The sequence below is a fragment of the Enterovibrio gelatinilyticus genome, assembly GCF_028683095.1.
Taxonomy (GTDB): domain Bacteria; phylum Pseudomonadota; class Gammaproteobacteria; order Enterobacterales; family Vibrionaceae; genus Enterovibrio; species Enterovibrio gelatinilyticus.
Genome location: NZ_JAJUBC010000008.1, coordinates 1 through 57,671, shown reverse-complemented (window position 1 = coordinate 57,671; position 57,671 = coordinate 1). Strand labels below are relative to the sequence as shown.

The following is a 57,671-nucleotide window of genomic DNA, read 5'->3' as shown; positions in this document are numbered from 1 at the left end:
GTGTTCACCCCTATTCGGTAAATGAGTGATTGGTGCAGGCCTCTTCAAATGAGCCCGGGAATGACGAGATTCGCGGTAAAGAGTCATAAACATCAGGCGATGTGGACTTAAATTGAAATGCGAGCGATGTGATTGAGTGATAAAGGAAACTGACATGGCCTATAAAAATACAGAAAAAGCCAAGAATGAAGCGGTTGAGTGGGCGTTAACTCATGGTATGGCACTAAAACAGACGGATGATTCAGCAAGACACCCTGCATTTACATTAACGCCAACCGTCATCGAAAGCGCTCGATTTGAGAGGCTCAAGTCGTCTGTTCATCTGCTTGGAAAGCTAGTTCATGCGGTATCGCAAGATCATGCGTTTCTGGTTGAAGCCATTAGCCCCATTACGGCGGGCAATGTGTTCTTTAAAGCGCTTTTGCGTATGGCTGAAAATATTCATAGCCACGCAGAAAATAGTCGAGTAGAAAACAGTGGTGTGAACGGACAGACATGCTTGCCTTTGCTGATCATGCGTAGCGATTTTATGGATGACGCCACGCTTGGTCCTAAATTGATTGAGTTTAACGGTATTGCCGCAGGTATGGGGCCATTTGGTCAACGCATTCATGAACTGCATCGCTATTTGTGTACGCAATGGCCTTCGCCTTACGCTGAATGGTCAGGTAGTGAAGTGGGTGAGCCTATCCCCAATAGTGCGTTGAATGGATTGGCGGAAGGTATCGCGGCATCGACATGGAAGATCAAACATGAGTTTTCAGATGCAGGCGCACCAACGTTTCTTATGGTGGTGCAAGATCGTGAAGACAACGTTTATGATCAGCATTTGCTTGAGCACGCGCTGCAAGCCAAAGGAATTCGTACCGTGCGTCGAACATTCAGAGAGCTCTACGACGGGTTGTCGACAGGAGACAATCGACGTCTGATGTTAGAGGGCATTGGTAGTATTGATTGTGTGTACCTTCGTGCTGGTTATCAGTTTAGTGATTATGTGGCCCATGACATTGTTGATAAAGCGTGTTGTGAAGCCTTAGCGCAAACCCGTGTGATGATTGAAAAACATCGTGTGGCGGTGAATGCAACGGTCAGTCAACAGTTGGCGACAAGCAAACGTCTGCAAATGTTGCTGTCATCGGCGCCTGCTGAATCATTAACGCGTTTTGGTTTGACCGAATCGGAAGCGCAGGAAGTGAAGTATTTACTGGGCGATATGATTGCCGTGGATGAGCAAAGTGCAGAGTGGATTAAACAGCGTCCCCTTGATGAGTGGGTATTGAAAAACCAAGGCGAAGGAGGGGGTCACTGCGTATTCGGTGAAAATATACACACCAAGCTAACGGCGTTGGATCCGAATGAATATGAAGCGTGGTCCTTGATGCGTAGATTGCATCCTTTGCCACGTTCACAGGCAGCTTATGTGGTACGAAAAGGAGAGATATATGTCATTGACGATCTGATCAGTGAGATTGGATTGTTCACTGTTCATATTGATGGCGAACCAGCGCTCGATAGTGGAGGTTACGCGGGCTACCTGATCCGAAGCAAGTCATCACAAGTGACGGAAGGTGGTGTGCACAGCGGCATGGGGGCGTTAGATTCTCTGGCCTATAAAGGCTAATCAAAACAACCACCGCAATGGTGGCTGTTGATTTTTTATTCTTCGCTACCAGGGACTTTGGGGTAGGGGAATTTGATATGCCCAATGCGAATGACAAAGACGGTAATTGCCAAGACAAGCCCTGCAACTGTGATGGCAAGAATTCGCCAATCGTCCATGTTCTTCATATCTAAAATGAGATAGCGGGCGAGCGCCACAATTGCGATGTAAAGCGGCATTCTCACTGGTACTTTTCCAGACTCGAAAAAGCTGTGAACCATGGCTAATACTTCGAGGTAAATGAACATTAGCAGCAAATCACCTACTGATACCGTTCGGTTAACAATCACCAAGTAAATTTCTTCGCCAATGGCATAGATAGTGGCAAGGAAAATCAGTACCAATACACAGTTTTCCATCAAATGTATGATTTGGGATGCTTTTTTATTTTTTGGCATTGTTCCCGCCGTCCTTGGATAAACAGCCAGTGTAGCGAGTACAAGGGGTGGGTAAGCGTCTCATTGGTGAGAGTGCACACCCACAATAGGGAAAGGGTGTGCGTCTAGAAAGTGATGGCGATATGCGATGAAAGGGTGTTAGCGTGCGGCAAGTAGGTAATTCAGCGCACCGCGAACCGCTGCAACTTGTGCATCGTTACATTCTTGGTCGGTCACCTTTTCGCTGTCTGGATACACTTCTGTGGTGGTGCAGTATTCGCAATCAGTGAAACCAGTACAAAGCCCTAGTGCTTTGACGGGGTAATTGATCACGCCTTCCTGCTCCACTGGCGTTCCAATGATTTTTCCTGTCGCATCAGCCGGTGCAATGTGGGTCACTTTACGCACTTCGTCGATAACGGCAGTTTGAAAATCAACGTTTGGATTGTCGGTATCACCGACGGTGTAGAAGCCATCTGGAACGGTATCTTCTTCATAATCTTTGCCATCGCGAGCTGCGAGCGCAGGGCGGAATTCAGTGTCGTCGGTATCTGTCGTTTCATGTAAATCGATGTGCGCGAAGATCTTTACGCCCAGTCCATTAACCCACGCCATCACGTTTGCAGCTTCTTGTGATGGGCTGTTCTCAACAAACGAGCGGTTTGGATCGACAGTGTACGGGTTCCATCGGTTGATGGTTTCATAGCCCCACGGGCTGATACACGGTGCAACGATAAAGTTGAAGTGCTCTGTAAATGCCAGTGCTTCGGTATCTAGGAATTGTAATGCACCATGAACACCGCTGGTTTCGTAACCGTGTACGCCGCCAGTGATCAAAATGGTGGGTTTGTTTTTATCGAAATCACGGCTGCGAATACCAAACTGAGGGTAACGCGCTTCATCAAAAGACAAGGCACCGTATTGAGCCACGTCGAAGCGGTCTTTCAGAGCATTAATTTTGCTGATTACATCATCGTTGTAGCTGCGCTTAAGGTTGGTGGTCGTTAACCATTGCGCTTTTTCTTCCTCTCCCCAAGGTTGTCCTGGTGTACCGATTGGAAAAGGGGTGGACGTCGTCATGATGATTCCTTACTGAGAGAATGCTAAGTTGTTAGGGTATGTTGATCTTTGGTGGATAAATTTTGTTCTAGCGAAAAGCGTTTTAGGCGCGGCGAGGTGTATGCCACCTAGTATTCTAAGCAGATACACCTCAACAAATCAGAGAACGCTTTTAGTAGAACCCTTTGGGCATCGTTTGTGGGCTCTTTCTCCTGCGTTATCGTCTTCTCATGTAGGCGAGCTACACATCGAAGCCTCTGCCTTGAATACAGCCCCCACAAACTGCTGCAAAAATCATCACCAAAGGTAAACAGACCCTAGAGATTAGCACACTCTTTTCGGCTTTCAATCGAATATCAATGGCGCCAATGTGATTAGCCGAAAGGTATAGCTTGGAGATCTAGACGAGTGTTGGATGGCTGAAATAGCCGTTTATTTGAAATGGCTATTTCACCCTTTTAGGGTTTGATAGCTATATCGCAAGCACTTCATCATTGATCCAGCGAAGGAGCATTTGCCCGAATTCAACTGACATGTCTGTATCAGGGAATTGAGCGCTCAGTTTTGCGCCCAAATCGTTCAAATTCATACCTGATGACACATAACCAATAGCGGCAGACTCGATGGAGCTAATACTACGAAAGTGCGGAGAATGGCCTTTGCGCCAAACAAGTACATTGATTTGCTGTGGCAGCGGGGCGACTTCTGGGGGCGCGACATCTTGATCAATGGCATGCCAAATATCTAGCGTATTGAAGTGATGCGTTGTGACCGACAAGGTAGGAACGGTTTTTAGTGTTCCGTCTTGCGATTCTGCACTAGCGATGCCTTGTAGATCTTCGAGTGTCATAACAGGACTGTCAGCGCCGTCAAAGGCTCGTCGAAGCGTCCAATCTAATGCTGCCAACTCGGATACTTCTAAATCATCGGGAAGCTGTTGTGCTAAGAACTCGGGAAAAACGTCACCATAGAAACCAATGTTGTTGTAACAAGAGTGGTGTGATTGCACATAATCGGCCGCTAATTGATTGAACCAGTCGTCACCAAGATAGGTCACTGTGTGCCCAAAGGTGTCGCGTAACACATCAATTAGCCGAACACGGTAGGCGTTGTGGTATATCGCTAATCGGTCTTTAGATGACAGCCGTTGTGCTGATTGATTGACCCAATTAGCGTCACGACATGTCTCGTTTAAAACGATGCTTTGGAACTGGTCTTGAATTTCTTGCAGCTTCATATCACTCCCTCCGCATTCAACACGTTGTGAGCAATAGTTCGTGCAGTATCTAGTTCTGAAAGTAATTCTGCTAACGGTGGAATATTGTCATCGCGCTCTATCATGGTGGGCGTCTCACCGAATCGTTTTAGTGCTTGTTCGTAGAGTGTCCAAACGCCATCACACACAGGGTGGTCATGGGTATCAATAAGATGGTCGTCATTGTTTAAATGGCCTGCAAGGTGAAACTGTTGAACACTGTCTTTGGGAATGCCTTGAATGAAGTCTATCGCTGAAAAACCATGATTGAACGCGCTAACGTAAATATTATTAATATCAAGTAACAACTTACACCCTGTTGCTTGGCTTATCGCAGAGAGAAATTCCCATTCTGTCATTTCAGACGCGGTAAATTCGACATAGCTGGATACGTTTTCTAATACCAATGGACGCTGTAGTGCGTCTTGAGCTTGGTGAATATTTCTTACTACTACGTCTAGGGCTTCTTGGGTAAAGGGGAGCGGCATGAGATCATGAAGCTTACGTCCATGAACGCCACTCCAACATAGGTGATCAGACACCCACATAGGTTCAATGCGTTGTTCGAGTGCTTTGAGTTTTTGAAGATAGTCAGTGTCTAGTCCATTGATTGAACCTATGGAGAGAGACACGCCGTGCATGACCATAGGGTAGTCAGCACGAATACGGTCAAGCATGGTCAACGGTTTTCCACCGTTGACCATGTAGTTATCAGAGATCACTTCTAGCCAGTCGACAGGTTGAGGCGCATTCAGAAAATCATTGTAGTGCTGAGTGCGTAATCCAAGACCAAAGCTAGAAGTCATTTCTTTATCCCTTTTGTTCGTAATTAAATATCGGAGATCGTGCCGCCAGCATCGAGGCATTCTTTTGCTTTCATGCCTTTGAAGCCATGTCCGCCACACTGATTTTGGCCCTTACATGCATGCTCGGCTGTTTTACAATCTGAGTTACCTTTACAAGAGTGTATGCCATAGCAGTGCACTTTATCACCAGCACCAATCGCAGCACCGCTGCTACCTTTTGGTGATTCAGCTGCAAACGCAGATGTGCTCAAGGCAACAGCCAAAGCAACAGAAGCAAAGGTGGCGCTTTTTTCGATTTTATTCATGCTATATTCTCCAATATTTTCACGTGCAATTAGCATTGTTGCTAATAACTTAGTGCTCATCCTTGCATGCGGTGAATATATCAACCTGAAATGCAATGAATGGCTGGTTTAAATGCCTTTAAAAGCCATGTAAATAGACCTATGGGTTTCTGAGTTGATTTCATGAGATCGAAAAAAATTCGAAAATCTCCTTTAATTATTTGTTTATTATGGTGAAATATTTTTCATCTTAGGGTGAGAAAATGCTAGGGGAGGGCTGGTTTAACATGTTTCATATGGAAGGTTTGGTTTTTGATTATTTTTTTTGAAACAAACAGAATGAGTGATGGTTAATTGGTTTTGGTCTGGCTTGTTTTTATGTGGTAAATAAATGCTTTTTAGTGGGTTTTTTATTATTTTCTTATCGTGTTTAGTGTCATGGTTATTTCTGACACGGATTTTCCATCAATGCGATATAAATCAGCGATTTCCCCAACAGCGCTGAAACCATTGGATATATACCCAATCAACCTGAAGATGCTCGATTTTAGAGGCCATCAGTGCGTTCAGTTCAAGGCAAATTCTTGTAGGAATAGCCATTCTATTTCACAGGAATTTAACGATGAAGTGGACGCACTGAGGGCCTCCCTTCGGGCGAGTTTACTGACGCCATGCTCGGTGTTATCCCTTTTTGATGGAGATCACTACATCGGCAAAGGGACGCCTAGATCATAACGTCAGTAAACCTCGCTGAATCCTGCATCTCCAGATTGTTTGGGTATATACAACTTGATTGCTGGGGTATTGTTAGAAAGTACCTGCAAATCTAACCAGTCAATTCGGTTATGCGAATGACAGAATTCAACCGTTCGCTCAATGAGTTTTCGGCCTATTCCTTGTTTCCTTACCTGACTATCCACTCCCATGCCCAATAAAGCGCGATGAAGTGTGTAGTGGTCACTGTGGTGGCGTAAATCGATGTGTCCGTGAATGGTGTTATTGCTGATGTCTTTAACCAGCCAGAGCTTGCGCCATCCGCTCTCTCCAAAGGGAATACTAAAACCATCATTAAATTTGGATCTTAGTTGCTCAGTAACATGGCTGTGTTTTTTGGCGACAGGCTGAAACAGTGGGGTTTTGTCGGCAGCGTTTTCTGCAAGCTGTTTTTCCAAGTACTCAAAAAACGGCGATAAGTCTGCCAATTGCGCTTCGACGATCTCCATAAATGTCCTTGATTCCTTTCTGCGCCCATGTGGTGTCGGCTCTATTTGTGTAAGCTAACACGTTGATTGGAAATATCAAAACTCATAGGTGGTGCTGATTAACGTTGGTGTTCAATAACTTATGATTAGCTATTTTCCGCCAAATACGCTTCCAAGCGATCTGACAGCCAAACCGTGAGTGCGCCAGTATGGGCATCCATAGAGGTGATTTGACCGTAAGGTTGCAGCTGCATTGCGCTCGAATGACGCAATACCTGCAATGTACCACTTCGGAGGTATTTTCTGAGTAAGACCGACGGGACGTTTGACCAACCTGAGCCGTCCAATACCGCATCTCGCAGATGTTCATAAAACGGCAAGGCAATGTAGTGCGGCGAGATTGGATCGAGTGCTTTTAGGCCTTCGTCATCCACATAGGCGAGTGTGACCTCGGTGTAACGTTCTAGGTCGGCGCGTTGTACACGTTTGAGCTTAGATAATGGGTGGTCTTTGTGAACCACCGACATCATACGAATTTGACCTAGCTTTTTTGAACTAATGCGCCCAAATGCTCGAGTTTCGGGCAGCAAGCCAAAGGCGACATCGACCATGTTCTCATCCACCATTTCATAAAGTTCTGGTGGTGGAGCAACGTAGAGCGATACGCTCGAGTTGGGAAATAGCTGGTGGATTTCACGCATTGTTGCGCGCCAGAAAGACTCTGGAATAGCGTCATCACGTCCAATACGCAATGCCGATTCAACGCCACTTTCAAATTGACGACACTTCGCATCAATGTCATGAGCGGCTTGTAATAGTCGTTCGCAATCGTCGTGGATCATGCGCCCAACGTCTGTCAGATTAACACTGTTCCCCGAACGGGCGAGCAGTTCCACGCCCAAGCTATCTTCTAAGGCACTGATCGCAGCACTGACTGTGGTACGGCTTTTTTCAAGCTCGCGAGCTGCGCCAGCGATTGAGCCTGTTTCGACCGCAGTGAGGAACATTTCTATTTGGCTACTTCGCATTTTATGTCCATGTTTACACGTGTAATCCGCATAATGATTTTAACTCTAAATAAATAGAATAAAAACCCAGCGACCAAAAACTTGTCGCTCAGTAACTCTTTGATTCACGAAATAGGCTGTAATGTGGTTATCAAAGCGCTATTGGAAGGTGCTGCAGTCAATTTTTTTGTCACTTGTGGGGATTTATGTCGTGTGAATATGCGAAAGAACGTAACTTACTGAAATTTTCTAGTTTTGCTTGTTTTTGCTTTGCTGCGTTGGGTGTAGGGATCGGCCTTTGGGCAGGTTCCATGGCGATAGTGTTTGACGGTGCATACTCTTTGGTTAGCCTGTTTCTCTCTCTGATGGCACTAGGCGCAACGGTATATATTGGCAATGGCACAGGCAAAAATCGAAAATCAGGTAAGCGTGTATCTGCGCAAAAAGCCGAAGTTATTGAGTCATTGGTGGTGTTAATTAAAGGCCTCGCGGTGTCAGTCGTTTGTGTGGTGTCGTTTGCATCAGCATTTGAAGCCATGTTTAACGGTGGACGTGAAGTCAACGCCGGCTCTGCACTGATTTTTGGTGTGGTTAACTTGGTAGGTTGCTTTGTGTGTTACTTCTTTGTGAAGTCACGTGCAGGTAAACAAGCGTCGACAATTTTAAAAGCGGAAACTAGCCAGTGGTTAATGGATACCGTGATTAGTGCTGCTGTTTTAGTAGGTTTTATTATCGCTGCATCAATGATGGCAAGCGGTTACGCAGAATACGCGGTGTATGCAGACCCGATTATGGTGATTTTGGCTTCTGTCTACTTTGCGACGGTACCCGTGAAGATGGTGGGCGATTCAACGAAACGTCTTTGGGCTATCTATCAAGAAGACAATACCATGTCAGGGCAGCGCTTATTGGCTTGAAAGCCACGCAACTAATCAAGTTGTATTGTCGAAAAAGGCAGCTCAATGAGCTGCCTTTTTTTATCCGTTAAGTTCATCTTATATCAGCAAGATTGGTCAAGTCCTTTGGCTCTTTGTGCGTTATGGTTGCGTCAGTATCCAATGAAAACTGAGGGATTGCGGTACATGACAAATTGTAAGGCCCGGTTGGAAAAAGTGCGCGAATACATTGAACTGAATTTGGACGAACAGATTAACCTCGATACATTGAGCAAGGTCGCCCACCTTTCTAAGCATCATTTTCATCGTTTATTTTCTGCGGAATATGGCATCACTGTTGCTAGCTATGTTCGTCTTTTACGATTAAAAAAGGCAGCGTATCAGATCGCTTATCGCGACGATTTATCGATCACGACGATTGCATTGGATTGCAATTACGAAAGTAGCGAAGCGTTTTCGCGTGCGTTCCGGAAAGTGTTTGAGCAAAGCCCATCAGCGTTTCGAACTGAGCCGAATTGGGCCGCATGGCAATCGCATTTCGATGGAATTTTTAAATTGCGTAATGAAGCATTCCTTAAATACTCTGACTTCAGTGTGGAATATGCGGAACTGCCGACGCTTGATGTGGCAGTGTTTGAGCACCGTGACTCTCCAGTGAACTTGCAGTATTCGGTAGGTAAATTTATTGAATGGCGTAAAGCCAACAAAATTCCTCCCAATCGATTTCGAACGTTCAATTTGATTTATGACGACCCAGAAGAAGTGCTGGATACCTCTTTTCGGTTTGATCTCTGCTGTCAGATAGATAAGAGCACCGATATATCCGACCCGAACATCTCGCTGAAAACACTACAAGGGGGACGTTGCGCCAAGATACGCTTTGTTGGCAGTGACGATGTGATTGGTTGGGCTGTGAGATACCTTTATACGAAGTGGTTGCCGCAATCAGGGGAGAAGTTGCGTGATGTGCCGGTATTGTTTGAACGAGTGACACTGTTTCCCGATGTGACAGAACATGAAATGGTCACTGACGTGTATCTACCCATCGTCTAACACCTTGCTGCAAACTTATTTTTTATAGGTCTTCATCATGACTAACTCAATAAAGATACCGTTGAAAGCAAGCTTGCTGGCTATTCGTAGCCACATCACTTTGTTTCTTAGCTATTATTTTATCGCCGTCATAGTGATGACGCTAAAAGGCGAACTGTTTAATGTCGCCTTGAGAGTTTGGTCTGACGAGCCGCTGACGTTTTGGGAAAACGGCTTGTGGCAAGTGACGCTGGTCATTTCATTTGTCATCGCGTTGTACGTGTATATTGAAGATGTTACGAGGGTCTGTTGATCTTTGGTGGTTAAATTTTGTTCTGGCTAAAAGCGTTTTAGGCGAGGCGAGGTGTGTGCTGCCTAGTCATTCTAAGCAAACACATCTCAACAAAGCATAAAGCGCTTTGAGCGGAACCCTTCGGGCAGCGTTTGTGGCGACTTTCTCCTGCGTTATCGACTTCTCATGTAGGCCAGCTACACATCGAAGCCTCTGCCTTGTATAAAGCCGCCACAAACTGCAGCAAAAATCATCACCAAAGATCAACAGACCCTAGCTAAACTGACGACTCATCATCGGGCGCTAGCCGCTCTGCCAATAGTTCGATCCAGTGTTTTACGGGTACTGCGCTTTCTGAGGCGAGGTGCAGTTGGCAACCAATGTTCGCCGTGACAATGACATCAGGGTTGTCACCTTGCAGGGCATCAAGTTTTCGCTTCAATAGCTTTTGACTGAGTTCTGGTTGTAACAAGGAATACGCGCCCGCAGATCCACAACATAAGTGATTTTCATGGGTCTCAGTTTGAACAACCTCTAATTGGCTTAGTGTTTTATACAAATTGTCTTTGCGATCGATGCCGTGTTGCAGTGAGCAAGGGCAATGCACTGCGGCGCGTTCGTTACTCTGTTTAAGCGGTAATTGACTCAAATCCTCTTCTGCCAATACATCACTGAGATCTTTCGCGAGCGCTGCAATGTGTGCCGCTTTCTCCATGTAGTCTTGTTCGTTTCTCAATAACGCTGGGTATTCTTTGATGGAAATTCCGCAGCCTGAGGCGGAAATGACGATGGCTTCTGCCCCTTTTTCTATATGTGGCCACCATGCATCGATATTTTGCTTGGCTTGTTTAGTGGCGCGTTGGTGCTCTGATAGGTGTGCATTCATTGCGCCGCAGCACGTTTCATTTTTGATGGTGATCAGCTGAATCCCGAGATGGCGCATCACATCACGAGCTGCTTGCAAGGTGTTGGGGGTAAGGGCTTGCTGAACACAGCCTTTAAACCCGATCATGATTCGTGCTTCTGGTGGATTGGGTAGTAGTTCGTCACGTTTGGAATGCTTAAACTGCTGTTTAGGTGATTTTTTGCGAAGCGACTGAGGTAATAAAAACTGGAAAGGACGTACCAATATTACGCCAAATCGAACCAAGCCTGAGTGCGGAAATATACGAGTAAGCGCGTAGCGTAATAGCTTTTCTTTCGGAGATCGGGACACTCTTGATTCGATGTGATTACGTCCGATATCGAGTAATTCAGCGTATTTGACACCAGAAGGGCAGGTGGTTTCGCAGTTTCTGCAAGTCAAGCAGCGGTCAAGATGTCGCTGGGTTTTCTCTGTAACTTCATTCCCTTCGAGCATCTGCTTGATCAAATATATACGACCGCGCGGGCCATCCCTTTCATCGCTCAGTTCTTGATACGTGGGACAAGTGGCGTTGCAAAACCCGCAGTGCACGCAGCGTCGTAAAATATCTTGTGCTCTTTGGCCATCTTTTGATTTCAGAAACGCGCTGTCGATGTTCGTTTTCATTGTGACTCGCTCCCTAGCCATGAGTACAGTCGACCTGAATTAAACAGGTTCTGTGGGTCAAATGCTGCCTTTAGCGACTTATGCAATCGTTGGTGTGCCGGGGAGAGCGTTTGAAAGCACTCGCCATTATGGTTGTCCTTTTGGCGGTTTCCAAAGGACTTGGAACGATAGCGAGCGACGTGCCCTCCGTTGTTCTTTGCTAGCTCGCTGATGGATTCGTGGTTTTCATCGGTGACCACCCAACGAATGTTTCCTGCCCAGTCTACTAAGGTATTCTCGAACCGCGTAAAGTGGGGGGCTGCTGCATCAATAGACAAGCGATAAAGGTGTCCATTATGGCTGAAAAATGGATGGCGGAAATTTCGGATTGATCGCCAAAATAGTGATTGATGAGGAAGCGATTCTCCGCCCAATTTACGCGAATAATATCCGACGTTTGGTGCTGTTCCGGCGAGTCGGATGTATAAGTGACCGTCGACCCACGCTGCGCCAGATAATGGGTAGCCACTGGACACTCGTTGACGCATAAAAGTAATGGCCTGCGGCGTATCCATTTTGAGCACCAACGTTTCGACAGATTCAGGCTTTGGCATAACACGAAGGCTTATGTCTGTGAGTATGCCAAACGCGCCCATTGCCCCCGCTTGTAGGCGCGATAAATCATAGCCTGCCACGTTTTTCATGACTTGACCGCCGAATCTCAGAGGTTCGCCAAAGCCGTTGATCAAGGTCACGCCTAGAATGGCGTCTCGCAGTGAGCCATAAAATGGGCGAGACGCCCCACTAATATTGCATGCAATGGAGCCACCCAAGGTGGCTTTGCCTTCAAACGCAGGAGGCTCTCCCACGAGCATTTGATTGTGTTCTGCCAATACCGATTGGAGCTCTGTTATGCGAGTTCCTGCCCGAGCGGTGATCACTAACTCACTCGGGTGATAGGCAGTAACACCACTGTGACCTGTAAGGGAAACAGGTCTTCCTGTGGCTTCACGGCCAATGAACGTTTTAGTGTTACCACCAATGAGATTAAGCGGCGTGTTATCGGCTCTAGCGTCTTGCACTTGTTCGCAAAGCGACGTTGAAATATCAGCCATTGGGCGACCCTCTTTGCGACAAAGGTTGTTTCATGACGGTGTGTTCTTGGCAGTGTTTTGGGGTGGGGATGCCTTTCCCGGGATTAAGCAGGTTGTCTGGGTCGAAGGCAGCTTTGACTCGAAGAAACTGGGCTAGCTCTGCGTCATTAAATTGATGATGCATCTGCTCGATCTTTTCTAATCCAACTCCATGTTCACCGGTAATACATCCCCCAGCTTCTACGCAGATTCGAAGAATATCCGCACCAAACGCCTCGGTTTGTTCAAGTTCACCAGGTACGTTTGCATCAAATAAAATGAGTGGATGCAAGTTGCCATCACCGGCGTGAAATACGTTCGCGACACGCAACCCATAGTGTTGGGAAAGACGGTGGATCTCAGCTAATACCGACGCCAATTGCCGACGTGGAATGGTGCCATCCATGCAGTAATAGTCCGGCGACAATCTCCCGACGGCGGGAAATGCGGATTTACGTCCCTTCCACATCAAAGCGCGTTCTTCTTCGCTGTCAGAAATCCGGAGTGACGATGCGCCTGCCGCTTCCAGTAGTGCTTGGGCAAGTTGCAATTGGTGGTTCACATCGTCTGCTGTGCCATCGAGTTCGCAAAGCAACAGTGCCTCGGCGTCCTTTGGGTAACCCGCATGTGCGAAATCTTCGGCTGCTTGAATGGCGTATCGATCCATCATTTCAAGGCCAGCAGGAATAATGCCGTTTGAGATGAGTGCATTGACGGCGTTTGCTGCATTTTCTACCTTGTCGAAGCCTGCGAGTATCACCCTTGCTAATTCAGGAATGGGAAGAAGCCGAACGGTGATTTCTGTGACTATGCCTAGCATGCCTTCAGAGCCGGTCATTAAGGCAAGGAAGTCAAAACCCGCAATGTCGGGACTTTTGCCGCCGACGTCAATGCGTTCTCCCTGTGCGGTAATGAATACTAACGAGACGATGTTGTGAACCGTGAGACCATATTTGAGGCAGTGCACGCCGCCCGCGTTTTCTGCCACGTTGCCGCCAATAGAGCACGCAATCTGCGAAGAAGGGTCCGGTGCGTAATAGAACCCATAACGTGATGCTGACTCTGAAATGGCTAGGTTGCGCACTCCGGGTTGAACTTGAGCAAGGCCGCTTTCACTGTTTATCTCAAGGATACGATTAAGCCGCGCCAAAGAAAGAACGATGCCTCCTTCAATGGGCAATGCGCCCGCCGACAGCCCTGTGCCTGCGCCACGAGCCACAACAGTCACTTTATGCTGGTGGCATAACGCCATGATGGCCATTACTTCTTTCGTGCTGGCGGGTAACACCACACAGGTTGGCAGAGAACAATAGACCGATAACCCATCGCACTCATAAGGATGAAGGGTTTCTTTATCAACAATAATGAATTCACTGCCAACAATGGCCTCAAGCGCTTCAAATATGATGGCGTCCATGCCTGCCTCCTTGTCAGTTTGTGGGCGGATGTTAAAACGTTAGTCCATCGTTTTCAGCTGAACCGCACAATCCTTACGCCATACTGAAAAAGTGTGCAGCGTGTGGGATATTTACCGCAACTGAAAAGCGAGAGATCCCTCATGATGCAGGATTCATAATGGCGCATCACCTGTTAGTGATGGCAATTCAGAATTGCGAGGGAGGGATGACAAAGCGTCACTGAGCGAGACTGTTGCGAAACAAGCCTTTAGGGTTTTATACACGAGCAAACTGAACACGGTATCTTCAGGTTGTATGAGGATGTGATAAGATATTATTTTAGCAGAGGTTTTTCCGCTAAGTTATGGTTTTTCGGTCATTCAAGGAGGAATGATGGATAGTTTAAAGCTGAAAGTACCGCCCGTTGTGCAAGTTGTTTTGATACTACTGCTGATGAAAGGAATCGCCAGTGTCTCGCCAGTCAATGTTTTATTGGTGCCTTATTCTAACGTGTTAACGGTTGCCTTTTTACTGGTAGGCGTGATGTTCGGTGTTTCTGGGGTAATGGCATTTCGCCTTCACCAAACCACAGTGAATCCAACGTTAAAAACGGCTTCGACTTCTCTTGTTCAGTCTGGTGTTTACCGAGTGACGCGAAACCCTATGTATGTCGGTATGTTGTGCTTACTGATCGCCGCAACCTGTTACTTTGCGAACCTTTACACTTTGCTCGGCAGTGTGTTGTTCGTGTTCTATATGAATATGTTCCAAATTGAACCTGAAGAAATGTATCTGACCGAGCAGTTCCCCGACGAATACCCAGATTACACAAAAAAAGTGCGACGTTGGCTGTGATAGGCCATGCGATAACATTCAACACTAAATGGCTAAAGGGAAGCCTGATTATAACGTCAGTAAACCTCGCTGAATTCTATATCTTCAGGTTGTTTGGGTATAAGTCATGATCTGGAAAAATTCGACCTCAGGTTTGTTTAAGCTCATGGTCGTTTTCTATACACTCTTTGCATTAACTTAAGAATCTGAAGTTGTCGTCAATGCTGACTATTCCTGTTCCTTTTGTTGTATCACTGTTGCTTGCTATTGCTGCGGTACTTCTGTTTTTGACGTTGGGGAAGTCAGGCTTAAAGTCGGTGTTGTTCACCGTACTTTGTGCTGTATGTACTTTCATCGTGGGCATGCGCTGGACTTTTGATCTTCAATTGTTGCGCTTTGTTCAACCTATTTTGGCATCAATGCTGCCAATAGCAGCTTGGTATTGTTTTGCTAAAGCGCACCATAGCCAACGTCCTGCCTATTGGCATGGGGTATGGCCTATCGTGATCGCCGTCTCCTCATTTAATTTCGCGGTGTGGCCCTTCGCCACTGACACCATTCTTATTACGCTCTATCTCGGCTACGGCGGTGCGTTGATTGTTTCATCGTTTACCGTGCCCGAAGAAGTGCGACTGTCTAATATACAAAGGGTGATCGTCGCGGAACGGGTTGCGGGTGTGATGTTGTTGTTTTCAGCTTTGATTGATAGCGCATTGTCGTATGATTTTGCGTTCTATCATGGCGAACATGCTCCCTTGATTATTTCGTTGTCGTATTTGGTTCTGATCCCCATGGTCGTTTGTGCTGTCGCGATTGTGGGTTTTAGTACGGCGAACGGCGAGAAAGCGAACCAAGGAGAGAGTTTGTCGTCTTCACCATCAAGACAATCCACTTCCCAAGACGATTCAATGACCGCTGAAACCACTGATTCGCTTCGATTGCCAGAGAATCATGTCCAAATGTCAGACGACGAATCGGAAGCCATCATGGGTAAATTGGATGGATTAATGGAAGCTAAACACGCATATCGTGATCCTGATATTACCTTGAGTCGATTGTCTCGCCGGCTCGGCATACCGGCTAAACAACTTTCTAGTGCCGTGAATAAAGTTAAAGGAGAAAATATCTCCAAGGTGATCAATGCTTATCGTATTGAACACGCCAAAACCTTATTGGTGACAACACAAGACAACATTACGGATATTTACTTGGCGTCTGGGTTTCAAACTAAATCTAACTTCAACCGCGAATTTCTTCGTATAACGGGTCAAACCCCGAGTGTGTACCGCCAATCTGCCCAACTAACGTCTTGAATATACCCAATCAACTTGAATCCGGCATCTTTTGGTTGCTTGGGTACATGTTTATGACTGTCGTGCGACACCAATGAATGAATCAAGGAGCCAGCACTTTTGATGAAACCGATTTTCATGAGACAGATAGTAAAATGGAGTCTTATTCACGCTGCATTTATCGGCATTAACTTGATCGTACTTTTGGTGTTTACGTTAAGCGTTGGCTTTTCAGGAAATGTACCGGAATTTGTGAGTTTCATTGCTAAACTTTGGGCCGGTTTCGTTGAGCTACTTATGTTTCCTATGAGCAGCGTAATATCGCATCTCAACGAAAGTGACATGTTGAATTCAGAAGGTTTTTTTATCTCTTTGTACGCTTTAAACAGTGTTATTTGGGGCACGATGATTGCCGTGACATTAAAAGTCACGACAAGATCTAATCCGGAATAACCGCCAGTATGGCAGTTACTTGTCTATTGCTTAGTGCCTGTGCGCAGCGCGTTATTGCAGGCAGTACCGAGAGTGATAGAGCGCTGCTGATGTTGCCGTGGGCAGCCGCTACTGAACCAGAAACGTTTTAACATCGTCGAATATTTGGTTGTGCAATACTCGTCTATCACTGCCAATTCCATCTTTACAAATCACGCCATCTCCAGGGAATTCTTCCTCAAGCACTGCAATAGCATTCGCTTTGCATAACTGCATGTAACTAAAATGCGTGGCGCTCTCAAACACCTTGTACCGACGGTTCTCAAGAGGAATATGCTCGGCGAGGTAGCCAGATTCCATGGCTTGTGGCAAATCTCCAATATCAATGCCTGCTGCGAGTATCAACGAGGGTTGTTGGATCTTGTTTAAGCTGGAGGTGGAGAAACTACGTGCCAGGCCGAGGTCTAGAATTATCACGCGTTTAACTCTTGGATCTGAAAAGTCGCTTGATTCAGGTTCCCCATCTTGTACTGAATGTAGCCCAAGCTCTTTTGCCAGCCCACATGTGCGAGGATTTGGGTGAATTTTGCATTGCGTCATGAAGGCGCTTCTATCAAATTGCGCGCCGATTAACTGAGCAACACTCCAACCGCCCAGTGAATGACCTATCGCTGTCACGTCATCAAATACAATGACCGGTTGCCAAGCCGCATCATTCTCCAAATAATTCAGAACTCGGACGAGGTCATTCGGGCGTTGCCACCATTGTGAAGTTTGTGTGGAAGTGTGATCAAACGTTGTGGTTCCCGGGTGATCGGGTGCCGCGACAATGTAGCCTTGTTGGGCCAGTTTGTGAGCCAGCCAATTGAGGTTGCGCCAACTGCCGCGGTATCCATGTGATAACAAAACGAGTGGGTGTTTGGCTTGGGTTACGCTAGCTTCTTTCACCACATGCGTTCCTTCAAAGGCAATATTGTCTGCCACGAGCGCGGTGGGTGTTGTGTCTCGTGTCGGGTACCAAAGTGTTACATTTAACGGTCGAGAGACTTCATCGTTAAGTTCGAACTGTGAAAAACCGACGCCCTTTGCCATTGCATTAAGCGAAAAAAGAAATAGGAGTATTAGGATGAAGTGATTCATTTTAAGCATTCCTTGTTTGGATTTCGATAATGCCTAGTTTCGTCAAAGAGCCCTATTTATGCGCCTCACAACCGGATCGAGGACGTCCTAGAACCGATTCGAGTACCTGGATACTGCCCATGGATACGTCAGTTTTTACCTTTTTAACCTATTCCAATTTTCCCATTTACTGATACTGTATATAAAAACAGTTATTGTTGGGTGCTCACCATGCTGACTTCTTTATCCATTGCAAACTATCGATCCATTATGTCGCTCACTATTCCACTTGGGCCGTTAAATTTGATCACGGGTTCTAATGGCAGTGGTAAGTCGAACTTATACAAAGCGCTGCGTTTGCTGGCGAAAACCGCCTCGGGTGGTGTGGTCAATTCATTGGCGGAAGAAGGAGGATTGCATTCTACGTTTTGGGCTGGGCCAGAAGAGATTTCTGAGGGAATGAGGCGAGGAGATGTTGAGGTAGAGGGAACGCGACGAAAGAACGTTGTGCGTTTGAAGTTAGGATTTGCCAGTGAGACGTTTGGATATGCCATTTCATTAGGGTTGCCGACGCCTCAACAATCTGCATTTATGTTTGATCCGGAAATTAAACACGAATGCATTTTCAACGGTGATTATTTCCGACCAGCAAGTTCTTTAGTTGAACGTAAGGGCAGTGTCGTGAAAATCCGTCAAGGGCGACAATGGGAGGTTATCTCTCAATATATCCCAAATTACGACAGTATGTTTGATTCCCATTCAGACCCTGCGTCTGCACCCGAAGTGTTTCACGTCCGTGAGATGATAAGAAGTTGGCGATTTTACGATCATTTCCGCACAGACAGCGAGGCACCAGCAAGAAAGCCACAGTTAGGTACGCGAACGCCTGTGTTGCATCATGATGGTCGAGACCTTGCTGCAGCACTCCAAACCATTATTGAAATCGGTGATAAAGACGCACTTGATCATGCAATTGAAGATGCATTTCCGGGTTGCAAGCTACGCGTTGTGACCAAAGATGATGGTCGCTTCTCTCTCGAATTTTACCAAAGGGGGTTGTTGCGTCCGTTAACCGGTGCAGAACTTTCTGATGGAACGTTACGATTTGTATTATGGGTTGCGGCATTACTGACTCCGAGACCACCATCGCTGATGGTGCTTAACGAGCCAGAAACCAGTTTGCACCCCGATCTGCTGCCTGCGTTGGCTCGCTTAATCGGTCATGCTTCAAAACACTCCCAAGTTTGGGTGATTTCACATGCTAATCGTTTGATCAATGCGCTAAACGAACACCCAGATTGCCATTCCATTCAATTGGAGAAAGTACTGGGTCAAACAGAAGTTCAAGGGCAAGGTATGCTGGATGGCCCCAACTGGTATTGGCCCGATTAGTCTTAATCAGAGCTAATTCCCACATGCTAAATGTGATGAAATACGAAATTTTTTGCATAGCTAACTCCTTTTTTCATAAAGGAAAAAGAGGTGGATCTATAATGATGCCCAAAAACGTATGCAATTCCGTATGTGAGATTAAAAATTTGTGTCTATAATTAACTGGCTTCGGCAACGTTAGGTTGAGTTAGATGTGAACTGATTTACACATCGATGTGTAACTTTTCACTGAGAAACGATTACAAGGAAAGCCACCATGCGGGTTCCGTATATTTTAAAACTTTTATTTCCAATTTTGCTGTTAATGGGCTTGATGGCCAGTCCTGTTATTTCAGCGCTATAGCTGCTGTGGATTCAATAGTTAAAAAAATAGCCACCTTTTAGGTGGCTATTTTTTTGCTTTGTATAAACCTATTGCTGATTTTCAAGCGTGTTTTTCTTGTCTAGTGGATAGATAGAGACCGCAATTTTAAAGGCTGCAGGCACGAAATAGAAAGAAAGTAAGGTTGTGAGCAGGGTGCCACCTGCGATAGCAATGGCAAAGGGAGGCCAAAACCCTCCGCCTGCCAAGATTAACGGTAAGAAACCGCCAATGGTAGTGATCGTGGTTGAGGTGATATGACGTCCACAGCTACTTACGGCGAAAACAATCGCTTCTTTATCACCCTGCTTGGCCACTGGGCTTGCTTTAAGTTCAGCCAAAATGACAATGGCGGCGTTGATGGCGAGCCCGACTAATCCCAGTAACCCAATGATCACCGTGAACCCAAATGGGTAGCCAAAAAACCAGACAGAAAGTAAGCCCAAGCCTGCGGCTTGTGCCCCCACTAGAAAAATGATGCCACTAAGCCTGAATGAGTTAAACGAGACGACGACGACCGCAACCAATAAGGTAATAACGATGGTTAGGTTCGCCATGAGCTGATTGACAGATTCATTCCGTTCTGCGGATTCGCCTCCAAATTCAATACGATAGCTGGGAGGTAACTGAATGTTGGCCTGTTCAAGCTTCAGATTGAAGGCATTGAGTGCGGTTTGAGGTAACACCCCAGCCATCAAATATCCTTCAATGACATTGACGCGTTCACCGTCCCGACGTGGAATAGCGCCACGGCTCGGTTCAACACTTAGTTCGGCAATGGCAGTCAAGGGTAAGTCCATTTGGCCGCTTGTTTGTGCCAGCGGAAGTCGAATCTGACTTAGTTCAGATAAACTGGTTCTCGACGCATCATCTACTCTGACTCGCACAGGAATGGATTCTGTTTCTTCAATGACACTGCCTTGCACAATGCCAGACATAGAGGCGTTAAGTAGGGTTGCGATATCGTTCAGTGACATTCCCGTCAGTTGGCTTGCTTCTTCGTTAACATTGATAGAAACCTTAGGGACTCCCGGTTGCATGGTTTCGCGGGTGTTGATGACATCAGGGGTTTGTGCCATCAGCAAACGGATTTCTTCGCTGATTTCACGCAGTTTATCGAGGTTTGGGCCGTATACACGTACCTCTAGCGGCGCATTAAACGGCGGTCCTTGTTCTAGCTTTCTGACCAAAATTTGGGCATGGGGAAGTGAGTTAGATAGCTCCGTTTGTAGGATGGGGATCATTGCGTTAGCGGATGCGAAATCTTTGGCTTTCACCATGGCCTGAGCAAAATTCGGTGCACCACGCTGTCTACCCATCATATTGTAATAGAAGGACGGGAAATTGGTGCCCACCACCCAACCGACACTTTTAACATCTTCGTTCTTCGCCATGATTCGGTCAATTTCTTGTGTCGTTTCAAGTGTCGCTGTCATGCTGGCTTGAGGTGCAAGATAGACTTGGATCTCGAACATATCGCGGTCTGAAGGTGGAAAAAATTGCTCTGTGAGTTGTCCCGCAGCCCAAAAACCCGACGCAGGCACAATCAATACCAATGGAATGGCAATCAATGGAAAGCGCACTGCGCCACGAACTGATGATCGAAACATCGCACTGACTTTAGGCAATGAGATACCAGCATGATACCAACGCGTACTGGATTCGCCGGATGGAAGCCAACGCGCAGCAAATGCCGACACAATCAATTGCGACACCATGTACGAGCCGACAAGAGAGAAACTGACCGTAATAGCAATAGCACCGACAAATTCGCCAGCAGGCCCTGGCATTAAGAAGATGGGTGCGAATGCCAAAATTGTTGTCAGGGTTGAACCTAGAAGAGGTAACCAAAGGTGTTTGATCGCGCGCATTGCTGATTCGAACCTATTCACCCCTTTTTGTCTGTAGTGCTGAATCGTGTCGACCATAACAATGGCGTTATCGACCATGATCCCGAGCGATACAATCAGACCTGTTACTGACATTTGGTTAATGGGGAGCCCAGTAAAACTCATCATGGCGAGCGTAAATGCTGACGCTATTGGTAGGGACAATGCGACAAGCAGGGCGGAGCGGAACCCCAGTGTAATAAATAGGACAATGAGCACCAACCCAAAGCCCATCAACAAGCTTTGAACGAGATCTGAAAGGCGCGTTTCGGTGTAGCGTGCTTGCTTGAAAATGGGTTCTAGAGAAATATTGTTTGGCAGCTCGGCTCGAAAGCCATTTAGCATGGCATCTGCGGCTTCAGTCCAGCGGTCTACTCGAATATCGCTTTGCATGCGGGCTGAGACAAGAATCGCAGGAGAACCATCAATTATCGCAATTTGAGAGGGGGGAGTAGCGGCAGCTCTTTCGACGCTTGCTATGTCTTCCAATCGAACGAGAAAGCCATTGTCATCGATAGCGATAGGTACACGCTTAACGCGGTCAACAGAATCAAGCGCTCCCGCCACTTCGAGTTGGAAGCGATTGTCTTTGCTGTGGAGTTCACCCGCAGCATTCTTTGCATCGGCGCCAGAGATGGCATTCGAGAGGGTGAGCGCTGATTGTCCCAATGCGCTAGATGCGGCGACATCAAGCGTTACCAGAATTTCTTCATCAGGCAGACCATGAGCATCAACAAAGTCTGTATCGGAGAGGTTTCTCCATCGCTTAGCTAGCTCACTGGCGTAACGCCCGAGTATCAGCGGATCTGGGTTACTATCGCCTTGCCATTGCAGGGATACGATATAGGTAAAGGCGTTAGAATGATCGTTGTCAAACTGCGGCTCTAGTGCGCTTTGTGGTAGTAGCGGTGTAGCATCACCCAACTTGTCTCGGATTTTTGACCAGATTGGCTCTGCATTAATGATGTCGTCATTGAGCTCAACCGTGATCACTGAAATCCCGGGTTTAGATTGAGACTCAATCAGATTGATTTCGTCGAGTCCGCGAAGTGAATTCTCAATTTCTTCTGTAACCAGAGCTTCTACACGCTCTGCGCTAGCGCCTGGGTAGGGAGTCGTGATGGTTGCCCATCGATTAATCAGTGCCGGATCTTCGGCGCGGGGCAAGGTTGATAGCGCTGAGAGTCCTGAAACCAGCAATAGAACCGTCATCAGAACGATTAATCGGGTATTTTTAAGCAGCTTCTCCATCATCATTTCTCCGCTGCGACGTTAACCTGCTGGCCGGAAACGATGCGATGTACGCCTTCTATAACCACCAATTCCCCGTTGCCAATCGCTCCAGAAACAAACGCATTGCTGTCGTCAGCATGAAGAACCTGCACCGAACGACGTGAAATGTGATGCTCTCCGTCGTCTGAGGGCAGGGCTGCATAAACGTTCCACATCCCGCGTAGGCCGTCAGTGATGCCTGTGATGGGCATCCAAAAGCCCGGTTGAGGCGTGTGATGGTTGTATTGCAGGTACGCCAGTTCGCCATTCAGTACAGATGTTTGTTCAGGAAGTAGAAACCGCAATGTGACAGTGCGAGATCGCATATCAATGTCTGCGCCAGGATTCAATAATGTGGCAGGGTATTGCTCATCGCGAACGCGAATAACGGGATGAGACATTTGGTTGACGTCAGCTAACACGGTGACAGGAACGCCGATTTGCGCTTCTTTCTGTGAATCGGCTAAAAGCGTCAGGGTTGGAGCGCCAACATTAACGACATCGCCATGCGACACGAATCTTTGGCTGATCTTCCCGTTGTACGGAGCGTAGATGGTGGATTTTTCTTTTCGTAACTCGGTGGATGCCAACGACGCTTCAAGTTGTCGAACATTGGCTTTTAAGGCGTCGCGCTGGCTTGTCAGGGAATCAATCTCTGCATCTGCACTAAACCCTTTTTTCTTTAATTGGCGTTGGCGCTGGAGGTTGTTTTGAATGAGGGCGAGTTGGGCATCGAGTTGTTCTAATTGTGCTGATAATTGCTGAGTTTCGGTATCTAACAATTGGGTGTCTAAGGCGATTAATGGTTCGCCTTTTTTAACTGAGTCACCAACATCGACCATTAGAGCGTTTACTTTTCCGCCAAGCTCAAAACCTAGTTTTGCGTTTTGTCCCGCTTGTACTGTGCCGACAAATTCACGATTCACGCTATATCCGGGAGACATTTCGACAGCAAGCGTTGTGACAACAGGAATATTCTCTGAGTGTGTTTCGGTCTCTGCGTTGCTTTCACTTCCACATGCTGATAGAAGCGAGAGCGTAGTGACAAAAACAAGCGAGCGGGCAAACCTATGCATGGCGAAATACTCAATGTCCGTTTAATATTAGACTAGACTGTCCAGTCCACTTTGATTAAAAATAGAACAATCAAACTGGACTGTCTAGTTTGATTGGGTAATAATTTTAGGACGTTTCATTCAAGGAACACCAATGACTACGCATCTGAGTCAGCGTAAAGAGCAGAAGAGAAAACAGATCCTTAGTGCTGCGATAGAGCTTTTTTCAAAGCAAGGCTATGGCATTTCTATGGATGCGATCGCCGAACATGCTCAAGTGAGCAAGCAAACGGTATATGCGCACTTTTCTAATAAAGACCAACTCTTTGAAACCTGCATCATCGAAAAGTGCATGAAATCAGGTTTGAATTGGGACTTGATGAGTGATGAGCGTTCAGCCAGTGAGGTGTTGAATGAATACGCTTGGCTTTTTCAAAGTATGTTGCTCGGCGATGAGGCGCGTAATACGTTTCAGAACACGATTCGCCAGTCTGATACTCATCCTGAAATTGCCAAGATATTTCTAGAGCAAGGGCCGAAGCGAAATGTCATGTTGCTCAGTGACTATTTCAATAAATTGGTTGCGAATGGGCTTCTTCCTTATTGTGATGATACAGAAGGCGCTGCCATGCAACTTTTACTTATGTTGCATGGGCGCCCAGTATATTGGGGATTCTTTGGCTTCGATGCGGGCGAAGACGAGGCGACTCGTCGTGCTTATCTCCGCAAAAGTGTCGAGGTATTTCTTCGCGGTTATGGCTATGTCTTTCCGGCGTGATAGCACCCGTGGACTAACCGCTCACCATGAGTGATTTGTATTCATCAAAAGCAAATTGATCGGTCATGCCACTTATATAATCTTGCAGTAATCGGCAACGAAGGTAGAACTCCCATAAGGCAGGGTTTGCTATGGTGGCTTGCTCTTTCCTAGCTAGCGTATAAGCAGCAACATGTTTGCGTGAGAGCTTGTTGAATAGTCTCCGTTCAACGGGATAGTAGCGCCCTTCACCTTCAACGATTTTCAGAAAATCTTCTCTTGGTAGTTCAAGTAAAGGTCGGTACTGATCGAGCAAACCACCAATAATCTTGTAACCCTGCAATTCTAGTGTTTCCACCTCTTGATCATTGAAGACGTGATTAATAGCAACTTGCTTAAACGTTTTAGCGATAGCGTGAAACTGGCTATCGTCTTCGATCAATGCACGGTTGAATTCACCGGTAAAGACATTTTCGATATGGTCGGTAAATTGTTTTGCGGCGTGGTTAACCAGTGGATGTACCATCACGACACGTAACTTGATGAAAAATTTGTGGGTTCTACTGATTTCGTCAACTTGAGCTTCGTCATAAACACGATTCAAAAGATCATTGAATGTTTGGTTGCCTTTGATCGGGCGATTGTCTGGCTCGATACTCTCATAAGTTCGTTTAAGGTGGTCTGTAAGCGCTTCAAGCGACAGAATCCGCTTTTCAACAGCATCTTCAAGATCCGCTAAGCAATAAGAGATGTCATCGGCGGCTTCCATGATATAGCTCAGGGGGTGACGACAGTATTTCGCCATATCAAGCGCTGCCATCATGTCTTCCACATAGCTGGCTTCTGTTGCGTAGTAACCGACTTTCTTGGTGAGATAGCTTTTATTCTCAGGCACTTCTTGTTTTGATTCAGTGGCGGGGCGAGTGTACTTCAATACCGCCGCGGCTTGGCTGTAAGTCAGGTTGAAACGATGAAGTGAGTGAACCAATCGAATTGCCTGAGCGTTACCGTCAAAGTGGCAAAGCTCATGAACAATGGGATTAAGTGATGGTGCTGGAAGTGATTCAACCAACTCCTCCATGGGTTTGAGTTGAGTCAGGTGTTGTTCAAACCAGCGGTTTATAGCATCTTCACCGCAGTGACCAAAGGGCGGGTTACCCATATCGTGCATTAGACAGGCCATCTCCACCAAGGATTCGATAGCGCGATCAAGCCCGTAGAGCCCATATTGTCGTTTCTGTTCATCGGTCAATTTGTCGTAAATGGTATGGACGATAAAACGACCGACTTGCTGCACTTCGAGTGAATGCGTGAGGCGACTGCGAACGGCGGAGTTTCGTTCTAACGGAAAGACTTGGGTTTTTTGCTGTAAGCGACGTATTGGGGCTGAATTGATAATGCGTCCCCGATCACTTTCTAAAGCTCTTTGTAGATCGCTTCCAAATGGGTGAGGGCGGGCGAGACTAACTTTTTTGCTGAAATCGATCGCGGACATTTGGCTTCCTGACACTAAGAAACGTTATTTCATCACCTTAGCTGCGGAAGAACCGAATGTATATAGTGCCATTCGCGTTCACTGTCATGAAGGCGAATCACGTCAATCCAGCCTGAAACAAACGACGAGGTTGGCTAGTTGAATGCGTGTGTCAGCACAGCGACTCCGGCGATGAAACCTATGGTGAAAATCGTAAAGCCAAACATGTACTGGTGTTTTCGATTGGGTACTGACATTCTGAAACTCCCTGTGGCAGCCGTTCTGGCTTGCAATCTGGTGCATCGGATCTTGTTTATGACATACCTAAATGATTAGCAAACTCGATGCCAATAGTTAAAATAACTTAACTATTTGAATTACAAGTACAATATAAAAGAGTCTGATTGATTCTGATTGAATGCAGTATCGTTGGTGGTAAATTTTGCCACCTGTTGGCAAATTTTGTGGGTATGAAAGTCATGAGTATGATTTCTGGTGTACATCATGTTGCGTTGATTGTGAGCGACATTGAGCGAGCAAAGCATTTCTATCTTAATGTGTTGGGTTTACGTTTGCTGGATGAGCATTACCGCGCCGAAAGAGACTCATGGAAAGTGGATATCGGTTTGCCAGATGGCAGACAGTTGGAACTGTTTTCCTTCCCCAATAGTCCCCAAAGGCCATCTTATCCCGAAGCGCAAGGGCTAAGGCATCTAGCGTTTCAATGTGTGGACGTTGAGCGGGTGGTGAAGCAGTTGAAACGGCAAGGCGTGGATTGTGAACCCATTCGTATTGACCCGTATACGTCTAGACGATTTACGTTTTTTAGCGATCCTGATGGGTTGCCATTGGAGTTGTATGAGGCGGCTCCTGACGAGTAAAACTGAGTGATTTTCTGTCTCACCTTTGTATCGAACGAGCGACGCTTAGCTTGTTAATATGTCATCAATTGATATGCTGCAATTGGTTCACTGATGAAAGAAGTACGCCGTTGGCGGCGGTTTATATGCAATCCACGAGTAAAAGGGCAATTGCTTTGGGCTCATAAGTTTTTGCCGTGCGTGAATATTGCCATCACAGATATTTCTGAGAAGGGCATTGGTTTTGTTTCTGAATGGAAGCTAGATGAAGGCCAGTGTGAGCTAAGAGTCAATTCTATGCCCAATTTCTTCGTTGTGATTAAACACAAAGGCGAGAAGAGGATAAAAGGGCGCAAGATGTATCGCTACGGGATTGCACTGCGAAGAAAACTCCACTCTGTTCAAATGGCACAGTTCCGCGATGCGAAAAAAGTGGCGTAGCGTGAGAGACTACCGATAAACCTTGCCACCAATACGTACCGACTCAGGAATTGTTTTCACGTTAGTTCCTCTCAGATAAAGGTCGCCTCCTACACGCAGATCTGGCGGAAGGCTAGCAATACGCGTGTTCGATAAATACAGATTCCCTTGTACATTAAGCCGCCTTGGTAGTGCTGTGATCGGCGTATCAACCAAACTTAAGTCTCCCTTTACCTTCAATCCAGCAGGCAGAGCCGCAACTTTTGAACCAGTGAAATTCATGTAGCCACCAACATCCACTTTCGGTACGCGAGTGAGTGACGAGTGTGAAGCGTTTAGATAGCCTGAAACGGTGAGTTCTGCAGGCAATTGAGTAATGTTACTGCCTTGAATATCGAGGAAGCCTTTTACATCGAGTGGCTCTGGGAGTTGCGTCATATTAGAATTTTTGAGGCGTAGGTTGCCGTAACCATCGATGTAGCCATGCAGTTTTATAGCATCGACAAATTCAAGGTTCTTTTTGTTTGCAAAAGCTTCATTTGATGTGAACGTAATAACGAACGCAAAAACGAAATAGCTGACCACTTTCAATTCAGTAACACCTTAAAACCCAACGCGAACTCTTTGTATTGTATACCTGAATCACCATCACTTCAGATTAACGTGCCTATTTTGATAGAAAGTGATGATAGTAAATATAAGCGCACACAAGGTTGTTTAAGTATTGCTGCTTACATACGGGCGACCCCCTTTATTTTTCAGTGGCTAACGCCTTGTCTAATGCTTCAAGTAAACGCTGACCGGGTTGTCCACTGTTCTGAATAAATTGCTGTCGAATAGGCGTAGATATCGTTTTAAACAAGGCTTGTTCCTTTTTCGTCAGCCTTATTAACGCCATACTTGGCTTTGACTTCTTGATGGCCGCTAATTGGGTGTTGTTAAGCGCAATCTGCTGCTCAAAAATATAGGGTGTGAGCTCTTCAATAGTCTCGTTGAGAATAAGTTTGTGTGGTGCAGGTAAAGCTAAATACCACGCCTGATTTGCCAGCACGGAGGTCGTGAATTTCTGCTGTCCAGCCCATATCAGATACTCCGTTACTTCATAGAATTTCATCTCTTCAATCGAAAAAATCGGGTTGGTTTGACCATTTACGATATGGGCTTGCAGCGAGCCATACACCTGTGAATAAGGCATTGGGATAGCTGTCGCACCTAATAACTCAAAGGTTTTTATCACTAATGATGAGTTCATGACTCGCATCTTAAACTGGGCGAAGTCGCTTGGTTTTCGTATAAGTTTGTTGGTCGACCAAACCATGTCGCCTTCAAGGTAGAGTGTCATCAAGCGCAGATCTTGATCGATAAGGGCATTACCGAGTATTTCGTATATGGCAGGGTTGTTGGCGAGCACGGCTTGATTGTGGTCATCGTTGTTGGAAAACAGATAGGGGATGGTGAACACCTGTGCTTCGGGGATCTGTGCGCCTAGAATACCCACTGAAGCATGAGTCAATTGAAGCGTGCCATTGGCCGTCAGGTTTGTTAAATCTTCTGATTCACCCAACATGCCGTAGGAATATATTTCTACGACGATCTCTCCTTGAGATTTGTCTTCTATTTTGCGCTTGAATGCTTGTGCGTAGATATCCTGAACCGACCCCTCAATTTCTTCGAGACCGAAGCGCCATACTTCAGCTGCGTTTTCATTGGCCGACACTGAGCAAATGGACAGGGTTATCCAAACGACCGACAGGGATATTCCTTTGAGGAACTTGTTGCATTTCATCATGATTGCATTTCCTTTACTTACGGTTTTATCGGCCAGTAAACCTTCCTTGTTTAGGTATAAGTGATAACCCAAAACGCACGTTGTCATCAGTGCAGTCAATGAGACATTAAGAAAATTAAACCGTATTGATGTCTGAATTTTGAATGATATAACTGAATTGATTGCGCCGCAGCTTTGAAATGATGTAGCAAATGTGAACAAAAAACGCGCACAAGACTTGGAGGGAAGCATGAAATTTAACCATGATGGGTTTGGGATATTTCACGGAAAGAAAAAAGTGGAAATCCTCTGTATCTTATTATCGAATAAGGAAATTCATTATGCGCAAAACAATGGTTTACTCAGCTGTCGCTTTGAGTATCACGGCAGCAATGCCTGCGTGGGCGGTAGATTGTAACGTTCTACCTACGTGGGATACGAAAGACGTATACAACGGCGGCACACAAGTCACTCATCAAGGAAATGCCTTTAAAGCTAAGTGGTGGACATCTGGAAAGAATCCAGCTGAGAACTCAGGCCCATGGGAAGAATGGGAAGCTTTAGGTCAATGTTCCACCACGGGTAACGCTATCCCTGTAGTTTCAGTCACCTCCCCACTCAATAATGCCCAATTTACAGACGGTGACACCATCTCTCTCTCAGCAACCGCATCAGACACTGATGGCTCGGTGAGTGACGTGGAATTCTTCGCGAATGGTTCAAGTGTTGGTGTGGCAAATGTCGCACCATATACCTTGGAGTGGCTCGCCACAGAAGGGCAGTTCACGATCAAAGCGGTGGTAACAGACAACGAAGGCGCAAGCAGTGAGCAGAGCGTGCAGGTCAGCGTTGTTCCTGCTGATTTTGGTTTCCCGCCAACGGCACAATTGACTAACCCTATCAGCACGTCACAACTCAAAGTGGGTGACAACGTATTGCTGCAAGCGACCGCATCAGACGCTGATGGTCCGATCGCGAGTGTAGATTTTTATGTGGATAACCAATTGGTTGGTAAAGACGATACTGATCCCTACGAATTGAGCTGGTTAGCGACAGAAGGCAGTCACACCTTTAATGCCAAAGCGATTGATCAAGATGGTCTCTCTGCTTGGGCGGGTGAAGTCACTGTAAATGTTGCTGGTGAAGCTGTGGGCGGTGGTTGTGCTGGCGTTCCAACATACAAAGCTGGAACCTCTTATGCCGCTGGCGCGATTGTCCAAAACGGTAATTATAAATATCAATGTGATGTTGCAGGCTGGTGCTCTTCGAGCTCTGCTTGGGCATATGAACCGAAAAATGGTCAATATTGGACAGACGCTTGGACCGAGCTAGGTATCTGCGCCATTGTTCCCACCGTCACATTCACTGCGCCATCAGATAATGCCACGCTGCTTGCCGGTGAATCGCTGATGGTATCGGTCGATGCAACGGATGCTGATGGAAGTGTAGACGGTGTTGAGTTCTTTGCTGCGGGACAAAGCATTGGTGTTGATACAACAGCACCTTACAGCGTGAATTGGTTAGCGCAAGGTTTGGGAGAACTGAGCCTAAGTGCGGTGGCCACCGATAACGAAGGAAACACGGGAACCGCAGGTGTACTGGTTAACGTGAGTGATCAGCCATTAGTGGCGAGCTTGACGTCTCCTGCTGCGGGCAGTTCATTTGGTTTAGGTAAAGTCGTGTCACTCTCGGCAGAAGCGAGTGCGCTTAGTGGTAGCGTTACTAAAGTCGATTTCCTTGTTGATGGTTCGGTCGTCGCAACGGATTCCAGTGCGCCATACAGCGCAAACTGGACGCCTGGCGGTGTGGGCAGCTTCACCGTGTCAGCTTTGGCAACGGACAGCAGCGGCTTAACAGCTTCAACGCAGGGTGTGACAGTGAAGGTGTTCGAACAATCAGCGGTAAAACATAAGTTGATTGGCTACTGGCATAACTTCGTGAATGGTGCGGGTTGTCCGTTGAAGCTTAGCGAAATGTCGGAAGCATGGGATATTATAGATATCGCATTTGCGGAAAACGACCGCAATAGTAACGGTACTGTGCATTTCAATCTATACAACGGCGATATTCGTAGCAGTTGTGCACCGCTAGATCCGCAAGTGTTTAAGCAAGAAATGGCAGCGTTGCAGGCGAAAGGAAAAGTGTTTGTTCTGTCTTTGGGCGGAGCGGAAGGCACCATTACACTTAACACTGATGCCGACGAAGCGGCGTTTGTTTCTAGCCTAACCGACATCATTAAAGAGTGGGGATTTGATGGGCTGGATATTGACCTAGAAAGCGGCTCTAACCTGGTTCATGGCTCTGAAATTCAGGCAAGATTGCCACGTGCATTGAAACAAATCGAAGCTAACATGGGCGGAGATATGTACTTGACAATGGCACCTGAACACCCATATGTTCAGGGTGGTATGGTAGCGTATACTGGTATTTGGGGCGCTTACATTCCGTTGATTGATGCATTGCGAGATACGCTTGATCTGCTTCATGTTCAGCTTTATAACAATGGTGGTTTGCCTAACCCGTATCTAACAGGTGCAGCACCGGAAGGCTCTGTAGATATGATGGTTGCCCAGTCTAAGATGTTGGTCGAAGGATTTGAATTGGCAAATGGTACGCAGTTTATGCCGCTTCGAGATGATCAAGTTGCTATTGGTCTACCGTCAGGACCAAGCTCTGCCAATTCCGGCCAAGCGCCAACACGTAACATCGTTGATGCACTAGATTGTTTAACCAAACGCACAAGTTGTGGCACCGTTGTTCCTGCGTTTAACTATCCGAACTTTGGTGGCGTGATGACGTGGTCGATTAATTGGGATCAACATGACGGCTATAATTTTTCTGGCCCTGTTGGTGACAAGCTTAAGGCGATGAATGCAGGCCAGTAATGCTAGGATGACGTAAACAGCCTGAATCCTGCATCTTCAGGTTGTTTGGGCATATCACAAGCTTAAACGCTTAACGTGATAATAGAAATCGGTAGCCTTTGGTTGCCGATTTTTGTTTTTCAAGATTCAGTTTTGTCTCGTAACCATGACTTTAGAGGAGTCTGATCCTTCATATACTTTTGTTTGGGCCACCAAATAAGCTAGAAATGATGAATCACGATGTTGGCAACAAGACGCTAAGAGGGCTCTCTTACCTTTTTTCTCAACTCCCAAAATCCGAAAAGTGGTTGCATATGCTGACCATGACATGGGTGATCTATCAAATAGCCACGTCATTTGGTATGCATGTCCATGGCGACACAACACACACTCAGATCACTCTTGTCGATGAATTACACATGTATGGCGGACTCGGTTTGATGTTCGTAAGCCTGATATTTTTCATTGTTGTTATCAATCGACGCCATTTGTCGGACCTCTACCCTTGGGCATATGGGAGGTTTGCGGCGATTCAGCAAGATATTCGAGCTTTGGTTAAATGGCATCTGCCAGAGCCTCAACATGGTGGGTTGGCCGCAACCGTCGAAGGTCTCGGTTTGCTCGCGTTGTTCTTGGCTATTTTTACGGGATCGTGGTGGTTTGTATTGTTTGCTAAAGGTAGTACGTTGGCACCAGATTTTTTGTCGATTCATAAAGCAGCTGTTGGCGCAATTGAAGCGTATATCTACGGACATGGCCTTTTTGCTCTGTTGCATTTAGCCACCTGGTGGCGCCGTTAAGATCTACTCAGTATTTCCTTACCCTGCCTTTTTCTATTTTCCTTTCGATGTGGAGCGCGTTGTGCTTCAGCCAATCATTAGTCCTATCTAGCCAAGCAATCGAACTTAATCTAAAAACAATATGCAAATAAGTGTCTATAATTTTTTCAAGAGAATGTTAAATGAATATGATATTCACCCTGTAAATATTAGAGGCGCGCTCGATGAAAACATGGAAAGAACAGGAAGTTGCTGAGTTTGCTGTCGCAGTTATATCGAAAAGATCTATTGCTAGTGCTGGAACGGAGTATGAAAAATCAGGCAAAGGTAATGATTGGCAACACTGTGTCAGGCTAACTCTTGAAGGCTTTAGCGCTGCACGGGTTTTGAACCTTGACCATATTTGGCAGGACATGATTGAGAACAGAAAGACCGAATTTTCTGGCGAAGTATTGGCGAGTGAAATGATTGAAAGCAGTGGTGAGTCCGTTCAGTTGAAAACCCCATATGAAGTTGAAATTCGTGTGAGTTACTAACACCAATTCTTCGGTCTCCATTCTCGCACCTTAGCGGCATCTTTATAGATGATTGCGTGGTTGAGGTGCATGATTTTATTGATGAAGTACATGATGTTTGGGCTAGTAAGCTGTTCTCGCTATATTGCCACAGCGCTCAGACTTCGCAATCACTCCCTGTCGTCGACCCCGTTTCCTTCGTAGATCCTTCTAAGATAGATTGCCGTAAACTTGGCTCATTTTAACCGCACTTTCCTCTAAGAGACTTGCAGTGAATTCCTTTCTGTTCGTCAAGAGTTTTAAAAGCACGTTTAAAACAGAATGACATAGATCTCAGTTAACATGTACGAGAGTTCATTTGTCGCGTTGTTGTGGTTTTTGGCTCGTGACTAGAGCGTTGGACTGAACTCGGCGACTTGCGCTCAAAGGGCTGCCTCTACATATCAATCCCAACTATATTGAGCGGACACTGATATCCCCTAGTAACCTGAAAAAGGTCGATTTGATAGGCTCTCTGGGCTGATTTATTGATGTTATTCTCGATGTCATCCTGTTTTGAAAAGATCACGATAACGAACAAGGTATGCATTGCTCATAACTTCAACAAAGGATGCTAAATCCTATCACTTCGGTTACTTGGGTATATATGACCAAGCTTGATTTGGTGAACGGACGCTCTTTAATTTATTTTTTGGGAATATAGATGCTCAGATTAACGTTGTTGGGAACAGCAGCCGCAGGAGGCGTTCCGTTGTACGGATGCGAATGTATCGCATGCAATAGGGCGAGGGAGCAGGCTGCGTTTGAAAGAAAACCGTGTTCGGCCATGCTTGAATGGGGTCGAGGTGGTGTAAAGGAGCGCCTGTTGATTGATGCTGGAATGATGGATTTGCATTCCCGTTTTGCCGCCGGAACCTACCATGGTTTCCTGCTTACCCATTTTCATGTTGATCATGTCCAAGGCTTGTTTCACTTACGGTGGGGTAACACGTCGCCTATTCCCGTCTGGTGTCCGGATGATCCGCAAGGTTGTGCTGATCTGCTGAAGCATTCGGGATGTTTGGACTTTAAACCGCTATTAAAGCATGGCGAATCATTTCATATTAATCGACTAACGATCACGCCGCTCGCGATGAAGCATTCCCGCCCTACCATAGGGTTCGTATTTGAATATGGGGTTATGAGCGTAGCGTATTTGACCGACAGCAATGGTTTGCCAGCACAAACATTAGATTGGCTAATGGAGCGACCTCCTCTAGATGCCATAGTGATGGACTGCTCTTTTCCTCCAGACAGTGATAACGAAAATCACAGTAATTTGGAAACGGCACGTCAATTGAATGAAAAGCTGCATCCAAAAGAATTTATTATCACCCATCTTAACCATGATCTTGACCGGTGGCTGATGGAGAACGGCGTACCTGGCTGGGTTACCATTGGACGTGATGGTTTAGAGATTTAGCGAAAGCAGGTAAACGAACGGGGAAGGTTACCATCGAAGGTGACGAAAAAGCTTGAGTTACAGCGCCTCACCTGAGGCGCTATCGTTAGAGCTTAGTTTTCGTTTTTAACAGGCTACTGAACGGTAGAATAATCGCTCACAGCGTTTTCCATCGATTAACCGGACCATACGAGAAATCACGGCAACGAGCACTAGCGCAAATACCAATCTTCCCCAGAAAATGGTGTTGAAATCTGCACCAATAACAAGCATTAACAATGTGTCTTCGATGAGGCTATGCAATAGCCCAAGTAGTGTGATTGAAGTGAAAATATCACGTGGTGGAATGTGTCCTTTTTTTGCCTCATTGATCAATAGACCTCCGCCGTAAGAAAGGCCAAGCGTGATACCAATTAGTGTCAGATTTGTGGCTTCGCGACTAATACCAAGCAAACGTAAAAAGGGGCTAAGTGCCTTGGCAATTAAGCGTTCAATACCCAGTACTTTGAGCAGGTTGAGTACGAAAATCAGCGCAAAGATAATGACGAACACAATCGCAAGATTTTGCACTTGATTGATCGCCCAATTGGTTAATGATACGTCGCCAGAATTAGATGGTTGCCAGATCATCTGTGCAGGATCTTGTAGCGACCCTGTTGCTTGGTATATGAGTTTTAATATCCACGCAAAAAGCAGCGCACCGCCGACGCGACTCAAAATTGTCCACCAAATTGAGACGCCAGATTTTTTCGCCAGTCCCACTTCGATTGGCATTGAATGGGCGAGTAGAATCATGCTGCTCAGAATGGATGCTTGAGCCACCGTCATTGGTACATCGAAGTTAATGAGTACCACCAACGCTGAGTAAATATTGATGAACATTGCCGTGGCCCATACCAAACCCATTTCACTTGGTAATCCAACAAATTGCATGAGAGGTGCAATAACGTTTGAAAACCAAATAACACCACCAAATTCTTCAAAAACCTTAACCACGATGATGGTAGGGATCATGATTTTATAAAGTGTTGTGGCAACGTTGACGCTGTCTTTACATGTCCGAGTGAGAAATCCCGTTACGCCGTTCATACTGTCCTTGTCATTGCTTGAGAGGTGAGAGCAGATTGCTTTGGTATAGAGCCAATGCTTCATCCTAACTCACTTTATTTGTTGTGTATTTCCCATGATTGCGTTGATCGAAAAAAGGCAGAATGCTGTATTGAATTTCTCACACATACAAAAAGAAATAATCATGAAATTGAATACAGCAGACATCATCGCAATGGACGATCGCTACCGTGCCAAATTCATCAATAGCCTTTCTGGTTTCAAAAGCGCAAACCTAATCGGCACAACCGACGGCAAAGGTAATCACAATCTCGCCATTGTTAGTTCAGTTTTTCACATCGGCGCAAATCCACCGTTGGTGGGAATGATCAGTCGCCCGCATACGGTGACGCGTGACACCTTGGAAAATCTTCAAGCAACAGGTGTGTACACCATTAATCAAGTTTCTGCAGATATGTGGAAGCAGGCGCATCAGACGTCTGCGCGATATCCCGCAGAGGTGTCTGAGTTCGTTGAAGCAGGGCTGACACCAGAATGCGTAAATGGAGTGGCAGCACCCTATGTTGCAGAGAGTCGCGTAAAGTTTGCATTGGAAGTGCGTGAGGTGCAGAACTTGGCAATCAACGACACGGAGTTGATCATTGGGGAGGTCGTTCAGGTGCTGGTGGATGAAAAGGCCATCACCGCCGATGGTTATATTGATATTGAAGCACTTAAGACGGTTGCGATTTCAGGTCTGGACAGCTATCACGATACGCACCGTTTAGCTCGGTTAAGTTATGCAAAACCGAACACAAACGTTGAAGAAATTGAGTGAGTCAATAAGATTGGTTTCTCGATGCATGTGTATTTAGATAGCGCCGCCTTCGGGTACCACAATGGGTAAATCCATGCAGCCATAGTCCAATCCAAACTGGCTCAATATACAAGTGAGCTGCCCGCGATGGTGGGTTTGGTGGTTGAATAGGTGCTGACAATATTCCCCAACCAGCTTGGTAAGGCGTTGTCCTTCAGTATTAGTGTAATGAAACGGCTCAGAGGTGACGTCGTCAGTTAGTTGTTCAACCATTTCACAGATAATGGTATCCAATAGATGTCGGAGCGGAATGAAGCTAGCAAGTGTTGATGCAAATGTGTCGTCGACTTTGCGCGAAACAGGAAATTGTTCGAGTGATGTGTCATCGAGTCCACCGACTTTATTGGCTGCAAGTCGCTGAAGCATGATGAGATCACCAAACATGATGTGATTCCAGTGATCAAGCACGCTTGGGAAGAACGAGAGTGTGTTTTGGTTCAGCTGTTCTTCGCTAAGTTGTCCACATATGTCGAGAAGGCTGCTGTTAATACGCTGATTGTATCGCGCCATCATTCTCAGGTTGGCCTGTAGTTCCATGCTTATTCCCTATTCATTCGTTTCCATTTTCCGCCAACGCTAACGTACTCTGTAGCAAATTTCGCCGACAAATTTTAGTTCGTGTCATTTTGCTGATGATGGCGTGACGCGTTAGCCATTCTAGCCCCGCAAGATCTGCAATTCTTGAATATGGATAGAGATAACGGCCAAAAGAGAGACCTGCGGCTCATTAAACAGCAGCTAAGCTCTCTTAAGATATAAGGTCGACTACTCTGACCAGAGTATCTTTGATTGATAAATCGAACGTTCGTGCTATTAATGAATATACTCAAGCATTTTCAAGTAGCTTGGGTATTGCCGCAAAACAGAAGTCAGTGATGAGCAAGAAAAAACAGACAAGAGAACAGATACTGTCAATCGCATTTGAAATGGCGAGTCGAGAAGGGCTTGAGAGCTTGACCATTGGAGAGCTTGCAAAGCGTGTTGGCATGTCAAAAAGTGGATTGTTTGCCCATTTTAATGCGAGGAGCAACCTTCAAGCCGCAGTGGTGGCATATGCGGGCGAACGATTTGCTGAACGTGTGATTGTACCGTGCCGTGATGCGTCACATTGTTCCATCGAAGCTAAGATCCGACATATGTTGGACAACTGGCTCACTTGGAATGGCTCTTTTCAAGGCAGTTGTATGTTTCTGGATGCATGGCGTGAAAGTCATTCTGGAGACGATCCGATGCAGCAGGTTCTTGAGGTGACGATTAAAAAGTGGCTGAACTATCTCCATATTCAATTCGAAAGAGGCATTGAATTAGGAGAGTTTAAGCGTGACCTTGATTGCTGGCAAACCGTCTATGAATTGTATGGACTGTATTTGAGTAGCCATTTATTCAGAACATTGGGGCTTGAAGCTGATGGTGGTCAAAAGTTCTGGACCGGTATTGATGAGCTGTTTACGAGGGTGCGGGCAAAAAAACAATAACTTTGCTTGTGACGACGCAATTTGTAGAAACACTGCTGATTGTTGATGCAATCAGAGCATCAATTGTAATCGTTATTTTGCCCACAAAAAGCACGACCGTACTATTTCATGGGCCACTTTAACGTGTTGAGCCGTGTGTTTTTAGAGTTTGGTTTAAAAAGGATAACAACATGAGTAGCAAAATATACTTTGGGAAAAACAAACGATTCAGTTTTCGACGGAGTGCGTTGAATGTTGGCTCTCGACTTCATCATCGTATTGCGCCAAACCATGCGCTTAAAACGGCGCGTCGTATTTTCCTGACACCGGCCAAAGGGAAAGAGAACAACCCTACGCCGAGTGGTATGGTCATTGAGGCATTGGGTACGGCTGAAGGGAAAATGATGACCTATAAGCTCGGTTGCGGACCGACTTGGGTGTTAACTCATGGCTGGTCAGGATCGGCAAATCAATTCTTCCCTCTGATGGAGTATATCGCAGAGGCAGGTTATACCGCATTGGCTTATGATCACCCAGGGCATGGAAGAAGCGAAGGTAAAGAGGGAAGCATTCCCGCATTTCTGAGTGCTCTGGATGGTATATTGAATCAACAAGAACAAGTCGAAGGCGTGATTGCTCACTCGATGGGTGGGGCTACGCTGCTCGAAAGTGAACATCAAGCGTTGAAAGGGAAACCCATTATTCTGGTGGCGCCAGTACTAAAATACTGGGAAAACTTGTTTGGTACGGTAGAAGCCTCTGGGTATTCGATGAAACTGTTTCATGCTGTTGTGGCAGATGTTGGCAAACGATATAACACCACGATTGAGAGTATTGACCCGTTCGAAAAGCTAGGGCAACGTCAGTCACCCGTTACGATCGTTCATGATAGAGGGGACAGATTTGCGCCGTTTTCTGTGTCAGAACAGGCAACAGAATTTACTCACGTTTCTTTGGTAGCGACGGAAGGGCTAGGGCATGGACGAGTGCTAAAAAGTGATCCGTTGAAACAAGCGTTTGCGCAAATTATTGGACAATCATAATTCCCTTTTGTTGCGGGCGAATGTGTTATGATTTGGCTTGATTTCCACTCATCCGCAAAGGTCATCCGTTGAAAAAAATTGCTGTGTTCGTTGATGTGCAAAACGTGTACTACACAACTCGACAAGCCTATGGTCGTCAGTTTAACTATCGCTTATTGTGGAAGAACCTTGCGCATATGGGTGAGGTCGTGTCAGCAACGGCTTATGCGATTCGCCGAGATGATGATCAGCAAATTAAATTCCAAGATGCACTCCGTCACATCGGGTTTGATGTGAAATTAAAACCCTTTATCCAGCGCAGTGATGGCAGTAGTAAAGGTGACTGGGATGTGGGTATTGCCATTGATGTAATTGAAACAGCACCGAACGTTGATATGGTGGTGCTCCTGTCGGGTGATGGAGATTTTGCCTTGCTCATGGATCGTGTTCGAGAAGGTTATGGTAAAGATGCCGTGGTATTTGGTGTACCTACGCTGACGGCGAATGCTCTAGTCAATAGCGTTGATCGTTTCATCCCAATCGAAGATGACATGCTGTTGTAATTTTACCTTGAGCGCCTTGAGCACTTTGCGCACCTTACAATGGTAACCAAAATAATGATGGTTATCCTACACTGCGTTTTTGGGTTACTAATTGACGCTTGAGTAGCAGAAAGTCAGGCTCAGTCTCAACGCCAGATTGAAGCGTAAACTCCAGCCGATAAAGCAGCGCCAAACTGCGAACATTATCAGGATGGGTAATCGCAACAATCTGGGTAACCCCGAGCGCGTTTTGCGCTAATGCTATCACCGCTTTTGCGGATTCAGAGGCGTAGCCTTTCCCCTCGTATTCTGGGAAAAATCCAAACCCTAAGTCGATGTCGTCCAACGTATCTCTTTTGATCAACCCGCATATACCGACAGGTAGTTTGCTCTTTTTTTCTTCGACGGCAAATAATCCCATGTAGGCTTGTGCATACATGGGTATGAGCGTGGCACGAAGATAAACGGCGGCATCTATATCACTTCGGATGTTCTTGTCACCGACAAAGCGCAAAAATCCATCGGTGTTATACAAGCGATGAATAAACGTCGTGTCATTTTCGTTGAGACGCCTAAGGTTTAACCGTGGCGTCTCTAATCGAGTATCTTGCATTGCTCTTCCTTGATGAAAAAGCGCCCATCAAAGTAGGCGCTTATGACAAGTATAGATGCCTGAGAGTAACGTGATTAATCAGTCTAATGATACAAGGTAGGAACTACTCGATTGGTCAAGATTGATGACCAAGGTTTGCTCGGATTCACTACTGCTCATTGGCACCCACCTAGCGTATAACTGCTCCCAATTACCATTGACTTCGATATCCACGCCTGTGGTCAAATCTGGGTAAATGGTTGTGATTCGCGACAACGGGTCAACATCGACATCGCCGTTTGCGTGGATGTAATCCGCTTGCGAGAAAATGTGGAGCGCCCCAGATGTGGTGCCGCTGTAGTTGACGTTTAATTGAATGGTTTGGCCAATACAGAATTTAAACGCACGTGCTGCCACAATGTCATCAGTATTGGTTAGCGCTGTGGCTTCCTGAGATGGAGACGACGATGTCACGTCGCTTCCACCTGTATTGCCTGTTTCTGCTGTACCGCCAGCGGATCCGCCTGATGCGTCACCACCTCCGCCTCCACCACATGCAGTTAAAATCAGCGGCAGGGCAGTCAAACTCAATTTCTTCAATATCTTGTTCATTGTATTAATCCTCGTCTGCCAGTGGGGCGATGACTTTGTTGGACGTTGCTGCCTCATACCATGCAGTGTTGGTTTCGCCGCTGCTTGTTACCCAGTCCGCAAAAGTGGTGAAGGCATGGCTGATGTCGGTGTTTTCCAATGGATGGCTCCATTCATCTCGAATATTGATTGACCAAGGCATGTTATTTTCTGTCAGAAAGGATTCTGAACCGCCGGAGTTGTCATCATGTATATTGAAGAATGCATTGTTTATATCACTGGTACCGTCGAACTGTTTTAGGTGTAGCTGCCAACTAATTCCTGGTGGGAAAGCGGCAAAGTCTCCATGGTAAATACCAGTTGAAGCGAAAATGAAAGGGTCATAAGGCGGGTAGCCAACAACTGCACGAGCGACAGGAGTGATTAGCTCAACATTGAGTTGGTAATCAAGCCGACTTAGTTGTGAGTCGACACAGGCTGTTTGAGTTCGGTAGAACGGGCAACTTTCAGTGAGAACACCAAGTGGTTCTAAGTCATCACGAAGGTTTTCCGAAACGATAAGCACGGTTTCACCCGCGTTTGATTGCTGGATGGTGTGGGTTACGGCAACACCATTGCGCGTTAACGATACTGAAGCGACATTACTGGGATCAACATTTGGCATGTGTACAGCAAAACCGTTCGAGTAACCCGCACCCATTGCTTGTAATGTATAGTCTGCTGAGATGCTTTTTAGTTCGCGCTGACCATTCAACTCTTCTGTGATTCGATACCGCCATACGACGTCATTGAAATCGTAGTCACCTTTCAATGGCCAGTTGTCTTCGAAGGCTAATGTCGCATATCCATCTGAACTCGGGTAAACAGAGGTCACGGTAACATCGGGATTGTTCTGCTGCGTGAGTACCTCATATTTGGCATCGGTTGAGCCATCGGGATTTACACCATCAATCGCCTGAAAAGGTGTGATTTCTACAGTAAATATTAAGTCATTGAAATCATTGTCACCTTTAGGTCGCTTGATGTCTTCAAAAGCAAGAACCAAAAAGTCGTTTTCTGTATCAATAAATGCGACGTTATGCCTGCGATACTCTGCGGTGGCCTCTGGATTCAAGTCAGGGAAGCTGTAGAAAGGAGTGCCAAATTTACCCAGCGAAGGAATGCTATTGTAACCTGAACTCCATCCCCAGCCGTTTGAAATAATGAAGAAGCCAAGTGTTTGACCTGCGGTGAGTTCAACGTCGAGGTCGATGGTATCACCTTCCACAAGTTCGCCTTGATTCGGCTTGGATGCGTTTGGAAAGATAATCATGTGTGTCGGCACGTCATCTATTGAAGCGGGAGGGTTATCAGTGTCGTAGACAAAATAGCCCAACACGTTTCGATAACCAGCACCTTCGTTTAAGAAGGTAACACGTGCTGATGCGTGAGGTGCACCTGCTAGTTCATCGTCGATATCAATACTTGAATATTTTCCTGTAGCGATATAGTCGCTGTTAACTGTGCTGCCTTCGGGAAGCATTGAATATACGTTATCGAGAGTGTCCTGCGGGAGTTGGCCTGAAATTGAGTAAACGTCGTTGGGTTTGCCCAGTGCTGAATAGTTAGAAGCGTCCGAGCCTGATTCAAACTCCAAGTCCTGTGCAGTTAACGCATAAGTATAAGTGCTGACAATATAGATACTCGCGATGAGCATTTTCTTCCACGACATACAAAGCCTCCAATGATGGTTCCAAACATCACAAGCATAATTAGTGCCTACTTTTTATTTTTTAAAAAACAGAAGGTTAAATTGATTTTGTGTATTTTGGCTGAGAGGCGGGGGACGCTTTGTTACTTTGAGAATAAGGTTGATTGTCGTAATGCGAAATGGCTCAAAGGAAAAAACGCCCCAGAGAGGGGCGTCTGAATCAGCTATTTACCGGCGACATTCAATCGCGCAAAGCGAATCAAAGGCGCAAAAAAACAGCCGTCGTAGTTTGGAATGACTGTGTTTCCAACTGCCTCAACTTCTTTGATCATGGTGTAGAAGTTACCTGCCACCGTGATACCACGAACGGGTTTCAAGCGTTTCCCGTCTCTGCACAAGAAACCGCTCGCACCAAAGGAGAACTCACCACTAATGGCATCAGCACCAGAGTGAACACCTTGCAGTTCTACGAGTTCAAGATATTCGCCCGCTGTCACTTCCGCTTCACTGCTTGCTCCAGCAGAGATCACATCGTGGCGGGATGACACGCTTAGTGTTCCCTTCGCAGATCGACCAGCATTGGCGGTATGCGCTGCGCCAAAGTGCGCGGCTGTAGCTGAGTTGTGTAGCAACCCAACGAGCTTACCTTCTTCGATGAGCGGTGTGTCAGAAGTTGCAAAACCTTCGCCGTCAAATGCTTTGATGGAAAAACCACCTGGCATGTACGCCATATCTTTGAAGGTCAGTAGCGGACTCATCACCTGCTCACCAATCTTGTCACGCCAAGGGTTTGTACCACGTTTAGCGGATTCACCAGAGAAGCAACTGCCAAATGCGCCCAATACATCATTCAAACAGTCTTGTTCGAAGATGACAGAATACTGTCCGGTTGCAATGGGCTCACCTTCCAGCAAGGCTTCTGCCATCTCATAAGCATCGTTGATGATTTTGTCAGGCGCTAACCCGTCAAACGTTCTGGCGATTGAGGCCGCGACATGCATGGCTTGCTTGTCGTTATGGTCAATCAGTGCGGCCGTGTAGCAACTAAAGGTACGCTCTTGATGCGAGCAGCGGGTACCGAGTGTATTGCCCAGCAAAACAAGAGCGCTGTTTTCGCTATAGCCGTTGTACGGCGCTGATTTCGCCAGTGGCTTTTCGCGGATCTGACGTTCAAGCGACAAGGCCAGTTCAATTTTCTGCTCTGGCGTTGCGTTGTCTTGTTGGTAGATTTCCGGCTGCTCGGTTCTTAGGGTTAAACCTTCAGCGCGGATTTTCTGAAACGCATCTTTCTTGGTGTAGCTTGCGTTCGTTAGCGCTTGGTTCACCATTTGAGCAAGGCTTTCTGGCTCTAAAGATTCAGAATAACTAATGGCGACGTGCTCATCTTTAATCACACGTACACCAATAACTTGGCTTGCTGTTACCTTATATTCTGACAGTTCACCTTGGTCAGATTTCAAGCTAAAGCTTTCGCTGCTTGATGCGATAACATCTGCTGTTGCACCTTGTTTGGTGGCCAGTTCCAATACTTGCTCAAGGGCATTTTCTAGGTTGTTCAATTCACTCATTAGCTGCCACCTCCCACAAGAATGTTATCGACCTTAAGCGCTGCTTGACCCACGGTTGTTGGGACAGAACCGCTTACCGAGCCACACATACCGGCAGCCAACGCAAAGTCTTTGCCGACCATACTGATTTCTTTCAGTACTTTAGGGCCTGTGCTGATCAGCGTTGCCGATTTCAGCGGTGTGGTCACTTTGCCATTTTCAATCAAATAGGCTTCTTGAACCGCGAAGTTGAATTCGCCAGTACCTGGCTGTACAGAACCGCCGCCCATTTTCTTCGCGTAAATACCGCGTTCAATGCCAGAGATCATGTCATCAAACTCAGCGTCACCTGCTTCGATGTAGGTGTTGCGCATGCGTGAGGTTGGCGCATATTTGTAGGATTCACGACGACCTGATCCTGTGCGTTCATAGCCCGTTTTCAAACCGCCCATGTGGTCAACCATAAAGCCAGTCAACTTACCGTCTTTGATGAGCTGCGTATGCTGGGTTTCCATGCCTTCATCATCAATGTTGATGGAGCCCCACTCGTTGGTTAGGAGGCCATTATCGACAGCGTTGACAACAGGGTTGGCGATCATCTCACCCATCTTGTCGTGGAAGACTGAGGCTTTTTTCGCTACAGATGTGGTTTCAAGCAAGTGACCACACGCTTCGTGGAAGATAACGCCACCGAAGCCATTACCGATAACAACCGGCATTTCACCCGATGGGCAGGCACTTGCACCCAACTTAATCAGTGCTTGTTTAGCCGCCATTTCGCCGAGCGCTTCAGGATCGACGCTGGAGTTAAACTCCCAGCCAGATAACATGCCCGGTGCTTCATACCCTGTTGATTGCTCAGAACCTAGGGTTGCAACCACAGACGAGGCAATACGCGTGTAGTGACGGGTATCCTGAATGTGTAAGCCGGTGGAGTTGAAAATTTCAATGTGCTGTTCGCGTTGCGCGATACGGCCAATTACCTGAGAAATTTTGTCGCTTTCTGCTCGCGCTTTTGCATCGACACGTTTTAAAAAGGCAATCTTCTCTTCAACGCGGTTATCGACGGAAAACGGCATGGTCGCTGGGTGACGATCTGTATTCATGATCAGATTCAATGCACCCGCATTGGCGATTTGGTCGCGTTTATCTTTTGCGCAGAGCAGGGTAGTGACGCGTTTTAGTTTTTCTTCATCCTGACTGTTGGTGTATCCGTAGAGGACTTTATGTCCAAAGAAAAGTCGAATACCAATCCCAAAATCAATACCAGAGTTCACTTTGTCGACGTCGCCGGACAGCACTTCCACGCTGCCTGAGTGATGTCGTTCAATGAACAATTCCGCAAAATCAGCGCCTAAAAATAGGGCATGATCAATCACTGCTTTGGCAGTGTTTGTATTTAGCATCCCTTCCTCCTAAAAAAAGAGTGAGCTTCTTATTACTTTTAGAGTATCAGCTAGGTTCAAACGCACCAATCATCTTTCCCTTTTAGTGATATAGGAATGACCAATTGGTTCATGTTTGTATAAATATCAACCATTAATCACAAGCTTAAAAGCCTAGATGATGGAATTGCATAGTAAAGCGAAGAAAAATCTCTTTGCTCAAAGAGTTGTCTTGATACACTGTTTCTATTCGCATGTTTGCTTTGCGCGCTTGGATTTTAAAATGGCTGAAAAACTAACAAAAGTGGTACCAACGAACATCATTACTGGCTTTCTCGGCGTGGGAAAAACGACCGCCATCCTTTCAATGCTTAAACAAAAGCCTGATAACGAAAACTGGGCAGTGCTCGTGAACGAATTTGGCGAAGTGGGTGTTGATGGCGCATTCCTTAGTGAGCAAGGTGCGCTGGTTAAAGAAGTACCGGGCGGCTGCATGTGTTGTGTCGCGGGTCTACCAATGGCCATCGGCATCAATGCGCTATTGGCACAAAACCCTGATCGTTTACTGATTGAGCCAACGGGGCTAGGGCATCCAAAAGACATCATTGGTAAATTGCTCTCCGAGCATTATGAAAACTACATTGCGCTGAATGCGACGATTACCTTGGTGGATCCACGTAATTTCGCCGATGTTCGCTATACGGAAAATCAAAACTTCCAAGATCAACTCGCACTGGCTGATGTTGTTGTCGCTAACAAGATCGACTTGTCTTCCCCCGCAGATATTGCTGCCTTTGACGCGTACGTTGCCAATTCTGAAATCCCTAAGCAAACCTCAGGATACGTTGAGCAGGGGCAACTTGATCCCAAGTGGTTAGGTCTACCTCGTATTGATAGAGACGCGCAGTTTGCTCACCATCACTCGCACGACGATGACGACATGCCAGCTTTTGAACTTGCGCCAGGAGAGAAATTCCGCCGTAAAGAGAATAAAGGGCAGGGATACGTCAGTTGTGGTTGGGTGTTTGAACCCAAAACAGTATTTCCTTTTGATTCACTCTATGGCCTGTTTGCCAATGTGAACGCCGAGCGTGTTAAGGCGGTAATGAATACGGATGACGGCATGTTCGCATTTAATGTCGTCAATCAAATGGTATCCGTAAACCCGATCAGCTTAACGGGTGTGGAGTCGCGAGTTGAACTCATTGATAAAACACCATTACCGTGGGATGAGCTGGAAGACATCTTGTTGTCTTTCATGATGGAATAATCGGAAACGCCTGACAATATGTCGGGCGTTTTTTTAACAAGGCGTGATGTTATGACCCCAGAAGGAACTGCCCCACAAATTACAGCGAAGTTTAATCGTTACCCTCCTCATATTAGATCGCGACTAATGGAGATACGTGAACTGATTTTTGATGTAGCGAACGGCTTAGACAAAAATGTGGAAGAAAGCCTTAAATGGGGTGAGCTTAGCTATGTGGTTAAAGGTGGCACTGCAGTGAGATTGGCTTGGTCAGAGCAAGCACCAAATTCCATTTCTGTTTTTGTTCACTGCCAAACCAAACTCGTCGACACGTTTCGAGAGGTGTTACCAAACGCTTTTGACTACATTGGCAATCGCCAGTTGCAGTTTGATTGTGGTAGTACTTTTCCAGAAGCAGCATTGCGAACAAGCATTGGTGTTGCGTTTACCTACCAACAGAGAAAAGCACTGCCACTTCTTGGGATGTAGCTAGTTCGACTATAGCGATTGAGAATGAAGCGATTGAGAAGGTAGCCAGTTACTAGGCAGGCAGAATATTGTTTCTTACCAATCCCCGCCTTACGTTGGTACAAAGTTTTCCAAAACGTCGGATGTCGTCAAACTGTGGCGAAATACCACGAGACATCTCAGATTCCCAATAGGAAAGCTCAGAGTCTACCAGTTCCAGCAACTTTTTCGGACAACCAATACAGCTGTTATCAGGGCCGCATATAAAGGTCTCTGGTTCGTAAAGTGGCAACTCCATTTTCACTTGTTCGATAATGTTTTTCATTGCATCCATGCGAGTCGGTTTTTTGTTTAGCATTTTGACCTACTCACTGAGTCACGGACTGTGGGAGGGGGATTCTATTCCTCTGTATTGGGCTTGTCGAGCGTTAGGTTTGAGACATTTTACCCTTTAGTTACGATGGTTTTACGCCCCTTGGATACGAAGCAAAGTAAGATACCGTGCACCTTTTTCTTCTTGATGATTGAGTATAGAGTGGTGAAATAAACAGCAAAGGGATGAGGGATAATGACAACGACAGCAAAATATACAGGCCAGTGCTTGTGTGGAAATATCCAATATCAAGTCGATCATATTGAGCCACATATGGGGCATTGCCATTGCTCAATGTGTCGCAAATTCCATGGCGCAGCATTCGCGACGTTTGGAGAGGCGAAAGCGAGTAACTTTCGCATCACGGTTGGTGAAGACTTATTGAAAGTATATGTCGCAGAAAATGGGACAAAGCGTACTTTCTGTGGAAACTGTGGCTCGAGCTTACTGTTTGAACCAGCAAATAGTGATGGAAGTTTGGTTGAATTTACGCTTGGTACTTTGGATAGCGAAATACCTAATAAACCAGATGCACATATTTTTACTGAATATCGAGCGCAGTGGAATGAGATTAGTGATGAATTACCTCAATACTCTGAAGGAAGAAACAAAGACGAGTGATTGATCAGAGTGCTTAAGATTTTTGTAAATATCATGGAAGTGATATGAGGAAGGGTGGTGATGGTTATTTTGATTAGATGATGATCTAGCTGTGTCTTTATTTTCTCAAAAATGACGCGATAAAAAAGGCTATTTTTCAGTACATTTATGCTCATTCAATGTTGAAGTTATTGGCTTGTTGCACCAATAGCATTGTTTGAAGAGAGTATAATGAAATTTGTTGTCATATCCTTGTTATCTATTGTTATAACGATTTTGTATTTCTTAGCCTACTTATATGGAGAGTATAAGTTGGCCGTACTATTGGATTCCAAAGGGCTGTATTTTTCAACGGTGGCGTTGTCTTTATATATGTTTGGTATGTTTAGTGCGTTTCGAAGTGCTGGTAGGGATAATGGAAATATTGTCTTCAGGTTTAGTGCAGGCTTTGCTAATGGTGTCATTTTGGCCTTACTGGCAATTATATTAATTCTGGTGGTTGTGATATTCATTGCTTGGGTTGCTAAATCCTTTGGACAAGGTGTGCTTTAGCGCACTGTCCATTATAAAGTACCTTGAGGCGTTACTCGCCTCTCCGTGATGTGATTGGTCAAAACCTGTCCTGCTTTCTCGACTTGCTGAATGTTGACTACTTCAACGTCCATTCGTTTGCACATCGGCGTAGCCCACAATCTTCTCTTTACGCACTGCCACAAATGGACAGATGAGCTGTATGTGGATTTCCACGTATACCTTGATCTAAAAGGGCAGCCGAAGCTGCCCCGAAAGAAAGCGCGCTTGGCGCTATGCGTAGTTGGCAGTCAGCATTTGCCAGTTGCGTTTTTGCTGAATGAAATCCCCTTTAAGGATTTTCAACTGTTGTACCAATATCGCTTCCTCATATTTCTTCAATAGGTTCTGTTTACCCATATCGATGAGTCGCTTTTTGGCTTCATAATATTCACTCATACGAACAACTAACGCTTCGTATTCTTGCTCAATGGCCTGAAGGCGTTGTGTTGCGTTCGGTGTCATGCTTAAACGTGCTTGAATGTTTTTCAACAGCATGGTTGCTCGTGCTTTTTCAATGCGATCTTGTGGTGTCACACGTAGCTTTTTGGTCAGGCCAAGCCAGCTACCCGATTTGATGAGCCACTTAGTTGGATCGAACTGCCACCAGTAAATGCCGTTTCGGTAGTCATTCTCAAAAATATGGTGGAAGTTATGGTAACCCTCACCAAAGGTGAAAAACGCCAAGATGCCATTGTCTCGAGCAGTGTTCTTAGCCGTATATGGTTGTGAACCCCAAATGTGGGCAAGAGAGTTAATGAAAAACGTCGTATGGTGACTAGCCACCACGCGCAAAAAACCAATCAGAATAATTGCACCCCAAATATCGCCGTGAAGTAATCCGAATGCGATAGGGATACCGAAGTTGGTGGCGAGGACCAGTGGCAAGTAATACTTGTGTTGCCACATAACAACTTTATCCTTTTGAAGGTCTCGGCAGTTGCTGTAATCCGAATAACGATGCTTCTGATATTCACGAAGCATCCAACCGATGTGCGAATACCAGAAACCACGTTTTGCTGAGTAGGGGTCAGTGTCGTTGTCGTCGACATGACGGTGATGAACGCGGTGATCAGATGACCAGTGAAGAATGCTATTTTGCAGCGCGAGTGCGCCGCCTATTGCAAAAATACCTTTTAACACAGGATGCGCTTCGAAGGTTTTATGTGACCAAAGTCTGTGATAGCCCGCCGTGATAGACATGCCAGCAAAGGTAAACATGGCAACAAACATGGTGATTTGTGCCCAATCAAACCCGTGATAATACGCCCAAAGTGGAGTGCCTATTATTGCTACGGCGAAGGTGACCGCAAAAACGGTGACATTCAGCCAGATGACAGGAGGTTTTTTCGCTTGAGTAGATTCCATTTTAAATACCGCAAAATTCCAGCGTACACATGTACGCTAGATTAGAGTGAGGTTTTAAATGGGTCAAGATGCCTGTTAACAATTTGTCGCAATTTTGATGGGTTAAGCGTCATTATCTATTTTAAGTTAAAAAAAGAGTGAAACGTGTTGAGTATATTTCACTCTGATTATTGCCGCGGCTAAAACGCTTTTCGGTAGAACGAAATTTAACCACCCAAGCTTAACAGACCCTAACCTAGCACAATATTCCCGTGCTTGTAGCGAAGGCCATTTTTGACATCATCACTGATCAAAAATGCACCATCCAAGTCGACCATGACGGCAGTCGCTGCAACGGGCAGCGCAGCTCGCATCGCAATAGAGCTACCAAGCATACATCCCACCATGATTTGAAGCCCTGCGGCGCGCGCTGCTTGTTCCAATTCAAACGCAGCCGTTAGCCCTCCTGTTTTGTCGAGTTTGATGTTTACCATTTGGTATTTTCCGACCAATCCTTGTACATCGTCTGCGGTGTGACAGCTTTCATCGGCACAAAGTGGGATCGCACTGGATATGTCATTTAATGCGTCATCTTCGTTGGCAGGCAGAGGTTGTTCAACCATTGCGATATTAAGCGGTGCGATTTGTTGAAGGGTGCTAGCAATGTCAAGCGTTCCCCACGCTTCGTTGGCGTCGACAATCAATGTGGTATCCGGAGCCACTGCGCGAACGGCAGCGAGGCGTTGGTATACTTCATCTGCATTGAGCTTGACCTTGATTAAGGTAGCCCCTTGCTCTACGTAGAGTTTGGCTTCTTCCGCCATTTCTTCCGGTGATGCAATGGACACCGTCATGGCAGTTTGAATCTGATTAGGCAAAGAGAAGTTGTCAGGGAAATTGTCAGCTTCAAGCATCCATAACGCACAATCGATTGCGTTACGTGCTGCGCCAGGGGGAAGAAGAGATTTCAACAACGTGCGATCACATTGGGTATTGTTGACGGATTCAATTTCAGCGAGCACGCTGTCAAAACTCTCCCCATAGCGACCTGTTGGCGAGCATTCGCCTACGCCAATGTTGCCATCTTTTTCAACGGTGACTTGTATAACCTCTGCGGTGTTACGACTACCGCGAGAGATAGTAAATGGGCGTTTCAATGTGTAGGTCACGATCTTTGCACTAACATTCATCCTGTTCACTCCTCGAATACGTGGATGAGATGCTCAACAATGTTATCTACGCCAAACCTCACTGGGTCGGTGGCAGGCAAATCATATTGGCTGGAAAGATCCGCCAAGTAACGTTTTGCATCTTCCTCCGAGAGCGCAGAAGTATTGATGGCCATGCCAACGAAGCGAGGATTAGGGTTGGTCAGTTTTGCGAGTCTAACCGCCAACTCCATAATGTCGGCGACGTCTGGAATTGGCATATCCGACATATGACGAATGTATTCGCGATTCGCTTCGTGGCAGAGAACCAGTGCATCAGGTTGGGCACCGTGTAAAAGACCCAAGGTCACGCCTGAAAATGCAGGGTTCAATAACGAGCCTTGTCCTTCCACCAGTTGCCATTGGTTTGTATTACATGCTGGCGATAAGGTTTCGGTCGCACCAGCGATAAAATCGGATACCACTGCATCTACCGCGATGCCGCTACCTTCAATCAAAATACCCGTTTGACCCGTTGCGCAGAATGCTGCAGAGAGCCCACGCGACTTCATTTGTTTTTCCAGCGCCAAGGTGGTGAACATTTTACCGACAGAGCAATCGGTCCCCACTGTTAAAAGGCGTTTACCAGAACGCTTCTTACCCGTGCCAACTGGCAAGGTTCCATGTGCATGACGGAGGTCGAATAAACTCGCGCCAGAGGCTTTGGCTGCTTCAGCAATAGCAGGAATAGCATCTAATCTTTGGTGAAGCCCTGACGCCACGTTCATGCCAGTATTAAGCGCTTCGACGATGTAGGGAACAAACTGTGGAGCAAGCACACCACCAGCGTTTGCCATACCAAGCACGAGAGTTTTTGCTCCTTCTTTTGTGGCGGTTTGAACGTCGATATCCGGTAGGTCGAGAGACGGTACTTCATCATTCAAACGCAGTTGACCCATGCACTTCTCAGGACGCCAATAGTGAATGCCACGGGCGGTTTTGATGGCGAGCGGATCTTTGCTTTCTCCAAGCATAAGTAGGTAGGGCGCTGGAATGTTCATGTCTCTCCTTGTCATCTTGACTATCTAGTGGTGGTGTTCACCTTGAGATCACTATAGAACGCGATTGAGTGTGTGAAAAATGCCGTTTCCGATTCACTCATGCTGATTCAGTATGAGTAATCGACAAAAGTGTGATGAGTTAGACATTACGTATGGGTGGGTGGTGTGTATCTATAATTGGGTTGATATTTTTGTAGGTATTTTCACGCTCTCGTCAGCAAGGATGAAGCCACTCAAATGAACATTGAAAGTAAATGGTTGGAAGATTTTCTCGCGCTAGCGGAAGTCAGGAATTTCTCGGAAGCGGCCTCGGTGCGCAATATCACTCAGCCTGCATTTAGCCGTCGGATTCGAGCGTTGGAGCAAGCCATTGGGGCTGAGTTGATCGATCGGAGTCAAACCCCTGTTGCTCTCACTGCCAGTGGACGGATATTTAGGGTGACAGCAAGGACGCTAGTTAACCAAATGGTGGAAGGGATTAGCCATATTTCGGCTTTGAACTATTCCGACGGTAGTGTTGTGCGCATTGCCTCTGCACATTCCCTTGCATTAGACCTGACGCAGCTCATACAGGCGCAGTTTTCTGATGAAATACGGCCTATGCTAAGTGTCGATGCCATGAATGTTGATGAAGCTGTTGATGCGCTACAGGAAGGTGAGTGCGACGTGTTGCTCGCTTTCGATAATGAGCACCTTAAATTGGCACCTTATGAACATATCGAAGTGGGTCATGCTGACCTCTTACCCGTGTGTGCAGTGGACGAACATGGGAAGCCTTTGTTTGGTTTCGAGCAGGATGATGTGCCTTGGTTAGCATTTACACCGACCTCGTACATGGGGCGTCAAACCGAAACCGTGCGTCATGAAGTGAGCCTTAAGCCAGTCTTTCTTTCTTCCATGGTAGACATGCTAAAACTGCAAGCGATGAATGGATTTGGGGTGGCATGGTTGCCTGATTTTGCCATTCGTTCAGAGCTAGTGAAAGGAACCTTAGTGGTCATGGAAAACACCACGCTGATCAGGAAAATCGCTTACTATGCGTACCGATATCAGTCGCGACTTCATCCGTCAGGTGAAAGGATATGGTCTGCTCTGAAAAAAATTGCGGCTGATAACCCATTAAACACTGACAAGAAATCGATAGCAGGAGAGTGAATCCCAGTTTATTTCAACCGAGAGTGCTATATTTCTTGAACGTGCTGCCGATAAAAAGAGAACTGCTTCCCACTCATTACGTCGTTGAGGAAGTCACCATGAATGTTTGTTGACGCTGGGGGTGTCATGTCGTTTAAAGAACCAATCCCGAATTTCGTCAAAGCTATGGGGCATCGCGTTGTCAGCTACATTTTGAATATCTCAGAAGCGGAAGCAAGACACGTACTACAGCACCAGGGAAAACTCACGTCTAAGCAATTAGAAACGCTGACTTCCTATGTTCAACTTTGTCGACAAATGCGTGCCGTCGCCGTGTCACAAGGTGATATTGAACAATCGTTTTTCCATCGGCTTCCTCATGTGCTCCAAAATGGTCAGCACATCTTTTCGGTATGGCGTCGACAAAATGGTGGTGAGACGCCGTTAGTGAGTATTAGTGACCCCCTTGCGAGAAGCTTGGCGGGTGTTGCTGCCGAACTCTATCCACTCTTTTTGGTGAAAGCAGGGGCTAGACCTCACTTGTTCTATCGCGCGTCAGGATATTTGAGTGCCGCGATTTCCAACTTGCCCGGCAACAAAAATCTCTATCGACACTTTATCGAAGATCGTTCCTTTGAACGGGTCTTCGAAGTGATTGGTAATGAGCCAAGTGAAACCTATGGTCACTACGTGGACTCAAAGGGAAAACGAGGTGTTATCTCCTTGTCATCACTCCCCGCAGCCTTGCTGATCAACAGTTATGATTTGATGCGTGTCCGCGGTCCGATTTCTGCAGATGTGTTTGTACGTACCGTATTAGAAATGCTGGAAATTGCCCGCAGCGTTGCCGATGGCGAGGTTGCTCAAATCCCTTTGTTTGTCGGTTTCCGAAATGCCGCCTTGGTTGATTTTGATGAGCTTGAGACTAAGTGGGGAACACTTCGTCGTTATTCGCCTTCAATTGCCGAATATGTTCTGCAGCTTCCGAGCCAAATGGCGAAACGCAAAGACAGCGGATTCATGCTTGAATCTGGCTATGCTTATGCCATCAACAGCGGTGATTTGCTGGACGATGACGATTGGCCGAGTGACGTGCTTGAAGCGGAAAGCGATAAAGTATCGACAGAGCTTAATATTACCTTATGTATGTCCATGTGCTTTCTTAACGATGCGCCGCCTTTCGTCGCGCCAGAATGGGCTTGGCATATTGACCCGTTTTCGTTGGAAGGGGCGAAGACTGCTGTTGATACGGTGAAAGAAGCTGACGAGCCCGTGTACATTACCAACAATGTGTTGGACGAGCTTGAAAACTGGAGCTTATTGCTTGAAGACACGGATTCAACGGGAATCCGTTTGGCATTTACCCGCTTGTTTAGTGCTGCTAGGCAACCTGACCGTCTTGATGGCTTATTGGATGCTATTCTCGCTCTTCGCAATATTTTTGGCGCAGGCAAAAACACGGATGAAGTGCCGGTTGCGGTGGGTGAGTTGATCAGTGGTCACGCGAGCGAAGCTATCGAACTGGCTGAAAATTTAAGTGAGGATTGGAATCAAATTCTCAGCGGCGAAGCGTGGTGGGATAACGAAGAAATCCGCGAAAAAACATTGGCATGCATTTCGTTGTGTTTGACCTGTTTGCATCATCTGTACCTTAAATTCCCCACGATAGTGAGTGACCCTGAGCGATTAACGCGGATTATTACTTCAAACGGTAAGTCTATTGCGTGCTAGTTCAACATTTTACTGGCAATACATGACACATTTTGAACGGATATTACGCGGATTCTAAGAGTTGCTGTGTTTTAATGTAGGCTGGAAAATATTAATAAAAAGCAGGAGCTCTCGTGGACACGAAAATCAGTCAAATCAATGTTTATCCCGTTAAATCAGCCAGTGGTATTTCCTTATCAAACGCTTGGGTAGAGAGCATTGGCTTGAGCTTCGATCGCCGTTTCATGGTGGCAGACAGCACTGGGAAATTTGTCACTGGTCGTACTGATCCAAAAATGACCGAGGTGTCTGTTTCACTGCAGGCAAACGGGATTACGTTGAATCACCCTACCATGTCACCTCTTGTGCTTAAGTATGCTCAGTTCTCACTTCAAGAAGTACACACTAATGTGTGGAAAGATGAATTCAATGCTTACTCCACGACGTCGACCGCTAATGCGTGGTTTAGCCACTTGTTAGGTGGGCACAAGCAATTGTTGTTTTCGGGCGAGGAATCCTCACCACGCTACGCCTCAAAAGCGCAGACTAAAGTTAGTTTTGCGGATGGCTTCCCGCTGTTGATTATTTCAGAGGCGTCATTGAGCGCATTGAATGACAAGACGCCAGATGTACATAGCATGGATCAGTTTCGCACCAACTTGGTCGTGACAGGTTGCGATGCGTTCGAAGAAGATACGTGGGCGAAAATTCGAATTGGCTCTGTGGTGTTTCGCGCTGACTGCCCATGTAGTCGCTGTATTTTCACCACGCTTGATTTGGACTCAGGGCGTTTTCGCGTTAACGGCGAGCCTATTACCACCTTGAGTCAGTTCCGCTCTGCCGAAGATGGTAATGTGAATTTCGGCATGAACTTAATAGCGATGAACGAAGGTGAAATTCGTGCGGGCGATAAAATTGAGGTGCTCGAGTATCGAGATGCCGAAGTTTACGAAGACAACACCAAGCCAAAACTCAACTTAACCTGCCACGAGATTGAACACGTGGCGCAGGACTTCAAAACGTTTTGGTTTGAAAATCAGCAGGGCGTTCTGCCTAAATATAAAGCCGGTCAGCATCTTCCTCTGGAGTTGGATATAAACGGCAAACGTGTTCAACGCCGTTATACGTTATCTTCGTCTCCCACTCGACCAGATCGTTTCGCCATCTCAGTGAAGCGTGTAGAGGGTGGCGAGGTGTCCAACTGGCTTCATGATGAAATGCGTGAAGGAGCAGAAGTAAAAGCTCAACAACCCGATGGTCAATTTCACTTGAGCGATGATAACAACAAGCGTCGACAGATACTCTTGTTGTCTGGCGGAAGTGGTGTGACACCCATGATGTCGATGCTTCGAGCATTGTCTGATCATAATGAAGTTGATGACGTGATCTTTTTTCATCAGTGTCGCTCAGAAGCGGACATTCCTTTTTCTGAAGAGCTCGATGCACTGGCTAAAAAGCACAAAGGTTTACAGGTAATGACTTTGTTGAGCCGTCCTTCGGATGAGTGGAGTGGGCTGACGGGTCGATTGAGCCAAGAACATTTGGCTCTGGTGTCTTGGTTGACGCAACGTGAGATCTTCGTTTGTGGCCCTGAAGGCTTCATGGATGCCGCAATGACTTTGCTTGACCTTTTGGGTGTGCCTGAATCACAACGCCACCAAGAGTTCTTCTCGCCACCAACAATGGGAGAAGGTGCACCTGCTGCAGAAGTGTCTATCACCCTAGATGGTGAGTACATTCGCGGCGATAACCAGCGTCCTATCTTGGTGCAAGCTGAAGAAGTGGGTGTACAAGTCGACTACAGTTGCCGTGCGGGTGTTTGTGGCTGCTGCAAGATGCGTTTAGTGGAAGGGGAGGTACACCAACCAGATATGCCTGCGTTATTCCCTGGTGAGAAAGAAGAAGGGCTGGTATTAGCGTGTTGCTGTGTGCCGAAAGGCGATGTGGTGTTGAGTAAACTCTAGCCAAACAACCGATAATTAACGCTTTTTTTCTTTGAGCTAACATTACTAGCTGCCCCATGATGTATCATGGCGGCAGCTTTTTTATGGGGAATGGATATGACAAGCGCAAACAAAAAAGGCGCATTACTGTTTGTTGGTGGTTTAGTGTTAGGTGGCCTTGTCACCAACAATCATTGGTCGTCGATTGGCAATGTTGCGCAGCATGAACTCGACAGTGTGAAAGACGAGTTAGCGCAATCAGAAACAAAGTTGAGCTCCGCGCAGCAGCAGATGGAGGAACTACAAACTGTATTGTCTGAAAAAGAGATCAATGCAGCCGCGCACGCGGAATTACTTGTTAAGAACAAAGAGCAGATTGATTCTTTACGTTCGACAGTGGATGAACTGACCGCGAAATCATCGCAAGGGGCGGTGAATATTCAATCGTTAGAAGAACAGAATAATTTACAGCGCGATACCATCAGCAAATTGACATCGAGACTCAAGAATACAGATGTTTTATATGCAGATCGCTACCGTTTGACGCGTGCGGTGAGCGATTTAAATGAGCAGATTTTGAAGGTTAGCCATAAAGCAGAAACGAGTCAGAAGGCCTGTGAGGAGTTCAAAAAAGGAAACTCATGGAATTGGGTATCAGAAAAAGATTGTAAAGACTTTAACGAATACAGACAGCAGTCCAATCAATTGATGAGTGAATTTGATGATACGAGTGCTGACCTGGATAAAGTGAAGCGTGAGCTATCAGCGTTTGGAAATTTGCCCTATCCAGCCCCGTTAGATGATCAAAAATTAGCGACAGAAGAACGAGATACAACACCGTAAATTTATGTTGTTGTCACTGAGTTGTCTCCTAAAGGCGATAAAAC

Annotated in this window: 54 protein-coding genes; 27 read left to right on the top strand and 27 right to left on the bottom strand. The window is 46.2% G+C overall.

Going from position 1 to position 57,671, the window contains the following annotated elements; genetic code table 11:
• Window positions 1–154: 154 nt before the first annotated feature.
• Window positions 155–1,621 carry a glutathione synthase gene (locus LRP50_RS08750; RefSeq protein ID WP_274164076.1) on the top strand — a complete coding sequence of 489 codons (1,467 nt, stop codon included), beginning with the start codon at window positions 155–157 and terminating at the stop codon, window positions 1,619–1,621.
• Between the two features lie 35 nt (window positions 1,622–1,656).
• Here the strand turns inward: LRP50_RS08750 and LRP50_RS08745 are convergent, their stop codons facing one another.
• The 7 genes from LRP50_RS08745 to LRP50_RS08715 form a co-directional block, all read right to left on the bottom strand.
• Window positions 1,657–2,058 (bottom strand): phosphate-starvation-inducible protein PsiE, encoded by a 402-nt coding sequence (locus tag LRP50_RS08745; RefSeq protein WP_274164075.1) that lies wholly within the window; start codon window positions 2,056–2,058, stop codon window positions 1,657–1,659.
• A gap of 138 nt (window positions 2,059–2,196) precedes the next feature.
• Window positions 2,197–3,117, bottom strand: coding sequence for a M14 family metallopeptidase (locus LRP50_RS08740; RefSeq protein WP_274164074.1), 921 nt, complete (start codon window positions 3,115–3,117; stop codon window positions 2,197–2,199).
• Between the two features lie 451 nt (window positions 3,118–3,568).
• Entirely contained in the window at window positions 3,569–4,333 is a 765-nt protein-coding gene (locus tag LRP50_RS08735; protein ID WP_274164073.1) for an HvfC/BufC N-terminal domain-containing protein, read from the bottom strand.
• Window positions 4,330–5,157: an MNIO family bufferin maturase gene (gene bufB / locus LRP50_RS08730; protein ID WP_274164072.1), complete on the bottom strand. Its 828-nt coding sequence runs from the start codon at window positions 5,155–5,157 to the stop codon at window positions 4,330–4,332. The genes LRP50_RS08735 and bufB overlap by 4 nt, the downstream gene beginning before the upstream one ends.
• 23 nt (window positions 5,158–5,180) lie before the next feature.
• Complete coding sequence (gene bufA2, locus LRP50_RS08725) at window positions 5,181–5,462, bottom strand: BufA2 family periplasmic bufferin-type metallophore (protein WP_274164071.1); 282 nt, start codon at window positions 5,460–5,462, stop codon at window positions 5,181–5,183.
• Window positions 5,463–6,178: 716 nt separating this feature from the next.
• Window positions 6,179–6,664, bottom strand: a complete 486-nt coding sequence (locus LRP50_RS08720; RefSeq protein WP_274164070.1) for a GNAT family N-acetyltransferase — start codon at window positions 6,662–6,664, stop codon at window positions 6,179–6,181.
• Window positions 6,665–6,789: 125 nt separating this feature from the next.
• Entirely contained in the window at window positions 6,790–7,671 is an 882-nt protein-coding gene (locus LRP50_RS08715) for a LysR family transcriptional regulator (RefSeq protein ID WP_274164069.1), read from the bottom strand.
• Window positions 7,672–7,856: 185 nt separating this feature from the next.
• On the opposite strand from LRP50_RS08715, the gene LRP50_RS08710 reads away from it, so the two are divergent.
• The 3 genes from LRP50_RS08710 (at window position 7,857) to LRP50_RS08700 (ending at window position 9,891) form a co-directional block, all read left to right on the top strand.
• Window positions 7,857–8,567 (top strand): cation efflux transmembrane domain-containing protein, encoded by a 711-nt coding sequence (locus LRP50_RS08710; RefSeq protein WP_274164068.1) that lies wholly within the window; start codon window positions 7,857–7,859, stop codon window positions 8,565–8,567.
• Between the two features lie 165 nt (window positions 8,568–8,732).
• A complete protein-coding gene (locus LRP50_RS08705) occupies window positions 8,733–9,599 on the top strand; it encodes an AraC family transcriptional regulator (RefSeq protein ID WP_274164067.1) in 867 nt (288 codons plus the stop codon).
• 37 nt (window positions 9,600–9,636) lie between these two features.
• A complete protein-coding gene (locus LRP50_RS08700; RefSeq protein WP_274164066.1) occupies window positions 9,637–9,891 on the top strand; it encodes a hypothetical protein in 255 nt (84 codons plus the stop codon).
• A gap of 256 nt (window positions 9,892–10,147) precedes the next feature.
• Here LRP50_RS08700 and glcF read toward each other — a convergent pair whose 3' ends face one another.
• The 3 genes from glcF to LRP50_RS08685 are packed head-to-tail and all read right to left on the bottom strand — an operon-like array spanning window position 10,148 to window position 13,930.
• Window positions 10,148–11,401 (bottom strand): glycolate oxidase subunit GlcF, encoded by a 1,254-nt coding sequence (gene glcF / locus LRP50_RS08695; RefSeq protein WP_274164065.1) that lies wholly within the window; start codon window positions 11,399–11,401, stop codon window positions 10,148–10,150.
• Window positions 11,398–12,495, bottom strand: coding sequence for a glycolate oxidase subunit GlcE (gene glcE, locus LRP50_RS08690; RefSeq protein WP_274164064.1), 1,098 nt, complete (start codon window positions 12,493–12,495; stop codon window positions 11,398–11,400). The genes glcF and glcE overlap by 4 nt, the downstream gene beginning before the upstream one ends.
• A complete protein-coding gene (locus tag LRP50_RS08685) occupies window positions 12,488–13,930 on the bottom strand; it encodes an FAD-linked oxidase C-terminal domain-containing protein (protein WP_274164063.1) in 1,443 nt (480 codons plus the stop codon). The genes glcE and LRP50_RS08685 overlap by 8 nt, the downstream gene beginning before the upstream one ends.
• A 373-nt stretch (window positions 13,931–14,303) precedes the next feature.
• Here LRP50_RS08685 and LRP50_RS08680 point away from each other — a divergent pair, with 373 nt between their 5' ends.
• From LRP50_RS08680 to LRP50_RS08670, 3 genes are all read left to right on the top strand, one after another.
• Window positions 14,304–14,765 carry a methyltransferase family protein gene (locus LRP50_RS08680; RefSeq protein ID WP_274164062.1) on the top strand — a complete coding sequence of 154 codons (462 nt, stop codon included), beginning with the start codon at window positions 14,304–14,306 and terminating at the stop codon, window positions 14,763–14,765.
• Window positions 14,766–14,965: 200 nt separating this feature from the next.
• Window positions 14,966–16,057 (top strand): helix-turn-helix domain-containing protein, encoded by a 1,092-nt coding sequence (locus LRP50_RS08675; RefSeq protein ID WP_274164061.1) that lies wholly within the window; start codon window positions 14,966–14,968, stop codon window positions 16,055–16,057.
• 102 nt (window positions 16,058–16,159) lie between these two features.
• On the top strand, window positions 16,160–16,489 hold the full coding sequence (locus LRP50_RS08670; RefSeq protein WP_274164060.1) for a hypothetical protein: 330 nt from the start codon (window positions 16,160–16,162) through the stop codon (window positions 16,487–16,489).
• Between the two features lie 108 nt (window positions 16,490–16,597).
• Here the strand turns inward: LRP50_RS08670 and LRP50_RS08665 are convergent, their stop codons facing one another.
• Window positions 16,598–17,608, bottom strand: coding sequence for an alpha/beta hydrolase family protein (locus LRP50_RS08665; protein WP_274164059.1), 1,011 nt, complete (start codon window positions 17,606–17,608; stop codon window positions 16,598–16,600).
• A gap of 210 nt (window positions 17,609–17,818) precedes the next feature.
• Between LRP50_RS08665 and LRP50_RS08660 the strand changes: the two genes are divergently transcribed.
• Window positions 17,819–18,979, top strand: a complete 1,161-nt coding sequence (locus LRP50_RS08660) for an AAA family ATPase (protein ID WP_274164058.1) — start codon at window positions 17,819–17,821, stop codon at window positions 18,977–18,979.
• A 411-nt stretch (window positions 18,980–19,390) separates the two neighbouring features.
• On the opposite strand, the gene LRP50_RS08655 is transcribed toward LRP50_RS08660, so the two are convergent.
• Together LRP50_RS08655 and LRP50_RS08650 are read right to left on the bottom strand one after the other, a co-directional pair.
• Window positions 19,391–22,480: an efflux RND transporter permease subunit gene (locus LRP50_RS08655; protein ID WP_274164191.1), complete on the bottom strand. Its 3,090-nt coding sequence runs from the start codon at window positions 22,478–22,480 to the stop codon at window positions 19,391–19,393.
• 2 nt (window positions 22,481–22,482) lie between these two features.
• Entirely contained in the window at window positions 22,483–23,577 is a 1,095-nt protein-coding gene (locus tag LRP50_RS08650; RefSeq protein WP_274164057.1) for an efflux RND transporter periplasmic adaptor subunit, read from the bottom strand.
• 133 nt (window positions 23,578–23,710) lie between these two features.
• Here LRP50_RS08650 and LRP50_RS08645 point away from each other — a divergent pair, with 133 nt between their 5' ends.
• Entirely contained in the window at window positions 23,711–24,334 is a 624-nt protein-coding gene (locus LRP50_RS08645) for a TetR/AcrR family transcriptional regulator (protein WP_274164056.1), read from the top strand.
• Between the two features lie 13 nt (window positions 24,335–24,347).
• On the opposite strand, the gene dgt is transcribed toward LRP50_RS08645, so the two are convergent.
• On the bottom strand, window positions 24,348–25,808 hold the full coding sequence (gene dgt, locus LRP50_RS08640) for a dGTPase (RefSeq protein WP_274164055.1): 1,461 nt from the start codon (window positions 25,806–25,808) through the stop codon (window positions 24,348–24,350).
• Between the two features lie 464 nt (window positions 25,809–26,272).
• Here dgt and gloA2 point away from each other — a divergent pair, with 464 nt between their 5' ends.
• Both gloA2 and LRP50_RS08630 read left to right on the top strand, forming a co-directional pair.
• Entirely contained in the window at window positions 26,273–26,668 is a 396-nt protein-coding gene (gene gloA2 / locus LRP50_RS08635) for an SMU1112c/YaeR family gloxylase I-like metalloprotein (protein WP_274164190.1), read from the top strand.
• A gap of 93 nt (window positions 26,669–26,761) precedes the next feature.
• Window positions 26,762–27,088 carry a hypothetical protein gene (locus LRP50_RS08630; RefSeq protein WP_274164054.1) on the top strand — a complete coding sequence of 109 codons (327 nt, stop codon included), beginning with the start codon at window positions 26,762–26,764 and terminating at the stop codon, window positions 27,086–27,088.
• A 9-nt stretch (window positions 27,089–27,097) separates the two neighbouring features.
• Here the strand turns inward: LRP50_RS08630 and LRP50_RS08625 are convergent, their stop codons facing one another.
• Together LRP50_RS08625 and dctP are read right to left on the bottom strand one after the other, a co-directional pair.
• Window positions 27,098–27,652, bottom strand: a complete 555-nt coding sequence (locus tag LRP50_RS08625) for a leucine-rich repeat domain-containing protein (RefSeq protein WP_274164189.1) — start codon at window positions 27,650–27,652, stop codon at window positions 27,098–27,100.
• Window positions 27,653–27,818: 166 nt separating this feature from the next.
• Entirely contained in the window at window positions 27,819–28,856 is a 1,038-nt protein-coding gene (dctP, locus tag LRP50_RS08620) for a TRAP transporter substrate-binding protein DctP (protein WP_420791211.1), read from the bottom strand.
• Window positions 28,857–29,176: 320 nt separating this feature from the next.
• Between dctP and LRP50_RS08615 the strand changes: the two genes are divergently transcribed.
• From LRP50_RS08615 to phnP, 4 genes are all read left to right on the top strand, one after another.
• The gene (locus LRP50_RS08615) at window positions 29,177–31,720 is read left to right on the top strand and encodes an Ig-like domain-containing protein (RefSeq protein ID WP_274164053.1); all 2,544 of its coding nucleotides are present in this window, start codon (window positions 29,177–29,179) and stop codon (window positions 31,718–31,720) included.
• Between the two features lie 293 nt (window positions 31,721–32,013).
• Window positions 32,014–32,499, top strand: a complete 486-nt coding sequence (locus LRP50_RS08610) for a hypothetical protein (protein ID WP_337992908.1) — start codon at window positions 32,014–32,016, stop codon at window positions 32,497–32,499.
• 203 nt (window positions 32,500–32,702) lie between these two features.
• Window positions 32,703–33,014 (top strand): hypothetical protein, encoded by a 312-nt coding sequence (locus tag LRP50_RS08605; RefSeq protein WP_274164052.1) that lies wholly within the window; start codon window positions 32,703–32,705, stop codon window positions 33,012–33,014.
• A 682-nt stretch (window positions 33,015–33,696) separates the two neighbouring features.
• Window positions 33,697–34,455, top strand: coding sequence for a phosphonate metabolism protein PhnP (phnP, locus tag LRP50_RS08600; RefSeq protein WP_274164051.1), 759 nt, complete (start codon window positions 33,697–33,699; stop codon window positions 34,453–34,455).
• A 105-nt stretch (window positions 34,456–34,560) separates the two neighbouring features.
• Here the strand turns inward: phnP and LRP50_RS08595 are convergent, their stop codons facing one another.
• Entirely contained in the window at window positions 34,561–35,523 is a 963-nt protein-coding gene (locus tag LRP50_RS08595) for a hypothetical protein (RefSeq protein ID WP_274164186.1), read from the bottom strand.
• A gap of 163 nt (window positions 35,524–35,686) precedes the next feature.
• Here LRP50_RS08595 and LRP50_RS08590 point away from each other — a divergent pair, with 163 nt between their 5' ends.
• Window positions 35,687–36,319: a flavin reductase family protein gene (locus LRP50_RS08590; RefSeq protein WP_274164050.1), complete on the top strand. Its 633-nt coding sequence runs from the start codon at window positions 35,687–35,689 to the stop codon at window positions 36,317–36,319.
• A 33-nt stretch (window positions 36,320–36,352) separates the two neighbouring features.
• Here LRP50_RS08590 and LRP50_RS08585 read toward each other — a convergent pair whose 3' ends face one another.
• Entirely contained in the window at window positions 36,353–36,895 is a 543-nt protein-coding gene (locus LRP50_RS08585) for a DinB family protein (protein ID WP_274164049.1), read from the bottom strand.
• A 338-nt stretch (window positions 36,896–37,233) separates the two neighbouring features.
• On the opposite strand from LRP50_RS08585, the gene LRP50_RS08580 reads away from it, so the two are divergent.
• The 3 genes from LRP50_RS08580 to LRP50_RS08570 all read left to right on the top strand — a co-directional run bounded on the left by LRP50_RS08580 (window position 37,234) and on the right by LRP50_RS08570 (window position 39,397).
• Entirely contained in the window at window positions 37,234–37,833 is a 600-nt protein-coding gene (locus LRP50_RS08580; RefSeq protein WP_274164048.1) for a TetR/AcrR family transcriptional regulator, read from the top strand.
• Between the two features lie 170 nt (window positions 37,834–38,003).
• Window positions 38,004–38,855 carry an alpha/beta hydrolase gene (locus LRP50_RS08575; protein WP_274164047.1) on the top strand — a complete coding sequence of 284 codons (852 nt, stop codon included), beginning with the start codon at window positions 38,004–38,006 and terminating at the stop codon, window positions 38,853–38,855.
• A 68-nt stretch (window positions 38,856–38,923) separates the two neighbouring features.
• Window positions 38,924–39,397 (top strand): NYN domain-containing protein, encoded by a 474-nt coding sequence (locus LRP50_RS08570; protein ID WP_274164046.1) that lies wholly within the window; start codon window positions 38,924–38,926, stop codon window positions 39,395–39,397.
• A 61-nt stretch (window positions 39,398–39,458) separates the two neighbouring features.
• Here LRP50_RS08570 and LRP50_RS08565 read toward each other — a convergent pair whose 3' ends face one another.
• The 5 genes from LRP50_RS08565 to LRP50_RS08545 form a co-directional block, all read right to left on the bottom strand.
• Window positions 39,459–39,989 (bottom strand): GNAT family N-acetyltransferase, encoded by a 531-nt coding sequence (locus LRP50_RS08565; protein WP_274164045.1) that lies wholly within the window; start codon window positions 39,987–39,989, stop codon window positions 39,459–39,461.
• A gap of 78 nt (window positions 39,990–40,067) precedes the next feature.
• Entirely contained in the window at window positions 40,068–40,580 is a 513-nt protein-coding gene (locus tag LRP50_RS08560; protein ID WP_274164044.1) for a hypothetical protein, read from the bottom strand.
• Window positions 40,581–40,584: 4 nt separating this feature from the next.
• On the bottom strand, window positions 40,585–42,270 hold the full coding sequence (locus LRP50_RS08555; protein ID WP_274164043.1) for an LruC domain-containing protein: 1,686 nt from the start codon (window positions 42,268–42,270) through the stop codon (window positions 40,585–40,587).
• Between the two features lie 203 nt (window positions 42,271–42,473).
• Entirely contained in the window at window positions 42,474–43,817 is a 1,344-nt protein-coding gene (locus LRP50_RS08550; RefSeq protein ID WP_274164042.1) for a TldD/PmbA family protein, read from the bottom strand.
• Complete coding sequence (locus LRP50_RS08545; protein WP_274164041.1) at window positions 43,817–45,202, bottom strand: TldD/PmbA family protein; 1,386 nt, start codon at window positions 45,200–45,202, stop codon at window positions 43,817–43,819. Before LRP50_RS08545 ends, LRP50_RS08550 begins: the two co-directional genes overlap by 1 nt.
• Before the next feature lie 262 nt (window positions 45,203–45,464).
• On the opposite strand from LRP50_RS08545, the gene LRP50_RS08540 reads away from it, so the two are divergent.
• Both LRP50_RS08540 and LRP50_RS08535 read left to right on the top strand, forming a co-directional pair.
• Window positions 45,465–46,451 (top strand): CobW family GTP-binding protein, encoded by a 987-nt coding sequence (locus LRP50_RS08540; protein WP_274164040.1) that lies wholly within the window; start codon window positions 45,465–45,467, stop codon window positions 46,449–46,451.
• Window positions 46,452–46,577: 126 nt separating this feature from the next.
• Window positions 46,578–46,919, top strand: coding sequence for a DUF1801 domain-containing protein (locus LRP50_RS08535; RefSeq protein WP_274164039.1), 342 nt, complete (start codon window positions 46,578–46,580; stop codon window positions 46,917–46,919).
• 52 nt (window positions 46,920–46,971) lie between these two features.
• On the opposite strand, the gene LRP50_RS08530 is transcribed toward LRP50_RS08535, so the two are convergent.
• Window positions 46,972–47,256 (bottom strand): hypothetical protein, encoded by a 285-nt coding sequence (locus LRP50_RS08530; RefSeq protein ID WP_274164038.1) that lies wholly within the window; start codon window positions 47,254–47,256, stop codon window positions 46,972–46,974.
• A 210-nt stretch (window positions 47,257–47,466) separates the two neighbouring features.
• Between LRP50_RS08530 and LRP50_RS08525 the strand changes: the two genes are divergently transcribed.
• Together LRP50_RS08525 and LRP50_RS08520 are read left to right on the top strand one after the other, a co-directional pair.
• The gene (locus tag LRP50_RS08525) at window positions 47,467–47,892 is read left to right on the top strand and encodes a GFA family protein (protein ID WP_274164037.1); all 426 of its coding nucleotides are present in this window, start codon (window positions 47,467–47,469) and stop codon (window positions 47,890–47,892) included.
• Window positions 47,893–48,102: 210 nt separating this feature from the next.
• Entirely contained in the window at window positions 48,103–48,423 is a 321-nt protein-coding gene (locus LRP50_RS08520; RefSeq protein ID WP_274164036.1) for a hypothetical protein, read from the top strand.
• 252 nt (window positions 48,424–48,675) lie between these two features.
• Here LRP50_RS08520 and LRP50_RS08515 read toward each other — a convergent pair whose 3' ends face one another.
• The 3 genes from LRP50_RS08515 to dgcN form a co-directional block, all read right to left on the bottom strand.
• On the bottom strand, window positions 48,676–49,809 hold the full coding sequence (locus tag LRP50_RS08515) for a fatty acid desaturase (protein ID WP_274164035.1): 1,134 nt from the start codon (window positions 49,807–49,809) through the stop codon (window positions 48,676–48,678).
• 230 nt (window positions 49,810–50,039) lie between these two features.
• Complete coding sequence (locus LRP50_RS08510) at window positions 50,040–50,978, bottom strand: enolase C-terminal domain-like protein (RefSeq protein WP_274164034.1); 939 nt, start codon at window positions 50,976–50,978, stop codon at window positions 50,040–50,042.
• A 5-nt stretch (window positions 50,979–50,983) separates the two neighbouring features.
• Window positions 50,984–51,997: an N-acetyltransferase DgcN gene (gene dgcN / locus LRP50_RS08505; protein WP_274164033.1), complete on the bottom strand. Its 1,014-nt coding sequence runs from the start codon at window positions 51,995–51,997 to the stop codon at window positions 50,984–50,986.
• Between the two features lie 237 nt (window positions 51,998–52,234).
• Between dgcN and LRP50_RS08500 the strand changes: the two genes are divergently transcribed.
• From LRP50_RS08500 to LRP50_RS08485, 4 genes are all read left to right on the top strand, one after another.
• Window positions 52,235–53,152 (top strand): LysR family transcriptional regulator, encoded by a 918-nt coding sequence (locus LRP50_RS08500; RefSeq protein WP_274164032.1) that lies wholly within the window; start codon window positions 52,235–52,237, stop codon window positions 53,150–53,152.
• A gap of 126 nt (window positions 53,153–53,278) precedes the next feature.
• Window positions 53,279–54,862, top strand: coding sequence for a hypothetical protein (locus LRP50_RS08495; protein WP_274164031.1), 1,584 nt, complete (start codon window positions 53,279–53,281; stop codon window positions 54,860–54,862).
• Window positions 54,863–54,975: 113 nt separating this feature from the next.
• Complete coding sequence (locus LRP50_RS08490) at window positions 54,976–56,805, top strand: hybrid-cluster NAD(P)-dependent oxidoreductase (RefSeq protein WP_274164030.1); 1,830 nt, start codon at window positions 54,976–54,978, stop codon at window positions 56,803–56,805.
• Window positions 56,806–56,871: 66 nt separating this feature from the next.
• Window positions 56,872–57,627, top strand: a complete 756-nt coding sequence (locus tag LRP50_RS08485; protein ID WP_274164029.1) for a hypothetical protein — start codon at window positions 56,872–56,874, stop codon at window positions 57,625–57,627.
• The last annotated feature ends 44 nt before the right edge of the window (window positions 57,628–57,671 follow it).

Bases quoted from the DNA above. Each gene is read 5' to 3' on its own strand.
- LRP50_RS08580 (WP_274164048.1), top strand. From the start codon at position 37,234: ATGAGCAAGAAAAAACAGACAAGAGAACAGATACTGTCAATCGCATTT.
- LRP50_RS08510 (WP_274164034.1), bottom strand. From the start codon at position 50,978: ATGAATGTTAGTGCAAAGATCGTGACCTACACATTGAAACGCCCATTT.
- LRP50_RS08605 (WP_274164052.1), top strand. From the start codon at position 32,703: ATGAAAACATGGAAAGAACAGGAAGTTGCTGAGTTTGCTGTCGCAGTT.
- LRP50_RS08590 (WP_274164050.1), top strand. From the start codon at position 35,687: ATGAAATTGAATACAGCAGACATCATCGCAATGGACGATCGCTACCGT.
- LRP50_RS08615 (WP_274164053.1), top strand. From the start codon at position 29,177: ATGCGCAAAACAATGGTTTACTCAGCTGTCGCTTTGAGTATCACGGCA.
- LRP50_RS08710 (WP_274164068.1), top strand. From the start codon at position 7,857: ATGTCGTGTGAATATGCGAAAGAACGTAACTTACTGAAATTTTCTAGT.
- LRP50_RS08675 (WP_274164061.1), top strand. From the start codon at position 14,966: ATGCTGACTATTCCTGTTCCTTTTGTTGTATCACTGTTGCTTGCTATT.
- gloA2 (WP_274164190.1), top strand. From the start codon at position 26,273: ATGATTTCTGGTGTACATCATGTTGCGTTGATTGTGAGCGACATTGAG.
- LRP50_RS08540 (WP_274164040.1), top strand. From the start codon at position 45,465: ATGGCTGAAAAACTAACAAAAGTGGTACCAACGAACATCATTACTGGC.
- dctP (WP_420791211.1), bottom strand. From the start codon at position 28,856: ATGATGAAATGCAACAAGTTCCTCAAAGGAATATCCCTGTCGGTCGTT.
- LRP50_RS08610 (WP_337992908.1), top strand. From the start codon at position 32,014: ATGCTGACCATGACATGGGTGATCTATCAAATAGCCACGTCATTTGGT.
- LRP50_RS08720 (WP_274164070.1), bottom strand. From the start codon at position 6,664: ATGGAGATCGTCGAAGCGCAATTGGCAGACTTATCGCCGTTTTTTGAG.
- LRP50_RS08585 (WP_274164049.1), bottom strand. From the start codon at position 36,895: ATGGAACTACAGGCCAACCTGAGAATGATGGCGCGATACAATCAGCGT.
- LRP50_RS08515 (WP_274164035.1), bottom strand. From the start codon at position 49,809: ATGGAATCTACTCAAGCGAAAAAACCTCCTGTCATCTGGCTGAATGTC.
- LRP50_RS08485 (WP_274164029.1), top strand. From the start codon at position 56,872: ATGGCGGCAGCTTTTTTATGGGGAATGGATATGACAAGCGCAAACAAA.
- LRP50_RS08565 (WP_274164045.1), bottom strand. From the start codon at position 39,989: ATGCAAGATACTCGATTAGAGACGCCACGGTTAAACCTTAGGCGTCTC.
- dgcN (WP_274164033.1), bottom strand. From the start codon at position 51,997: ATGAACATTCCAGCGCCCTACCTACTTATGCTTGGAGAAAGCAAAGAT.
- glcF (WP_274164065.1), bottom strand. From the start codon at position 11,401: ATGAAAACGAACATCGACAGCGCGTTTCTGAAATCAAAAGATGGCCAA.
- LRP50_RS08670 (WP_274164060.1), top strand. From the start codon at position 16,160: ATGAAACCGATTTTCATGAGACAGATAGTAAAATGGAGTCTTATTCAC.
- LRP50_RS08535 (WP_274164039.1), top strand. From the start codon at position 46,578: ATGGAGATACGTGAACTGATTTTTGATGTAGCGAACGGCTTAGACAAA.
- LRP50_RS08520 (WP_274164036.1), top strand. From the start codon at position 48,103: ATGAAATTTGTTGTCATATCCTTGTTATCTATTGTTATAACGATTTTG.
- LRP50_RS08655 (WP_274164191.1), bottom strand. From the start codon at position 22,480: ATGGAGAAGCTGCTTAAAAATACCCGATTAATCGTTCTGATGACGGTT.
- LRP50_RS08595 (WP_274164186.1), bottom strand. From the start codon at position 35,523: ATGAACGGCGTAACGGGATTTCTCACTCGGACATGTAAAGACAGCGTC.
- bufB (WP_274164072.1), bottom strand. From the start codon at position 5,157: ATGACTTCTAGCTTTGGTCTTGGATTACGCACTCAGCACTACAATGAT.
- LRP50_RS08685 (WP_274164063.1), bottom strand. From the start codon at position 13,930: ATGGACGCCATCATATTTGAAGCGCTTGAGGCCATTGTTGGCAGTGAA.
- LRP50_RS08715 (WP_274164069.1), bottom strand. From the start codon at position 7,671: ATGCGAAGTAGCCAAATAGAAATGTTCCTCACTGCGGTCGAAACAGGC.
- LRP50_RS08645 (WP_274164056.1), top strand. From the start codon at position 23,711: ATGACTACGCATCTGAGTCAGCGTAAAGAGCAGAAGAGAAAACAGATC.
- phnP (WP_274164051.1), top strand. From the start codon at position 33,697: ATGCTCAGATTAACGTTGTTGGGAACAGCAGCCGCAGGAGGCGTTCCG.
- LRP50_RS08660 (WP_274164058.1), top strand. From the start codon at position 17,819: ATGCTGACTTCTTTATCCATTGCAAACTATCGATCCATTATGTCGCTC.
- LRP50_RS08745 (WP_274164075.1), bottom strand. From the start codon at position 2,058: ATGCCAAAAAATAAAAAAGCATCCCAAATCATACATTTGATGGAAAAC.
- bufA2 (WP_274164071.1), bottom strand. From the start codon at position 5,462: ATGAATAAAATCGAAAAAAGCGCCACCTTTGCTTCTGTTGCTTTGGCT.
- LRP50_RS08495 (WP_274164031.1), top strand. From the start codon at position 53,279: ATGTCGTTTAAAGAACCAATCCCGAATTTCGTCAAAGCTATGGGGCAT.
- LRP50_RS08750 (WP_274164076.1), top strand. From the start codon at position 155: ATGGCCTATAAAAATACAGAAAAAGCCAAGAATGAAGCGGTTGAGTGG.
- dgt (WP_274164055.1), bottom strand. From the start codon at position 25,808: ATGTCCGCGATCGATTTCAGCAAAAAAGTTAGTCTCGCCCGCCCTCAC.
- LRP50_RS08680 (WP_274164062.1), top strand. From the start codon at position 14,304: ATGGATAGTTTAAAGCTGAAAGTACCGCCCGTTGTGCAAGTTGTTTTG.
- LRP50_RS08550 (WP_274164042.1), bottom strand. From the start codon at position 43,817: ATGAGTGAATTGAACAACCTAGAAAATGCCCTTGAGCAAGTATTGGAA.
- LRP50_RS08555 (WP_274164043.1), bottom strand. From the start codon at position 42,270: ATGTCGTGGAAGAAAATGCTCATCGCGAGTATCTATATTGTCAGCACT.
- LRP50_RS08545 (WP_274164041.1), bottom strand. From the start codon at position 45,202: ATGCTAAATACAAACACTGCCAAAGCAGTGATTGATCATGCCCTATTT.
- LRP50_RS08630 (WP_274164054.1), top strand. From the start codon at position 26,762: ATGAAAGAAGTACGCCGTTGGCGGCGGTTTATATGCAATCCACGAGTA.
- LRP50_RS08575 (WP_274164047.1), top strand. From the start codon at position 38,004: ATGAGTAGCAAAATATACTTTGGGAAAAACAAACGATTCAGTTTTCGA.
- glcE (WP_274164064.1), bottom strand. From the start codon at position 12,495: ATGGCTGATATTTCAACGTCGCTTTGCGAACAAGTGCAAGACGCTAGA.
- LRP50_RS08530 (WP_274164038.1), bottom strand. From the start codon at position 47,256: ATGCTAAACAAAAAACCGACTCGCATGGATGCAATGAAAAACATTATC.
- LRP50_RS08735 (WP_274164073.1), bottom strand. From the start codon at position 4,333: ATGAAGCTGCAAGAAATTCAAGACCAGTTCCAAAGCATCGTTTTAAAC.
- LRP50_RS08650 (WP_274164057.1), bottom strand. From the start codon at position 23,577: ATGCATAGGTTTGCCCGCTCGCTTGTTTTTGTCACTACGCTCTCGCTT.
- LRP50_RS08740 (WP_274164074.1), bottom strand. From the start codon at position 3,117: ATGACGACGTCCACCCCTTTTCCAATCGGTACACCAGGACAACCTTGG.
- LRP50_RS08705 (WP_274164067.1), top strand. From the start codon at position 8,733: ATGACAAATTGTAAGGCCCGGTTGGAAAAAGTGCGCGAATACATTGAA.
- LRP50_RS08500 (WP_274164032.1), top strand. From the start codon at position 52,235: ATGAACATTGAAAGTAAATGGTTGGAAGATTTTCTCGCGCTAGCGGAA.
- LRP50_RS08665 (WP_274164059.1), bottom strand. From the start codon at position 17,608: ATGAATCACTTCATCCTAATACTCCTATTTCTTTTTTCGCTTAATGCA.
- LRP50_RS08700 (WP_274164066.1), top strand. From the start codon at position 9,637: ATGACTAACTCAATAAAGATACCGTTGAAAGCAAGCTTGCTGGCTATT.
- LRP50_RS08560 (WP_274164044.1), bottom strand. From the start codon at position 40,580: ATGAACAAGATATTGAAGAAATTGAGTTTGACTGCCCTGCCGCTGATT.
- LRP50_RS08525 (WP_274164037.1), top strand. From the start codon at position 47,467: ATGACAACGACAGCAAAATATACAGGCCAGTGCTTGTGTGGAAATATC.